The sequence below is a fragment of the Massilia glaciei genome, from assembly GCF_003011895.2.
GTDB lineage: Bacteria > Pseudomonadota > Gammaproteobacteria > Burkholderiales > Burkholderiaceae_D > Telluria_A > Telluria_A glaciei.
Genome location: NZ_PXWF02000211.1, coordinates 1 through 54139, shown reverse-complemented (window position 1 = coordinate 54139; position 54139 = coordinate 1). Strand labels below are relative to the sequence as shown.

The window sequence follows — 54139 nt, the reverse complement described above, 5'->3', positions numbered from 1 at the left end:
AACGACTTTCTTAGTCAGGTTGGATGCGGTCGGCGACTTATGTATAACGATATGGTTTTAAGTCGCTTGGCATCTTCGGCCAATGCGACATTGGTTATATCGCTAAAGCCAGCCGATGCGATAGGCGCGGGATGTTCCAATGATGTTGCTCTATGCGACCGCCCTTGGGTCGGTGCGACTTTCTTTATCGAATTCGAGGTCATATACATCTCCACATGACGCCAAGCACCGACGACGCGCGGCGGACCGCCGCCAGCGTACGCTTGTCGAAGATCATGTTCAACTTCGCCGCGCCCGCCTTTCTATCGTATTCTACGCCTAAATTCCTGGGTTTTCGGCCCGGGTCGAGTCAACGCCAAAGTAGGTGAACTTGCCCTTTCGAGTGCCCACGAACAAAGGTGAAAACGCTCAAATTCCTCTTGATCGCCATCTCGTTGTCCGAGAGTACCACCTATGATGGGGCAGGAGCAGTGGAGTGCGGTGAGTAAGAAATTCGTGCTATTTCAAGGCCGCGCGAGGAACAGGACAATCTCAGTTGTACTCGATATTGACCGTGTTGCCGTCCGGCCGGGAGACCGCGAACGTCAGGCCGGCCTCGCCGCTGACGCTGACATAGCGGCCCGCAGCGCTGGTGCTGCCGCCGGCGGCACCGTACACCGTGTCCGAAGGCGGCGCCGCGCCATGCAGCAAGGGGCCGCTGCCGGACTGGCTTCCAAGGAAATTCGCGACGCTGAAGCGCGTGCCGCCCAGACCGTCCTGCTGCACGATGCTGACGGAAGCCGACTCGAGCACCGTCGCACCGGAGGCGCCCTTGGCGCTCCCCGCGCTCAGCTCGGCCGACAGGGCGACCCCGGCCAGCAAGGCTGCGAGGGCGCAGGCGTCATTTTTTTTCATCGGGCGGCCCGCTCGGCACGGTTTTTTTCACAAGCACGAAATCGACCCCATTGATGTATTTCCCGTCCGGCCCGATGGTCACCTCGCGCATGCCCGGATCGAGCAGGCCGAACTTGACGATCTGCTCCGGCGAGACGCGCACATGGTAGCTGCCCTGGTCCACCGCCGGGATGATATAAAAGCCATCCGAGCTGCTCTCGATCGAGGATACCACCGCCATCTTGAAGTCGAGCAATTCGATTATCACACTGCCCATGCCGCGCTTTTTCGCGCCCTCGGCCAGATACACGGTCCCATCGATCTCGCTCGTCATGGTCACCGGGAAATCGAGCTCGGCCACATTGCCCGGGCGCGGCACCAGGCGCACGCCTTTGCGCTGCGGCACCCACGAGGGATCCTCCAAGGTCTGCGCGTCGACCGCGATGTTGACGCCCTGCCTGGTCGGCAGCCGGTCGAGCAAGGCCACGCCGGCGGCGTCGGTGCGCACCGGCGCCCGGCTGCCGTTGACGGTCAGCGCGACGTTGGCGAGCGGCTCTTCGGCCAGGTCCATGATGCCGTTGGAGTTGTCGTCCAAGAACACGCGCACCGAGGCGGCGCCGCTGTCGGCCTTGGGCTGCGCGGCGAAGCGCCACAGCGCCAGGCGCGGTTCACGGCTCATCGCGATGAACAACTGCAGGGCCACCGAAAAATCGCCGCCGCTCGAATGGCTCGCGCTCAGGCCCAGGCCATACCGTCCCAGGCTCTTGTTCAGGCCGACGGTCGCGATCGTCTCGCGGCTGGCGATCGCGCGCACCAGTCCCAGATTGAGCAGATAGCTCGGACCGAGCCGCTTGCTGGCCGACAAGGTCACGGTGTCGAGCTTCGCCTCCGGCTTGACGCTGTAGCCGAGCTGGCCCGCGAGACCGAGGTCGACGCTCCTGCTGCTCAGTTGAAAGGCGCCGCCGGCCGTTACATGGCCGCCGCTTTGTTGCCATGTCATCTGGTTCGACGCCGACACTTGCCTGACATGGGCGGAGACGCGCCCGCTCAGGGCCGTCTGGACGGCCCCCGACACCGACTGGTCGCGTTGCACCTCAAGCGCAACAGGCAGGCGCGCGCGCGACGGCCCGGGCAGCGTGCCATCGAAACGGATCTTGTTGCGTGTTTTTAACGGGTCGCCCGCCGGCCGGAACGCTTCGCTGCTAAATTCGTTCAACTGGGTCCGGCTGTAGCTGACGGAGATGCCGGCAAGCTGGGTCTTCACGCCCGATTCGTTGAGCCAGCCGCCGCCGGGCGAGCGGACGAAGTCGCTGCTGACGATGAAGCCGCGCAGGAACGAGCGGAAGCCCAGGTTCGCATACACCTGGCCGGCGTCGCCAACGCCGGCGCCCCCGCCGGGGCCGGGCAGCTGCATCAGGCCGCCCGTGGCGGTCAGGTATTTGTTGAGGCCCCATTCGAATTGCGCGACCGAGCGGCGCGCGTTGCCGTCGCCGCGGTACTGCGCGATGTTGTAGTGGAACGCGCCGGGCGGGGTGCTCGACCGCTCGAGCAGGAAGCTTTGGCGCTCGACGCGCTGCTGTCCCAGCGGGCCATGGAAGACCAGCCGGAATTCATTCTACCCGTAGGTCAAGGGCTGGTCGTCGAAGCTGTAGCGGCCGTCCGCTCCGGCGCGCTGGACGCCGACCAGGGCCTCGTTGTAAAACGATTCGACGTCCCAGCCGGGCGGGAGGTCGCCGCGCAAGGTGTGGCGGTCGAAGCTGGTCGGCTGGTTGGCCGGGCGATTGCTCACCAGCAAACCGAGCCCGCCGGTCGGCGCCGCGCCCGCCGTGACGTTGGGCATGGTCGGCATCGTGACTGCGCTGCCGAACACGACCGAGCGCGCGCGCAGCGGGCCGAGCAGGCCGGCGTCGGGGTCGTGCCGGGCCAGCGTGAAGCGCGCGTCCGGCGACGGTTTTTCCTTGCTGGCGGTGAGGTACAGCGCCGCCTCCATGCCCAGCAGATCGCCGGTGAGGTAGGCGGTGTAGTCGGCGCTGGTCTGGCGCTGGCCATTCTGGCTCTTGAGGCCGACCCCCAGCGTCTGGTCGATCGACGGCACGCCGAGCATCCGGTAGGACGCGTCATGCCGGGGATAGCCGGGGTCCTCGGGAGCGCGCGCGCGGAACTGGCCCTGGCCGAGCTTGCGGTCTCGTTCAAGGCGCTCCTGCAGGGGCAGGCGCTCCCTCGGCCGCACGCGCAGCGTCAGGGAGGACATCTCGACGCCGAGGTCTAGCGGCAGCCAGCGCGTGAGCAAGGAGCTGGCGACGTAGATGTCATCGCTTTCCACGCGCACCAGCGAGGGATCGAACAACTGGCTCTGTTCGGCGAGCGTGACGCGCGCCTGCGCGACATTGAGGCTGAAGGTTTGGGCTTCCCTGATCACGAAGCCGCTCGCGGTGCCCTGTTCGGGTTGCGTTCGGAGCGGAAACGTGAGCAGCCTTGCCAGCTCGCCGAGCGGCAACAGGGTTTCGCCGCCGTGCTGATAGGTGGTGATCGCCTCGGCCAGCGTCTGCCCGTCGAGTTGCACCTCGAGCAGGGTGAGCGTGGGTTCGCCAAGCAAGCCGGCGGACGCGCTGCGCGGCGCGGGGGGCGGACCGGGCACGGTTGCCACGACCGCCTTGGGTGCGTCCGGCTTGCGCGGCGCTTCGGCCGGCACCGCGGGCGCGGGCTGGACCGGGGGAGGTGGACGCGGTGGCAAAGGCGCCGGCACCGGCACAGGATCAGGCGCAGGAACAGGAACAGGAACAGGAACAGGAACAGGCACAGGCAAAGGAACCGGCAAAAGGAACCGGCAAAGGAACCGGAACCGGAACGGGGGGCGCAACCGGCGCTGGGGCCTGCAGAGGCGCGCCATTCGCGCCGGCCACGCCGCCGGCGCGCTGCGGCACGATGTCGAGCACCAACCGGTGGCCATGGCCGGCGTCCGGGTTGTAAATGCGCGTCTCCACTTCCGATTCGGCCTTGAGGGCGAATTCGAGATGCACCGTCCAATCGGCGGAAGGCGAGGTCCGGACCATGATGGGCTTGAGGTGCGGGTGGTCGGCGGCGATCTTTGCGGCCAGGCCGGTGAGGGTGGCATCGAGCGGCGTGTTGTCGAGTTCGAGGACCACGCGGTCGGGGTTTCGCAGGATGAAAACGGTGTAGCGGATCTTCAGGTCCGATTCGAGCGCGACGCTGGTGCGGTCCGGCGCCGTGCTCAGCGACACCGCACTGATCTTGCCGGCCTGCGCCCATGGCGCTCCAAGAAGCAAGGCGAGCAGCAGCGACCGGCTCCGGCGCCGCGGATGTGGTGGCTTAGTCATCGGGCTTGGCAGCCGTGCATGTCGTCAGTGCGCCAGTGGGGCCGGTCAAGGAAGTTCGATCGCCGCTTCCGCCAGCAGCTTGTCGCCCGTGGCCGGACGTTCGCGGTAAGTCAAACGCAAGGTTCCGCGCGTCAGCGCCAAGCCTGCGGGTGGCTCGAGATTGATTCTGAGCCGGCGCAGTGGATTGGGCGCGTAGACGGCCACGCCGCCGGCCTTGCCAACGGTGACCGCTTCGCCGCCGCGCGGGGTGAAGGTGACGGCGAGGTCGCCGTAGATCGAACTGTTGCCGCTGCGGTGCAACACGGCGGCGACGGCTGGCCGCTGCCCGTCCAGTGTGGCCGGCAGCTCCAGCGCCGAGATCGCGGCCTTGGCCGTGTTCTCGCCCTGGCGCACGATGACCGTGATGGAAAGGCCCGCCATCATCGTCAGGCGCACCGCGAGCTCGCCAGGCGCGGCGGCGGCCGGCGCGGCGATGCTGGTCGCGCCCTCGGCGGTGGGGATGCGGTCGAATTGCAGGTGGGACCGGTATTCGCCATCGGCCAGGCCGGCCGGCTTCCTCACCATGATGCGCACCACCTGCCCGGCGCCCGGGGCCAGCACCACCTGGCGCGGCGAATAGCGCAAGAGATCGCCGGCGAATTGCTCGCCTGGGCCGGCGCTCTCGATCGGTATGAACTCGCCGGTCTCGCTCATGCGCCGGTTAACCACGCTGATCCGGTAGGTGGCGCTTTCCTTGCCGTTGTTGATCAGGTCCAGTTGCGCCGCGCGCTGGTTTTTTTCGAACACGATGCGCGTGGGCGAGACCATCAGGTCGGCCACGGCCGGTGGCAGGGGCAGCGCGACAAGCAGGGCGAACAGCAGCATGGCGCCGCCGGATCTGTGGGCGGACATGGGGGTGTTCCTTGCAGGTGTGGTCAAGTGGTCGCGGGCGGTTCTTTGGTCCATGGTCTGTCTCAGTTGTAGTTGATGGTGACGGCAAAGCTGCCGGAATAGGCGCCGCGCGCCTGGCCGCTGCCGACGACGAGCGTGGCGCCCACCATCAGGGTCTGGGTCCCGCCGCCGCCGAGCTGGCTGGTCGTGGACGGATTGCTCGTGAAGCCGCCCAGCGCCATGCTGTTGGCGCCGCTGAACATCGCCACCGTGCCGTCGGCGGGCAGGCTGACCGAGTACGATAGATTCGGGTCCCCCGAGACAGTGAACTGCGCGGCGTTCCAGGAGCCCGACGGCACCAGCTGGACGTTGCCGCCCGCCGTGCGCGCGCCGGCGGCGCTGAGCGTGACGGTGCCGCCGGCGCCGGCGATGAACTTGCCGAACCCAAGCTCCTGCACCGCGCCGATCCCGAGCTCCGCCGCCAGGCCCGCGGTGGCCGTGATGGCGCAAAAGATCGCGCAAAAGATGGCGCAAAAAATATTCTTCGCGGGCCGATTCAAAACATTTCCTCCAGCATGCGCAGCCCGAAGGGGCGGACGGCATCGCCAAGTGGATAATAAAAAAGGCGGACAAGCATGCCCGCCTTTTTGCCTGCCAGCGCCGCCAACCAACACGGCCGGCGGGCGCTTAGGATGAACGACTCCTTAGTTGTACTCGACCGTCACGGTGACGGTGCCGTAGTACACGCCCGGGGTTTGCAAACTGCCCACAGTGAGCGTGCCTCCCACATAGATATTCTGGGAGCCACTCGACAGGGTGCCTGTCGCAACCGTGGTGCCGCCGCTGGTGCCGGCCGTGCCCACGGTGCTGTTCAACGCCAGGGCCATCGTCGTGACCGTGTCGGTGTGCGTCAGGTTGTTGTCGGCATAGCCGATGCTGTAGGTGCTGTTGGTGTCGCCGGTGACGGCGAAGGTCGCGGCGGTGGTGGCCGATCCAGCCAGGCTGACGACGGCGCCGGCGGCCGAGACGGCGCCGGTGGGTTCGACCGTGATGCAGCCGCCGGTGCGCGCGGCGAACTTGGCGAACGACAGCGCCGTGCTCGAGGAGATCGCGATCGGGGTGACGACCTCGCCGCCGGTCACGGCGGCGAGGTCGCCGCCAGCGCTTGCGTGCCGCCCAGGCTGGCAAAGGCGAAAGCCGAGGTGATGGCGAGGCGGATGGCGGATTGCTTGACGGATGGGAATTTCATTTTGCTGCTCCTTTTAGGATCTACGTGGTCGCCAACGTTGGCAATATTACGGTGATCAAACAAACTTCAAAGGTGTCAGAAGCAGCAATTCGCGTGTCACGGCGACTGAAATGGCGAAGCCATTTCATTTGCATGTTGCATACTGGCGGCCCTGCTGTCATAGGTAATCCAAACCCTTAGACCAGAAGCTTTGCGTGCCCACCTTTCGGTGGGGTTGCCGTTATCAAGTTGCCGTAAGACATCTTTGGAATACCCCGGTTGTATCCCGCGCGGTTGAATTTGTGGAAAATAGGCCATCTATCTGTGAGAATTTGCAACACGCCTTATCCTAATCACAATGATCCATCCCGCTCCGGGCCGAGATCGCGTTGACGTGCAAGAGCGTGTTCCCGCTATGGGAATCGGGGTTCTCCCACCTGTTCCCGCCTGCCGCGAACACGCGCGAGCGAATGTCTCTTTCCGGCTACGGCCGCCACTTTCTCTCATTATTGTTAAATTAGAATCATGGCGCCGGGCGACCGGCGCGCGCAGACGCGTCCGCGAACAAAAACGCGACCATGGCCGCGCCGACCGGGCGCGAAGGGCGCATACTGGCGCTGTCGGACGCACTGGCGGCCCCAACCCCTACCGCGGAATCACAACGATGAAAATCCTGATCGCAGACGACGACCCGAGCTCCATACTTTATTTGCAAGACATGCTCGGCGAATGGGGGTACGAGGTCGAGGTCGCGGTCGACGGCAATGCGGCCGCCGAGATCCTGCGCCGCTCCGACGGGCCGCTGCTGGCCATCCTCGACTCGATGATGCCCGGCATGGACGGCATCGACGTCTGCCGCGGCATCCGGCAATCGGACACCGAGCGCTACGTCTACATGATCATCCTCACCTCCCGCGTCGAGTCCGAGTTCATCGTCGCGGCGATGAACGCCGGCGCTGACGACTTCATCAGCAAGCCCTTCAACGACGAGGAGATGCGGGTGCGCGTGCGCGCCGGCCGGCGCATCGTGGAACTGGGCGAGCAATTGCGCCGCAGGGCCAGCCGCGACGCCCTGACCAATATTTACAACCGCGGCGCGATCATCGAAATCCTGGAAAAGGAATTGTCGCGCCAGGGACGCTCGCAGCACGCCGTCTCGATCCTCTTTTGCGACGTGGATAATTTTAAGGCTATCAACGACACCCACGGCCATCTGGCGGGCGACGAGGTGCTGCGGGTGCTGGCGCGGCGCATGGCGGCAACGCTGCGCCCCTACGACTCGTTCGGCCGCTACGGCGGCGAAGAGATGCTCGGCGTGTTCCCCGATTGCGGCCTCGAGGGCGCGCTCGAGGTGGCCGAGCGCATGCGCGCGGCCGTCGCCGAGGCGCCGGTCAAGACCGAGTTTGGCGACATCGACGTCACCGTCAGCATCGGCCTGGCGACCGTGGACAAGGACCAGACCTGCAAGCTGGCCACCTTGCTCCAGCGCGCCGACGATGCCTTGTACCGCGCCAAGGCGAACGGGAAGAATTGCATCACGATCGCCCACTAGGAGTCGTTGCCGCGCCACATCAGGCTATCCCCGTTTCGCGGCGCTGATTGCGATTGGGATTGCCAATAAGATTACCCTCGCGCGTGCTAAAATTTTTTCTTTAATCCAGCCCACGGACAATGATGAATCCGCTCAAATTGCTCTTGATCGCCGCCTTGTTGTCCAGCCCGCCGGCAATGGCGCAGGAGCGGTCGCCGGACATGCAACGCTTCCTCGCCGGTGGCAACGCGGTCCGGCACCTTGTGATGTGCGGCGAGCAGAAACGGCAGGCCGAAACCGGGCCGCGCAACATCGACGATCTCAAAGCGGTCATCGCGGCCGCCAAGGCGGGGGCGCAAACCTGCCAGGCGCTGCTCGGGCGCTGGTACGAGCTCGGCGAGGGCGTCGCGCGCGACTACCAGCAGGCGGCGCAGTGGTACTTGCGCGCCGCGGCCGGCCGGCCGGAGCTGTACGTAGAACTCGGACGCATGGCCGAGCGCGGCTGGGGCCGACCGGCCTCGAACGAGGATGCGCTCGCGCTCTACCGCAAGGCTTCCGACGCCGACACCGGCGAAGGCCATCTGGCGCTGGCCCGCATGGCCGAGTTGGGCAAGGGGATGCCGGCCGACCTGGCCGCGGCCGCCGGACTCTATCGCAAGGCCGCCGCGCGCGGCAAGGACCAGGGTTGGGAGCACCTCGACCGGCTTGAGGCCAGGCACAAGATGTTCAGCATCGGACAGGTCGCCGACGACCGGCGCCGCTGGATGGGACTGCTCATGTCGAAGGTCGCCACCGCGATCGGCGAGGAACCCAGGTTCCGTGCCTTCAACACGGGCAAGGGCGCGCAATTCGCGCTGACTTTCAACCGCGGCAATTCGGCCGCCACCGTCGAGTTGAAAAAGTCCTCCGGCGCCAAGGCGTTCGACGCGCTGGCGCTGGCGACGTTGGCCAAGGTGTCAATGCCGCAGCCGCCAATCTATTCGAGTGAAACCAATTACCGCGTGCTGGTCCCGGTGCGCAATGAATCGGGAAAACCTTAGTCTGCACCCATAATTCGCAGGACAGAACACTTAGGGACGCGCCGGACGGCGATTGGTTGGTGCTAGGAGCCTGTCGGACTTAGGATCGTCGGCTGCAAAGAGTGCTGGACGGTCCATATTTCGCCGCTTTCTCGGCCAATAGCTCGCTATTGGCACTGCGAAATCGTCAAAATCTGTCCTCGTCCAGCGTTTTTTTGCCTCGACCGTTTCGCTTCGACTCCCTAAGTCCGACAGGCTCCTAGCGTGCCGACGGCGGCTCGCCGAAGGCCAGCGCCACCCGGTTGCGCCCGGTGTTTTTGGCGCGGTACATGGCCGTGTCGGCGTCGCTTAGCAGGTCGCTCCAGCGCGGGTGCCGCGGCGTCAGGACGGCCACCCCGAAACTGGCCGTGAAGCTTAGCACCCCCTGCGCCGTGTCGACCCGCACCTGCTCGATGTTGCGGCGCATGCGCTCGGCGCAGGTCAGCGCCTCCTGCACGCTCGTTTCGGGCATGACGCAGACGAATTCCTCCCCGCCCATGCGGCCGAAATGGTCGATCGAACGGATGCTGCGCTTGCAGGTGTCGACCAGTTGCCGGATCACCTCGTCGCCGACCGCGTGCCCATAGACGTCGTTGACGCGCTTGAAGTGGTCGATGTCGAGCATGGCCACCGCCAGCGGGCGCGCGTGGCGCTTGGCCACCGCCATCTCGCGTTCGGCCAGTTCGGTCAGGTAGGCCTGGTTGCAGGCGCCGGTCATGCTGTCGTGGCGCGAACTGTAGAGCAGCTTTTTTTCGGACAAAAAGGCGCGCTGGCGGAACACCCTTATCGCCAGCATCAGGATGGCCGCCATGACGACCGAGAAGGTGTACAGGATCGCGCCGTTGACAAAGCCGAGCGTCGTCATCTCTTTTGAGCTGAGCACGAAAAAAGCGGCCGCGGGCGGACCGATGATCAGGAAGAAGGTGCGCAGGCGGATCGCGATCGCCGACACCATGAACAGGCAGGCCGTGATGCCGGCCAGGCCGTACAGCAGGCCGTCCTCGAGCATCGCGGCGGTGACGGTGATGGCGCCGGCGTGGGTGGCGTAGATCATGGCGCAGCGCTGCACCGGCGACCAGCGCAGGCCGGTGGGGAAATACGCGGACGCGCCCGCGCAAACGAGCAACAGCCGGGTCAGGAAGGTGGCGCCGGCCCGGCCGGGGTCGATCAGGTAGTCCCAGACCGTGAACAACAAAATCGAGACGCCGAAGAACGGGCCGAGCACCGCCAGCATCGGCGCGATCATGGCGTTGTGCTGCGCGTTGAAGGTGGCCTCGTCCTCGGGCGGCAGCGACCACTGTCGGGTAAACGCGCTGTCCATCTTGTGCTCGGCCTCCTGGTGGGCATTGTTGCCGGTGCTCGGTCATGAACGATATCAAATACTTTCCGTAAGACAATTGATGCAAATCAAACATTGCGGTGCCAGCCCGAAGCGCGATAAGGGGTTATCCTATAGACCCGTTGCAATGGAGTTGGTGATATGCCCGATCTGAAGAGACCCGATTGTCATGCCTGCGAGACGCTCGCGACCGCCCAAAACACGGTCGAGATGCTCAACAGCCAGTGCTTCTGCATCAGCCTGAAGGAGGGCGCGCTCAAGCGCGCCATCCAGTCCGACCTTGCCTCGCCCGAGGTGTTCGCGCTGATCGAAGAGCGTTGCCCGCATCTGTTCTCGGCGCGGCCCGTGTTCGTCTCGGCCGGCCAAAGCGCGCGCATGGCGCTGGTGGTGGAGGCGATCGAAGCGGTCGTCAACATGCCGTCCTACCGCGAGCACGTCCTGGCGCGCGCGCCCGAGATCGCGCGGCACGACCCCGGCGGCGCGCTGGGGGTCTTCTTTGGTTACGATTTCCACCTGCACGGGGACCGCATCGGCCTCATCGAGGTCAACACCAACGCCGGCGGCGCCATGCTCAACGCCGTGCTCGCGCGCGCGCAGCATGCCTGCTGCGTCGAGATGGACTATCTGCGGTCGGGCACCGGCGGCGCGGGTGGGCTCGAAACGGCGATCGTCGCCATGTTCCGCGACGAGTGGCGCCGCTCCGGCCGCGCGCGCGCGCTGGCGCGCATCGCGATCGTCGACGCGGCGCCGCAGCAGCAATACCTGTACCCCGAATTCCTGCTGTTCCAGCGCTTGTTCGAGCGCGCCGGCATCGCCGCCGTCATCGCCGATCCGTCCGAGCTGGCGTGGCGCGACGGCGCCTTGTGGCATGCCGAGGGCGAGGTCGACCTGGTCTACAACCGCCTGACCGATTTCCTGCTCGAGGCGCCTTCCAGCGCCGCGCTGCGCGCCGCCTACCTGGCGCGCGCGGTGGTGCTCACGCCGCATCCGCGGGCCCACGCGCTGTATGCCGACAAGCGCAACCTGGCCCTGCTGACGGACCGGGCGGCGCTTGACGCGCTCGGCGTGCCGGCCGCGTTGCAGGCGGTGTTGCTGGCCAACATCCCGCACACCGAGATCGTGCGGCCCGAGCACGCCGAACGCCTGTGGCAGGAGCGGCGCACGCTGTTCTTCAAGCCGGCGGCCGGCTACGGCGGGCGCGCCGCCTACCGCGGCGACAAGCTCACCAAGCGGGTGTGGCAGGAGATCCTCGAAGGGGGGGATTACATCGCCCAGCAGATCGTCACGCCCGGGGCGCGCGTGAGCGGCACGGCGGAGAGCCCGCTGCAGTACAAGTTCGACATCCGCAGCTACACCTACGCCGGCCGGGTGCAATGGACGGCCGCGCGGGTGTACCAGGGGCAGACCACCAATTTCCGCACCGAGGGCGGCGGTTTCGCGCCGGTCTACAGCATCGGCGACGACGACCTGCGGCTGCGCGCGGCGGTGCGCGCCGGCTAGGAGGCTGTCGGACTTAGGATCGTCGGCTGCAAAAAGTGTCGGATGGTCCATATTTCGCCGCTTTCTCGGCCAATAGCTCGCTATTGGCACTGCGAAATCGTCAAAATCTGTCCTCGCCCGTCACTTTTTTCGCTTCGACTCCCTAAGTCCGACAGCCTCCTAGGAGCCGCCGGCGAAAACCGGACGGCGATAAAAAAAGGCCGCGCGGGCGAACCCGGCGGCCTTTTTTGCTGCCCCGCGTGAGGATTATTGCTCGACGAACACCACGGTGGTGCGCGCCGGGATGCTGAAGCTGCCGCTGGCCGCCTCGTACGTCGCGGTCTTGGCGCGCGTGTCGCCGACCGAGGCCAGTTGCCGCGCGTGGATAGCGAGCGACTTGCCCTTGAGCGCGTCGATGGCGATGACCTTGGCGACCTTGTCGACGTTAAACAGCACCACCACGCTCTTGTACTTGGCGCCCGCGTAGGCGCTCGGCGCCTGCCCGTTGATGCTCATCACGACCAGGCCGGCCTGCTGCTGCGGCCCGGTGTTGTGGAACGCGAGCCGGTCCATGACGTCCTGCGCGCTGCGCAGGCGGAACAGGGTACTGTCCTTGCGGATCGCGAGCATGTCGGTGAAGTAGTCGCGCGCGGAGATGATGGCCGCCGTGTCCGGCTTGATGAGCGGATTGGTCAGGATCGGCCGCATCAGGTACCAGTTGCCGCCGTTGACGCCGCTCATCGGCAGGCCCACGCCGAAGTTGTTGGTCGTGTAGCTGAAGTCGAGCAGGTTGAACCAGTCGCCGGCGTTGTAGCTGTCGCGGTCCATCGACTTCGAGCGCAGGATGTCCTGTCCGGCGTGGAAGAACGGCACCCCCTGCGACAACATGTTGATCGCCGCGCCCAGGTTTTGCACGCGCACGCGGTCGGCCAGGGTGGTCGTGGCCGGCAACTTGTAGGCGTTGTAGTCGAACAGGGTCTGGTTGTCATGCTTTTCGACGTAGTTGATCGTCTCGGCCGGGTTGCCCGCGAAGCCGGCGTTCTGGCCGAAGTAGTCGATCGCCGAGCTCTTGCGCAGCGCGCCGGTGCGGTCGGTGAAGCTGTATTCGCGCAGGGTGCCCGACAGGCCCACCCGCACCAGGTCGGCCAGCTTGAGCGCGTCATCCCTGGTCTGGGTGCTCTTCGCGTTCGGATCGGTGAACACGCCGTTGATGAAGCCTTGCTGGCTGACCAGCGCGTCGCCGCCGTCGCAGCAGCCGCCGCCGCGCACGGCGTCGCGCAGGCGGTCGTTGAACGAGCCGATGCCGGTGCCGGACATGTTCGCCTGGCGCGCCTGCACGAAGCGCGCGTCGTTGCCGACCGCGCCGAAGTTCCAGCCTTCGCCGTACAGGTAGATCTCGCGGCCGGCGGCGGCGTCGACCTTCGACTTGAGGTCGGCCATCACGCTCAGCGGGTGCATGCCCATGATGTCGAAGCGGAAGCTGTCGACCTTGTACTGGGTCGCCCAGGTCGCGACCGAATCGATCATCAGCTTGGCCATCATGGCGTTCTCGGCGGCCGTGTCGGCGCAGCAGCTGTCGTGGATGATGCCGCCCTTGGCGTTGAGCCGGTAGTAGTAGGTCGGCACGATCTTGTCGAGCACGGACAGCGGGCCCTGCTGCGAGGCGCTGGTGTGGTTGTAGACCACGTCGAGCGCCACGCGCAGGCCCTGCTCGTGCAGCGACTTGACCATCGAGCGGTATTCGCGCACCCGCACCGCGCCGTCGTTGGCGTCGGTCGCGTAACTGCCCTCGGGCGCCGTGTAGTGGACCGGATCGTAGCCCCAGTTGAAGCAGTCGGCGTTGTCGCTGGCGGCCACCGTCGCCTGCTGCGATTCGGCGTCGGCGGCGGCGGGCGCGACCACCGGCGTGGTGCAGCCGGCCTCGTTGATGCTGGCGATGTCAAAGCTCGGCAGCATGTGGATGTGGGTCAGGCCGGCCGTTTGCAGCGACTTCAGGTGGCGCATGCCGTTCGAGGCGGTTTCGGTGAAGGCGAGGTATTTGCCGCGGTTGGCGGCCGGCACCGTCAGGTCGCTGGCGCTGAAGTCGCGGATGTGCATCTCGTAGATCGAGATGTCGGTCGGGTGGGCCAGCGCCGGGATGGGGTGCGCGTCCCAGCCGGCCGGCTTGAGCGCGGCGCTGTCGAGATTGGCGATGAAGCTGCGCGTGCTGTTGGCGTTGACGCTGAGCGAGTACGGGTCGGTCACGGTGTTGCTCACCACGCTGTTGTTGGCCCAGCGCGAGAACACGCTCACGTTGTAGGTGTAGTAGGCCTGGTTGGTCAGGCTCGCGTCGGCTGCCGTGTAGCTCCACACGCCGGTGTTGGCGTCGAGCGTCATCGGATGCTGGGCCGTGCTGGCCGCTGTTGCGTCGGGGTAGATCGTGACGGCGACCGATTTGGCGGTCGGCGCCCATACCCGGAAGGTCGGCACGCCGCCCGCGCTGAAGGTCGCGCCGAGCTTGGCCGGGGCCGCGTTGGCGGCGAACAGGGCGTCGAGCAGGCCGGCGTTTTGCAGCGAGGTCACCTGCATAAGGGCGCCGCCCGCGTCGTACTGGGCGAGCGCGAACTGCGACGACAGGCGGGCGGTGAGGTTCTGCACGGCGGCGTCGGGGATGGTCAGCGCCAGAGCGCCCGACAGGTGCGGGTATTTGGTCTTGAGCGTGGCCGACAGGGCACCGCCGATGGCCAGCGTGACGCTGCCGTCGGCGCCGGTGACGCCGGTGTTGTCGGAGCCGAGGCCGCCGGCCGAGGCGAAGAACAGTTTATAGCTGCCGGTGGCGGGCGCGCCCGGCCAGGCCAGCGTGTTGGTGTTGAGCCAGTGCGCCGAGGCCGCCTTGAGGTCGCCGTAGCTGACCGCCGGCATCGCCGCGTAGACGGTGCAGTCGCCCTCGCGCAGCCAAATCTGCTGGCCCTTGGTGGCGATGTCGGCGGCGAACGTGACGGACTGGTCGTCGCCGCAGTTCTTGTTGCCGCTGGCGTCGGTGACGAGGAATTTCATCGCCGTCTTGGTGACGTCGAGGGGGATGTCGACAAAGGCGCCGAAGGCCTCCTCGGTGCTGAACATGAAGCGGTCGGTGATCCAGGTCGCGCTCGGCACCTTGGGGCCCTCCCACGAATACACGCCCCAGCTCGCCGCGTCGCGCTGGATCCGGTTGTAGTGCACGCGCATGGTCGCGGCCGCCTGCGGCGGGGGCGGGACCGGCACCGGATCGGGCACCGGCACCGGCACCGGGACTGGCGTCGGCGCTGGCGAGCCGCCGCCGCCGCACGCGGCCAGCAGGACTGCGCAGGCGCATGCCATCAGCACCTGTCTAATTTTTGAAGGATTACTACCGGATTGATGCATGATCAACTCCATTTATAGGGAAAGGCGTGAAATAGGGGCAAAGTCGATTCTTTTCGCTTATGCTCGTGGGGAGCTCAAGGCAGTGTGTCGATCTTTCGTGTGTAATATTACTACACAAAAATCACCTGGGATGTTGTATATGCGAGTATATGTCTGCCGCAACGCAGCATTTCCGGGCGCGCGCAGGGCCCCGTTCGCGTCCGCCGCCGGGCGAGGGGCGGCGTGGCGCGGCGCAGCGCGGCCTCGGAGGCTGTCAATGGCGCCTGGAAAGGAACCGGTCGACGGCGCGCGCGCTGATCAGGCCCGATTTGGCGGCGCCGACGCCGTCCGCGCCGAACCAGTAGCTGCGCGGCAATTCGCCGTGCCATTGCCTGTCGACGGCGTAGCGCAATTGTTCGGCCGGTTGGGCGCCGAGGGCCCACGCGTTAGCCGCCAGCCCGAGGGCGGCGAGGCGCTGTTCCATCAGGGTCGCGTTGCGCGGATCGGACAGCGTGTCGGTGCCGAGCGTGACCACGCGCAGGTTTTTGTCGGCGCGCATTTTTTTGGACAGCGTCCGCAGGCTCGCCTCGCAGAAGGGGCAGTCGAGCGACCACAGCACGAGCACGAAGGGCTGGCCCTTCTGGGTCGCGAGCAGGGTGCCGAGGCTGTCCGCGTCGAATTGCCGGATGCCGGCCGGGGCGGCACTGGCCGGTCCCGCGGCGAGCAGGGCCAGGGCGCACAGGAAGTTGGCGAGACCGGTCGCGAAACCGGTGGCGAAACCGCTGGCGACACGTTTCATTGCGCCCCCCCGCCGACCGGCACCACGCGCACGCCCTCGTCCTCGGTGCGCCACACGAGCACGATGCCCGACGGCGTGGCCAGCAGGCGCGGGTGGTCCGAATGGCCGCTGGTCGAGGCCAGCGTGCGCTGCGTCCACGAGGCGCCGGCGTCGCCGGCGTCGCCGGAGTGGCGCCCGACGATGGCGGTCGCGCCGCCGTCGAACTGCTTCCAGGCGAGCGCGATGGCGTCGCCTCGCACGGCGATGTCGGCGTGTCGCGCCTGCGCCGTGCCGAGCGTGGCCGGCGTGGCCATCGCCGCGCCGGGGCGCGCCGCGGCGTAGAACACGCCGCCTTGCCCGCCCTTCAGGTTGAACCAGGCCTGGTGCCGGGTGCCGTCGGCGGCGTACGCGAGTGCGGGGCCGTGGTGGGGGCAGGCGTCGATCCTCCAGTCGTCGAAGGAGGCGCGTTGCATCGGCGCCATGCGGCCGTCCGGCGTCAGTTCGCGCATCGCATGGTCGCGCGCGTTCGGTGCGAACACGTGCCGCCACAGCGCCACCGGGGCGCCGTTGGCGTTGAGCGCCAGCGCGATCCGGCAGCACTCGCAACTATGGTCGGCGATCTTGAAGTCGCCCCGGAAGCTGGCGCCGCCGTCGCTCGATACCGCATAGTAGACGGCCGCGCCCCGGTACGCCCGCTTGCGCGCCGTGGCCGCCTCGCGGTCGCGCTTGTCGATCCAGGCGATGTAGACGCGCCCGGCCCGGTCGACGATGAGCGACTCGAAGCGGTGCGTGATCTCGTCGCGGTTGAGGTGCACGGTGACCGGCCGCGAGAACGTCTCGCCGCCGTCGAGCGAGCGGGCGAAGCGGATCTCGCCGGTGTAGGGCTTGGCCAGCGGCCGGGTGTAGGCGACGTAGATCTCGCCGCGCGTGCCGAACGCCAGCTTGGGACGGCTCTCGCCTTCGGCCGCGAGCGCCTCGGGCCCGATGCGTTTGGGCGCCGACCAGGTCGCGCCGTTGTCGCCGGTGGAGCGCAAGACCAGGTACTGGCCCTGGTCCGCGTCCGAGGCGGCCTCCTTGCTGGCGATCCACAGCCGCCCCTGTCCGTCGACCGCCGCCGAGGTGCCCAGCTCCGGTTTTGGCGCGCCGTGCGCCATCGCCCCGTGGGCGTGGGCGGCGCCGAACAGCGCGAACCAACAAAGCGCCCTCAAAAAATAGATCATGTTCATGGTGTTCCTTGGTGGTCGAATGCGAGGCTGGTGAAAAAGGTCCGCTGCGGATAGGGATTCGGGTTGACGTAGTACTTGAACGAGGTGATGTTGTTGACGCCCGCCGAGGCGCTCCAATGGCGCGCGAATTTGTAGACGATTTTGGCGTCGAGCAGGCTGTAGCGGCTGACCGCGCCGTACACCTTGGGGTTGACGTCTTTGTAGTTGCCGGTGTTGGTGTTGAGCAGCGCGTTGTGCTGCCGGCCGCTGTAGCGGTAGCTCGCGCTGTACGACAGGCGCGCCGATTGGCGGTAGAGCGCGACCAGCGTGGCGCGCCAGTCGGGGATGCGCGGCTGGTCGCTGCCGGCCAGGCCCGGGTTGCGGCTGTCGCGCGTGATGGTTGACTTGACATGGGTGACGCTGCCGTTGAGGTCGAAGCCTTGCAGTTCGCGCAGCGCGAACACGGCCTCGGCGCCGCGGGTGCGCACCCGGTCGACGTTCTGGATGCTCGAGATGGTCGGCGTGACGGTCGTGTCGGTCTGGGCGATCAGCGCCCCGCGCTTGTTCTCGCCAAACAGCGACAGGCGCAACATGCCATGCGCGATGGCGCGCTCGGCCGTCAGCTCGGCGGCCAGGACGTCCTCGGCCTTGAGGTTCGGATCGTTCTGTTTGACATTGTCGGGCAGGCTGATGACCTGGAATATCTCGGCGACCGTCGGAAAGCGCACCGCCCGGGCCAGCGAGGCGCGCAGGCCCCAGTCCTGCAAGCCGCGGTAGGCGAGCGAGAGTTTGGGCGAGGCGTCGGTGCGCGCGCGGTCGGCGTAATCGAGCTGGCGGTAGGACGGGGCGTTGGCCAGATTGAAGTTGCTGCCGTGGTAGGCGCGCCAGCGCTCGAGGCGTAGGCCGGCCACGAGCAGCCAGACCGGATCGAGATCCCAGTTGTCCTGCGCGTAGAGCGCCTGGGTGCTGGTCTTGCCGTAGGAGTTCGACGAGGGCGCCTGCGCCGCGGCGCCTTGCAACCAGTCGCTGGCGAGGCGCGTGGTGGCCGATTTGAGCGCGTAGCGGTCGCTGTGGAAGCCGACGCTGAACCTGTGCGCCCCCCGCCGTTTCGATTCGGCGCGCACGTCGAGGTTGGCCCAGCCGGTGCCGCCGGCGCTGGTCAGGGTGCCGCCCGGACGGTGCGCGCCGGTGCCGGGGTCGTGCAGCGTGCCGTTGTTGGCGGCGCTTCGGCTCGCGTCCCTGTGCTGCCTGTAGGCGCTCGCGACGGCCTGCCACTGCCATGCGCCGCCGTCGCGCCAGGCCAGCGCGAGGCCGTGCATGCTGTGCTCGCTCTCGGCGTGCGAGGGCGAGGCGCCCGCCAAGGTGTAGTAGCCGGGGTCGCCCGCGAAGCGCACGTAGCGCCCGGCCCCGCCCGCGCGCGCGGTGTTGTAGACCGGGGCGCCGGCGCCGTCGCGCAGGTAGCTTTGCACGGGGGCGTCGGACCGGTTCTGCCACAGGCCGAGCGTGTAGCTGGCGCGCAGCGATGGCGAGATGTCGAGCCCGATCCTGAGCGTGCCCGTGTGCTGCACGGTATGGTCGGCGCCGATCGCGCTGGTGACGATGCGCGCCCGCCCGCCCGGGTCGGTGTCGCGCAATTCGCCGCTGATCGTCGTGGCCGCGGCGGGCCCGGCCGGGGTGGCCAGTTCGGCCACGCCGAAGGTCTGCGGCTGTCCGTGGTTGTCGAGCCGGTCGGCGCTGAGGCGCCAGGACCAGGCGCCGGCCTTGTCGCCGAACGAGGCGCTCGCATGCGCGCCCGGGAGACTGCGCGCGGTGCCGTACAGTTTGAAGCGCTGCTCGAACAGGTCGAGCCTGGCGCGGGCCGCGAAACGGCCGGGCGCGCGGGTCGTCATGAGCACCACGCCGCCGGCCGAATTGCCGGGGTACAGCGCCGAGAACGGCCCGTACAGCACGTCGACGTGGTCGATCTCGTCCGGCCCGACCATGCCCCAGCGCGGCGCGGTGCTGAAGCTGTTGTTGAGCAGGTTCGACAGCAGCAGGCCGTCGGCGTAGACCAGGGTCTGGGCGCTCGCGATCGAACTGTTGACGCGCATGACGAGGATGGCGTTGCGGTCGCCGATGTAGCGTTCGCGCGCGTGGACGCTCGGCAGGTAGTTGAGCGCGGCGGCGCTGCCTACTGTGTTGATGGTCTCGGCGATCCGGCCGGCGCCGATGGTTTCGACCGTGGCCGGGGTGTTTGGCGGCGCCTTGGCGCGGCTGGCCTTGATGGTGACCTCGGCCAGCGGCGCGACGGGCGCGAAGGGGCCGGCGGCGGCGCCGGGCGCGCACGCGCACAGCGCGGCAGCCGCCGCAAATATGATGTGGGTTGGCATTGCCACTCCTGATGAATGATCGTGTTCCCGCCGGCGGCGCGCGGGGGCGCGCCGGCGGGGCTTAGAGGCTGAGAGTCTTTCGATCATGCCCGCTCAGCACGCCAGAAAGCGCCAGTTCGTCGTTGCAAATGCTCGCCATAGCCCGCTATGGCTGTGCTTTGCGCCTCGATCTGCCGTTTTCTGGCGGGCTGCTCGGGCACGCCCGAAAAACTCTCAGCCTCTGAGGGATTGTCAGGAGAGGGCGGGCGGGGCGCGCGGGCGCGCGCCGGCCCAAACGAACTGCGCGCGCGGGGATTGGTAGAACAGGGAGGGAAAGCGCTGCGCGGCGGCGATCGTCGGCAGCACCGTGCGCGCGCCCGGCGGCATGGCCGGCGTGTCCGCGTGGGTTTGGCAAAACGGGCAATTTTCGCCGTGCGGGGCGCCGTCGCCGGAGGCGGGCGCGGCATCGGCGAGGGTGGCCTTGACGAGCTTGATGCCCTTGGCCGAACAGATCTCGATCCAGTCGCCGGCCGCGTTGTTGGCGGCGAGCAGTTGTGTCATCGCTGGAACGAGCGCGGCCAGCAGGAACGCCAGGCAGGCGATCCAGGCCGACGCGCGACGCTGCATTTTGTTCATTCCCATGGCCCGCATCTTAACCGCCGGGCTGGCCGGCGGTCAAATCGGGGCAGGCCCCGCGGCCGCGACGCACCGGTTGCGCCCGCCCGCCTTGGCCTGGTACAGCGCCCGGTCGGCGCGGTTGATGGTCGCCTCGATGGCCTCGCCGCGTCCGCCCTCGGCCACGCCGATCGACACGCTCACGCGCAGCGCGGGGGCGATCTCCGGGAAGCGCAGGGCGGCGATCCGGGCCCGGGCGCGCTCGGCGATCACCAGCGCGCCGTCGATCCCGGTTTCGGAGACCACCAGCGCGAACTCCTCGCCGCCGTAGCGTCCGAAGATGTCGGTCTGGCGCGTCGTCTCCGACGCCGCGCGGGCGATCTCGCGCAGGACCGCGTCGCCGGCCGCGTGCCCGAGCGTGTCGTTGACCTTCTTGAAGAAGTCGACGTCGAGGATGCAGATCGAGAAATAGCGCCCGCTGCGGTCGCTGCGCTGCTTTTCGAGCGCGAGCATCTGCATCAGGTGGCGGCGGTTGTGCACGCCGGTCAGCTCGTCCCTGATGGCGAGCTCGGAGATGCGGTGCAGGGCGTGCTCGAGGTCCTTGTTGCGCGCGCCCAGTTCGTGGTTCTTTTCCTTGACCTTGTCGCGCAGCTTCATGATGTAGCTGCCCAGCGCGCTGAACTGGAGCAGCGTGGCCAGCAGCGCGCACAGCTGCAGCAGTTCGAGCTGCAGGTCGGTCTGGCCGGGACGGAACTTGAGCAAGATGAAGATCAGGGCCGCATAGCCGCCGACGAACAAGGCCGTCATCAAGAAGTATTTTGGCGTGCGGAACTGGAACAGCCCGTACATCGCGGCCGAGATGCCGAGGATCAGGAACACGCCGCGGTGCGGCACGTGGTACATCACGTACAAGCCGATCAGCAGCGATAGGCAGATCTGGATCAGCGTCATGCTCGGATCGGCCAGGCGCAGGTTGCGCCCGCTGCGGATCGCCGCGTAGACGCCGATGTTGACGGCGAGCACCATCAGCATGTAGTTGAAGGCGACTGCGCCGTCAAAATGGCCGAGCCGCCAGAACGCGCACACCACCGCGATCGTGAAGAAATACGAGACGGCGCCGACCAGCATGCGCTTGAGCCGCAGCGTCTGGGCCGGGTCGGTCGAGTCCACGAGCAGGCGCAGGAGGCTTTTCATGCGTCGAGTATCCCTCCGGCATCTCCGATGGTCAATCGAATTCCAACACAGAAATATGGATGGCCCGGCAAGGGCCGCCCGCTTTGTCCGCCCTTCAGCCTTGCGCGATGCGCGCGGCGATGTGTGCGAGCGCCTCCTCGACCTGGTCGATCAGGATCAGGCACAGGTCGCCCGCTCCCAGCCGCGCCAGCGCCGTGTCGATCGCCAAAAATTCGCCGTTGATCTGGTCGATGTGGGTGGTGCGTTTGGCCCCGGCCAGGCCCTGGCGCAGCAGGCCAACGACCTCGCCGTCGGCGCGTCCGCGCTGGCACTGGTCCTGGTACAGCAGCACCTCGTCGAAGGCGGCGCCGAGGATCTCGGTCTGCTGGCGGATGTCCTCGTCGCGCCGGTCGCCGGCGCCGCTGATGACGACCGAGCGGCGCCTGGCCGGCATCGCCTCGACCGCCGCCACCAGCGCCAGGATCGCGTCCGGGTTGTGGCCATAGTCGGCGATCACGGTCGCGCCGCGGTGCTCGAACACATTGAAGCGGCCCGGCGCGTTGTCGCTCTCGTTGGCGAACGAGGCCAGGCCGGCCGCGATCGCCTCCCATGGCACGCCCACCGCCCACGCCGCGGCCACCGAGGCCATCGCGTTCTCGACCTGGAAGCCGATCGCGCCGCCGCGCGTGACCGGCACCTGCGACAAGGGCAGCCGGTGCGCCTGCGCGCCCTCGGAGGCGACCAGCATGCCGTCCTCGACGTACACCACGCGCAGGCCCTGGGCGCGGTGGGTCGAGAGCACCGGATGGCCGCCGTCGGCGGCGAAGAAGGTGACGCTGCCGCGGCAGTTGCCCGCCATCTTGACGACCGCCGGATCGGTCGCGTTGAGCACCGCCACGCCGCCGTTGGCCACGTTCTGGACGATCACGCGCTTGAGCACGGCCAGGTCCTCGACCGTGGTGATGTAGTTCAGGCCGAGGTGGTCGCCGGCGCCGATGTTGGTCACCACCGCCACCTGGCAGCGGTCGAACGCGAGGCCCTCGCGCAGCATGCCGCCGCGCGCCGTCTCGAACACGGCGGCGTCGACGTCCGGGTGCAGCAGCACGTTGCGCGCGCTGCGCGGGCCGCTGCAGTCGCCGCTGTCGATGCGCCGGCCCTCGATGTACACGCCGTCGGTGTTGGTCATGCCGGTGCGCAGGCCGGCGGCCGTGAGCAGGTGCGCGATCAGGCGCACCGTGGTGGTCTTGCCGTTGGTGCCGGTGACCGCGACCACCGGGATGCGGCCGTCGTCGCCGTCGGCGAACAAGGCGCCGATGATCGCCTCGCCGACCGGGCGGCCCTTGCCGAACGAGGGCGACAAATGCATGCGCAGGCCGGGCGCGGCGTTGACCTCGACGATGCCGCCGCCGAGCTCCTCGATGGGTTTGAGCACGCTGTCGCAGACCAGGTCGACGCCGCAGATGTCGAGCCCGACCATGTGGGCGGCGGCCACCGCGCGCGCCGCCACGGCCGGATGGACGTCGTCGGTGACGTCGGTGGCCGCGCCCCCGGTCGAGAGGTTGGCGTTGTTGCGCAGGATCACGCGCTGGCCCAGCGGCGGCACCGATTCGGCCACATAGCCCTGGCTTGCCAGGCTCGCCAGCGCGATGTCGTCGAAGCGGATCTTGGTCAGCTCGGTCGCGTGGCCGTTGCCGCGGCGCGGGTCGAGGTTGACCAGTTCGACCAGTTCGCGCACCGTGCGCTCGCCGTCGCCGACCACCTGCGGCGGGTCGCGCCGGGCGGCCGCGACCAGCTTGTTGCCGATCACGAGCAGGCGGAAGTCGTTGCCGGGCAGGTAGCGCTCGACCAGGATGTCGTCGCGGAACTCCGAGGCCGCGACGAAGGCGGCCGCGAGCTGCTCGCGGGTGCCGACGTTGACGGTGACGCCCTTGCCCTGGTTGCCGTCCTTGGGCTTGACCACCACCGGCAGGCCGATCTCGAGGGCGGCGGCCCAGGCGTCGTCGGCGTCGATCGCCACGCGTCCGAGCGGCACCGGCACCCCGGCCGCGTCCAGCAGGCGCTTGGTCAGCTCCTTGTCCTGGGCGATGGCCTCGGCGATGGCGCCGGTGCTGTCGATCTCGGCGGCCTGGATTTTGCGCTGGCGGCTGCCCCAGCCGAACATGACGAGGCTGCCGTCGGTGAGGCGCCGGTACGGGATGTTGCGCGCCAGCGCCGCCTGCACGATGGCGCCGGTCGAGGGCCCGAGCCGCATGTCCTCGTCGAGCTCGCGCAGCTGCAGCAGCGCGCCGCCCAGGTCGAAGGGCAGGTCGGCCGCCGCCGCCGCGCACAGCCGCTGCGCCAGCTCGAGCGCGAGGCGCCCGACCGACTCCTCGGAATACTCGACGACGACCTGGAAGATCCCGCTCTCGAGCGTGGCGGTGGTGCGGCTGAAGGTGACCGGGCAGCCGGCCTGCGCCTGCAGGCCGAGCGCGGCCAGTTCGAGCACGTGCGCCATCGCGATGGTGTCGTCGTGCCCGTTCGGCTGCAGCGGGCCCAGTTCGGGGAAGCGCGCGCGCAGGCGCGTCTCGAAGCCCGGCATGGCGCCGACGCACTGTTCGTCGAGGGCGCAGGCGACGATCGCCTCGACCGAGGTGTGGTGGCTCCACAGGTTGGGGCCACGCAGGGCGCGTACGCGCGAAACTTCCATAAAACATCTTCCTTGTTTTGGGTGGGCCGCCCGCCGCGCCGTGACGCCGCGATCGGCCGTTCGCCCGGCTCTGGCGGCCGGGCTTGGTTAATCTTATGTGCGCGTGTTCCGGGCGCGTGTTCCGTCTGCGTGTCTAGTTTCCGTCTGCGTGTCTAGTAATTGCTGGCCGGGGCGTCCGGGTCGAAGCCGCGCAGGCCGGCGGCGATCAGTTCCCCGGGGACCGCCATGGCCCACGCGCCGGCGACGGCGGCGAGCATGCATTGCGCACGCGCCGCCAGCGCCGGCGTGAGCTGGGCCAGCGCCAGGAGGCGCGTCTCGAGCGTGCCGTGCGCGAGCACGATGTGTCCGCCGCGCAGGTAGACCGCGCGTTCGCCGGCCGCCACGTGCTGGGCGATGACCGCCAGTTGAGGCTCGGCCGCGTAGAAGATCACCTTGCCGTCGCACAGCTGCGCGAGCGCGGCGACGGCCGGGTCGGCCGCGTTGAGCACGGCCACGCCGTCGGGCAGGATCACGTCGACCTGGGTGCGCATCACGTTTGAGATGCCATCGTCCTCGTTGAGGTGGAATTCGGCCAGGCTTGGATCCCAGTCGAGGTCGGTGACGATGCCGACCGCGCACTTGTCGTAGGCCAGGCCCTGCGACAGAATCATGCGCGCGTTGCTCTCGAACACGGCCGCCTGCACCGTGCGGTTGATCAAGAGGCGCTGGCCGGCGTCCCAGTCGATGCAGTCGCCGCGCGCGACCTGGCGCTGGTCGAGGAACAGGCCCTCGCTGTTGGCCACGCCGGTGTGCCTGCCGGTCAGGTGCAGCAGGCTGCCGAGCAGGCGCGCGATGAGCGCCGCGCCGCCGTTGCCGGTCACGCCGGCGAGCGCGATGCGTCCGCTCTCGCCCGCGCCGAACAGGTTGTCGACGATCGCCGCGCCGACCGGGCGCCCCGGGCCGTTGGCCGGCTTGATGTGGGCCAGCAGGCCCGGGCTGGCGTTGACCTCGATGACCGCGCCGCGCTGCTCGTCGAGCGGGCGCGAGATGTCCTCGAGCACGAGGTCGACCCCGGCGATGTCGAGCCCGACCACGCGCGCCGCCAGCGCCGCCGCGTGCGCGATCGACGGGTGCATGCGGTCGGTGACGTCGAGCGCGACGTTGCCGTTGGGCTGGATCAGCACCTTCTGGCCGGCCAGCGGCACCGAATACGCGGTCAATCCTTGGCGTTCGAGTTCGAGGATGATCTCGGCGCCTTTTTCGGGCGCCAGCGCGTTCAGGGGCGAATCCTCGGTGGTGCCGCGGCGCGGGTCGGTGTTGATCTGGCTCTCGACCAGCGCGCGGATGTCGGCCGCGCCGTCGCCGGTGACCCACAGCGACTCGCCCTTGGCGGCGGCGACCACGCGCCTGCCGACCACCAGCAGGCGGTGCTCGTCGCCGCCGATGTGGCGCTCGACGATCACGGCCGGGCTGCCGCCCTTGCGCGCGGCCAGATGGTAGGCCGCCTCGACGTCCTGCTCGGTCATCAGGTTGAGCGAGACGCCGCGCCCGTGGTTGCCGTCATACGGCTTGACGACCACCGGCACCCCGATGTCCCGCGCCTCCTCCCACGCGGCCGCCGCGCTCCTGACCAGGCTGCCCTCGGGCACCGGCACGCCGCACGACCTGAGCAGCGACTTGGTCAGGTCCTTGTCGCTGGCGATGCTCTCGGCGATGGCGCTGGTCTGGTCGGTTTCGGCGGTCCAGATGCGGCGCTGGGCGGCGCCGTGGCCGAGCTGCACCAGATTGCCGTCGGTCAGGCGCAGCGAGGGGATGCGCCGCTCGGTGGCGGCCTCGACGATGTGGGCCGTGCTCGGCCCCAGGCAGTGCTCGTCGACCAGCTCGCGCAGCTGCGCGACACAGGCATCGAGGTCGAACGCGGTGTCGTTGATCGCGGCCATGAGCAGGGCGTGGCCGGCCGTGAGCGCGGCGCGCCCGACCTGCTCCTGGCGGGTGCGGAAGGCCATCTTGTAGACGCCGCGCGCGCCCGTCCCGCGCGTCTTGCCGAAGCCGGTGCGCATGCCGGCCAGGTTTTGCAACTCGAGCACCACGTGCTCGAGGATGTGTCCGGCCCAGGTGCCCTCGCGCAGGCGCTCGAGGAAGCCGCCGCGCTCGCCGACGCCGCAGCGGTGCTCGACCAGGCCGGGCAGCGATGCCAGCAGGCGTTCATACAGGCCTGGCAGGGTGTCCGAGGGGAAGTCCTCGAGTTCGCCAAGGTCGAGCCACGCCTCGATCACTGGACGGTAGGTCCAGATGTTCGGTCCGCGCAGGTGCGTCACGCGCAGAAAGGCGATGTCGTTTTTCTTCGCGTCTTTCTGTGCGTCTTTCTTTGCGTCTTCAGTTGTCATGTAGGTGTTCTGGTGCAAGGGTTCTGGTGCGAGGGTTCCTGGCGCAGGTCCGGCGCCCGCTCATTGTCGAATGGCTCATCTGGCCCGCTGGTCATGCTGTTGCCACAAAAAAGCGCTTGGCGGGCATGCCGGCACGGCGCCGCCCTACGGCCAACAGCGCGCCCGGACGGGGCGCGCCGCTGTTGTTTTCCCACTCAAATAAAGTGGCTAATTTCGATCCAACTCTTTGTTCCGGCGCGAGGCGACCCTATACAATACCGTAATTGCTTCACGACATGGTCCGCCAAGTGCCGGCAATCAACCCAATTCCCGCCATCCCCGCCTTGGCCCACCGCCCGAAACCGCTTTTACGATGACTACTGAACAACCTTTCGCCGCCGCCGCGGCCCCCGCACCGAGCGCGTTCCTGCCCGAACACTGGCAGGACGAAGTCGGGAAAAACCTGGCTTCCGGGGAGAACGTTCTCAGCAGCATCGAGGTTGACTTGGATGCGCGACTTCGTTTCACCAAGGGCTTGATCGTCGTCACCGGGCGCGGCCTGCGCGCGCGCGCGCCCGGCGAGGCCGACTGGCGCGAGTGGCGCTACCGCCCCGGCCTGGCGCTGGTGCACCACGACCACGCCGGCGTCGGCCACCTCGAACTGTTCGACGGGCAGGGGCGGCTGGCCGCGTGGCGCTTCACGCTGGGCCAGAACCTGCAAGCGATCCGGCTGGCCGACCAGTTCCGCGAACAGCTCGAGAGCCACCTGACGGGGCGCCCGGTGCACGTGCCCGAGCAGCAGGTGTGCCCGAGCTGCAAGGCTCCGCTCGCGCCCGACCAGGACGAGTGCCCGATTTGCACCAAGGTGATCCACACGCCGCCGTCGACCTGGACCCTGTTCCGCCTGTGGCGCTTCGCCCACCCCTACCGCGGCCAGCTGCTGCTCGGCTTCATCCTGATGCTGCTCTCGACCGCGGCGCACATGATTCCTCCCTACCTGACCATGCCGCTGATGGACAACGTGCTGATCCCGTACCAGAACGGCATGCGGATCGACCCGATGCTGGTGGTGCTGTACATGGCCGGCCTGCTCGGCTCGGCCGTGCTGGCCTGGCTGCTCGGCTGGTGGAAGACCTACGTGCTCGCGCTGGTGTCCGAGCGCATGGGCGCCGACTTGCGCTCGGCCACCTACGAGCACCTGCTCAAGCTCTCGCTCGAGTTTTTCGGCGGCAAGCGCACCGGCGATTTGATGAGCCGGATCGGCAGCGGCAGCGACCGCATCTGCGTGTTCCTGTCGCTGCACCTGCTCGACTTCGCCTCCGACGTGCTCATGATCATCATGACCGGCATCATCCTGTGCTCGATCAACCCGTGGCTGGCGGTCATCACGCTGGTGCCGCTGCCGTTCATCGCCTGGATGATCCACGTGGTGCGCGACCGCCTGCGCACCGGCTTCGAAAAGATCGACCGGGTCTGGGGCGAGGTCACCAACGTGCTCGCCGACACCATCCCCGGCATCCGCGTGGTCAAGGCCTTCGCCCAGGAGAAGCGCGAGGCCAACCGCTTCCGCGAGGCCAACAAGCACAACCTGGCCGTCAACGACAAGCTCAACAAGGTGTGGTCGCTGTTTTCGCCGACGGTGTCGTTCCTGACCGAGCTGGGCCTGCTGGTGGTCTGGTGCTACGGCATCTGGCAGGTCTCGACGGGCGAGATCACGGTCGGCGTGCTGACCGCCTTCATCGCCTACAGCTCGCGCTTCTACGGGCGGCTCGACTCGATGAGCCGGATCGTCTCGGTGACCCAGAAGTCGGCCTCGGCGGCCAAGCGCATCTTCGACATCCTCGACCATGTCTCGAGCGTGCCGGAGCCGGTCAACCCCGTCGAACTGGACCGGATCGAGGGCCGCATCGAGCTGCGCGAGGTCGGCTTCAGGTACGGCAACCGGGCCGTCAACCGGTCCATCTCGCTGACCATCAAGCCGGGCGAGTTCGTCGGCCTGGTTGGCCACAGCGGCTCGGGCAAGAGCACCCTGGTCAACCTGATCTGCCGCTTCTACGACGTCTCGGAGGGCGCCATCCTGCTCGACGGGGTCGACATCCGCGCGTTCGCCGTGTCGGACTACCGGCGCCACATCGGGCTGGTGCTGCAGGAGCCGTTCCTGTTCTTCGGCACCATCGCCGAGAACATCGCCTACGGGCGCCCGGGCGCGCGGCGCGACGAGATCATCGCCGCCGCGCGCGCGGCGCACGCGCACGAATTCATCCTGCGCCTGCCGCAGGGCTACGACTCGATGGTGGGCGAGCGCGGCCAGGGCCTGTCGGGCGGCGAGCGCCAGCGCATCTCGATCGCGCGCGCGCTGCTGATCGACCCGCGCATCCTGATCATGGACGAGGCCACCTCGTCGGTCGACTCCGAGACCGAGAAGGAGATCCAGAAGGCGCTCGACAACCTGGTGCAGGGCCGCACCACGATCGCCATCGCGCACCGCCTGTCGACGCTGCACCGGGCCGACCGCCTCGTCGTGCTCGACCGCGGGGTGGTGGTCGAGCAGGGCAGCCACGACGAGCTCATGGCGCGCGGGGGCGCCTACTTCAGGTTGTACGAGGCGCAGGCGCGCAACGTCGACACCGACATGGATGACGGGGACTGATATGGACGACAAGGTAGAGTGTGTGGAGGGTGTGGAGGGTGTGGAGGGTGTGGGGAGTGTGGGGAGCGTGGAGGGCGCGGCCGGCGGCGCCGCCGATTTCGACCTGCGGCGCGACGCCTTCGGCAAGCTGGTCCTGACCACCGCCGGCGGCGTGGTGCACGAGGGCGTCACGCCGGTGCGCGCGTTCCCGATCCAGGCCCCCGCGCACGGCGTCTCGATGGTGCTGCGCGACGGCCGCGAGGTGGCCTGGATCGACGCGCTCGCGGCGCTGCCGGCGCACATCGGGGCGCTGGTGCGGGACGAGCTCGAGGGCCGCGAATTCATGCCCGAGATCAGCCGCATCCTGGCCGTGAGCAGTTACGCCACCCCGTGCACCTGGCGCGTTTCGACCGACCGCGGCGAGACCGAGTTCGTGCTCAAGGGCGAGGAGGACATCCGCCGCATCGGCGAGCACAGCCTGCTGGTGGCCGACAACCACGGCATCCACTTCCTGATCCGCGACATGTTCGCCATCGACAAGCACAGCCGCAAGATCCTCGACCGCTTCCTGTAGCGGCGGCGCCCGCTCATATTTTCGTTTTGGAAACGTTGTTTGATGGTGATATTATCGGTGGGAGTTTGCCTTCGCCCACTTGATACCGCTTGATGAACGATACCGAACTGGACAATCTTACGGCGCGACAAAAGGCCCGCGCCGCGCTCGAGGCGCTCGGCGCCATGCGCCCGGCCGACGCCATCGCGCGCGCACACGGCGTCACGCCCGCCCGGCTCATGGAATGGAAGATGACGCTGGTGACCAACGCGGCACGCCTGTTCGCCGACGACGCCGCGCCGCCGGTCCCGGCCGGGGCCGCGGCGGCGCGCGCCGCCGTCCCCAGCGCCGAGCAGACGCAAGTCAACGAGGCGCTGCTGTTCAAGGTGTTCGAACTGCAGCAGGCCGAGGACGCCCTGCAGCGGTCGACCGACAGCCTGCACGAGCTGCTCGGCCACCACGAGCAGATCCGCGAGGAGGAGCGCAAGCGCATCGCGCGCGAAATCCACGACGACCTCGGACAGAACCTGCTGGCGCTGCGCATCGACGTCTCGATGCTGCACGCGCGCACTGGCGCCGGCCAGCCGCGCCTGCACGCGCGGATCGGGGTGGTGCTCGACAATGTGGACGCGACCATCAGGTCGGTGCGCGCCATCATGAACGACCTGCGCCCGTTCGAGCTCGAGCTCGGCCTGCTGGCGGCGATCGAATGGCAAATCCGGCGCTTCGAGCGCAGCGGCATCGCCTGCCGCCTATTGGTGGCCGCGACCCCGCTCGGCTACGCTCTCGACGCCGAGCGCACGCTGGCCGTGTTCCGCATCCTGCAGGAGGCGCTGGCCAACATCGCGCGCCATTCGCTCGCCACCGAGGCCGAGATCACGCTCGCGCGCGAGGACGGCAATGTCGTCATGACCGTCAGCGACAACGGCGTCGGCTTCGCCCTGGCCGACCGGCGCAAGCCGCGCGCGTTCGGCATCGCCGGCATGATGGAGCGCCTGAGCGCCCTGGGCGGCGCGCTCGCGATCGAGCGCGGCGCCGGCGCGGCCGGGCGCCCCGGCATGTCGCTGCGCATCACCGTGCCCGCCGACGCGGCGCCGGCCCGCAAGTAGTGGGCGGGGCCGCGCGCCGGCCTCTCAGCCTCTCAGTAGTCGCGCGCGCGCCCGAGCAGGGCGCCCTCGAAGGGCACCGGCGCGGCGCCGATCACGATGCCGTCGTCGGTGATGTCGAACTGGCGCATCTGGCGGCTGTGGGCGCTGCCGCGCAGCTTGACGACCGTGATCACGGTCTTCAATTCGCCCTGCGTCTCTATATAGCGCTGCAGCACGATGGCGTCGGCCAGGAACGCGCTGCCGTAGGGCGACAGGCGCAGCCCGGTGTAGTCGTCCTCGAGTTCGGTCGTCATGAGCAAGGTCACGCCCCTGTCGCACAGCACCGTGACCATCCGGTACAGCGACTCGCGGAAGTCCTCGCGAAACTCCGGCGCCAGCGCCAGCTCGAAGCCCGAGAGCGAGTCGAGCACCACGCGCCGGGCCCCTTTCGCCTTGATCAGCAGCAGCAATTCGTGCAGCGTCTCGTCGACCGAGAGGTCCAGTTCGCGCATGTTGAGCAGGCCGACCTTGCCCTCGCGCACCATCTGGTCGAGCCTGTCGTCGCCCGGCTGGCGCGCGCTTTTCTCGAACGTGGCCAGCACCGCGCGCTCGCCCTGGCGCACGCCCTCGGCCAGGAACGCGGTCGCGAGCGTGGTCTTGCCCGAGCCCGACGGGCCCACCAGCAGCATCGAGTAGCCCTGCGGCAGTCCGCCGCCGAGCATCTCGTCGAGCGCGGCGACCCCGAGCGAGAGGCGCGCCGGCGGGGCGCGGCGCGCCGCGCCGGCGCCGGCCGGGTCGGGCGCGGCGATCACGCGCGGGAACACCTCGACCCCGGCGCCGCTGATGCGGAAGGTGTGCAGGCCGGGCCGCTGCTTCTGGCCGCGCATCTTGATGACCTGCAATTTGCGTACCATGGCGTTGCGGTGCACATGCTGGCTGAGCCAGACGATGCCGTCGGCGACCGTGAAGATCGGGTTCTTGTCGGTCTCGTTGACCAGGTATTCGCCGACCAGGAAGGTGGTCGCGTTCCAGCCCGTCATGTGGGTCACGAGCTGCTGCACGAACGACTGCAGCATGTGGACCTCCTGCTGCTCGCCCTTGGCGCCCTGGGTGAACGAGCGGAACGAATCGATGAACACGAGCGAGGGCGCGTGCAGCTCGACCTGCCGGATGATCTGGGCCAGCACCCCGTCGTAGTTGCCCTCGCTTACCTCGGCGGCCAGGCTGATGAACTTGACGTCGGTGTCGACCTTGTCGAAGTCGAAGAAGGCGAACTGCTGCTGGTAGCGCAACATCTTGACGGGCGGCTCGCCCATGGCGGTGAAGAACAGGGCCTTGCAGCCGGGGCCGGCCAGCCCGAACATGATCTGCTGGGCGAAGGTGGTCTTGCCGCTGCCCGGGGCGCCGCCGATGATGTTGAACGACAGTTTCGGCAGGCCGCCGCCGAGCACGAGGTCGAGGCCCGGCACGCTCGTGGATAGCCGCTCGAGGTTGAGTTTGTCGGTCATTCGGGATTCTCCTGGGGTGGTGCCGGCGTGGCGGCGGGGAAGACCGAGCGCAGGAACTGGTGGGTCAGGCGGGTGCCGATCTGGGTCGCCATCTGGGTGATGAAGGTGTCGAGCACGGCGCCGGTGGCGGCGGCCACCTCGTGCGCCTCGCGCGCACCGAAGCTGCGCTCGAGCGCGGCCGGCTCGGCGCTGCGCGGCAGCCACGGAAAGCGCGCGCGGTGCGTCTCGAGGCTGCGCCCGAACAGCAGCGCGAGGGTGGCCGGGCCGACCAGCGGCCCGAATTTGTGCCCGACCCGCCCGCACAGGCCGGCGCCGGCGGCGGCCGCCGACGGCCCGGCGCCCGGCGCCGCCAGTTCCCGCATGATCGCTTGCAACAGCTCGGTGTTTGTTTGCATGGGTGGTGGCGCGGCGGGAGCCGGGTGGCACTGCCACCCCCGATGTCTCTTTGGCGCAACATTAATGGCGTGTGACATTTTAGCCCAAAGCGGCATCCGGCCATAGCACCGTTCCCTGCCCCGGGCGCAAGCGCCGCGCCGAAGGGGGGGAGGGGCGCACGCGCATTTCACAGTCGCCTTGCCGAATTGGTATAATGTTGTCAGGAGTAAATCGAATGAAGCGCTGGCATGCACATGATGGGTCCGCGGATGTTGTTTTATCGCATAAAGTTTCCAAGTTTTCAGGTAATGTGCGGTAGCGAACTGAGCGGACTAGTCAGAGCGGGCATAGTTGATTCTTGGTGGCAGGCAATCATCTTGCAAGGCGTTTTCAACGGACGCCGATGCGAGGCTGGGGTCCAGCCTGACGCTGCACCGCGCGCCATGCAGATCATGAAGTAAGAAGTAAGTAATCGACCAACCCCTACTGGAGAATAAAATGAAATTAGCAGCAAAGATGGGTACATTCAGCGCAGTCGCGTTCGCCTTTTTCGCGCAAGGCGCGATGGCACAAAACGGTTTCGACAATCCTGAGTGGGCCAATTCGGCCTGGTACATAGGCAACGGCATCGGCCAATCGCGCTCGGACCTCGACGCGGCAAGCCTGCGCGCGGTCCTGCCGGCGGGCAGCACGGCGACGGGCATCCGCGGCGACACCAAGGACTACGGTTCGAAGCTCTACCTGGGCAAGCAACTGGGCCGCAATTTCGCGGTCGAGGGCGGCTACTTCCAACTGGGCCACCACTACACCCACATGAACGCGACCGCGCCGGTATCCGGTCTGAACAGCGACACCGTCTTCCGCGGCTTCAACATGGACCTGCTGGCGCAAATGCCGCTGTCGCAGCGTTTCTCGGTGTACGGCCGTCTCGGCGTGCACTACTCGGAATACAAGGCGCGCAACAGCGGCAGCTCGGTGCTGGTAGGCCGCGCCGGCGGCAGAGAAGTCAGCGAGCGCAGCCTGAACCCGAAAGTGGGCCTGGGCCTCGAGTACAAATTCACCGAAGCTTGGGCCATGCGCGTCGAAGCCGAGCGCTATCGCGTCGACAAGACCGTCGGCCTGGGCAAGGACGTCGACCTGTACTCGGTCAACCTGATCTACAAGTTCGGCCGTCCAGTGGCCCAGCCAGCGCCAGTCTACGTCGCCCCGGCGCCGGAGCCGGTCGTTGTGGTCGAGCCAGCACCAGCGCCAGCGCCGGCCCCGGTGCCAGTGTCGGAAAAAGTCTCGTTCGCCGCCGAAGCGCTGTTCGACTTCGACAAGTCGGTCGTCAAGGCCGAAGGCCAAAACGCCCTCGACAACCTGCTGTCCCAGCTGCAAGGCATGGACACGGAAGTCATGGTCACCGTCGGCCACACCGATTCGATCGGTAGCGACTCCTACAACCAGAAGCTGTCGATGCGCCGCGCCGAAGCGGTCAAGGCATATCTGGTCTCGAAGGGCGTCGATGCGAGCCGCGTGTACACCGAAGGCAAGGGCGAGTCCCAGCCGATCGCCGACAACACGACCGCCGAAGGCCGCGCCAAGAACCGCCGCGTGACCGTTGAAGTCGTCGGTACCCGCACCGTCATGAAGTAAATCGGACCCGGCGCGGCGACGCGCCCCGTTCCCCCAAAATCCGCCCGGCGCAAGCCGGGCGGATTTTTTTCGTCCGGCGCGCCCGGACATCGCCGGCATTTGTTGTTTTTTTGTATTAGTGTGTCTCCGCCGGGTGCTATGTTCGCTAACGCACGGAGTTAGGCTTTTGAAAGGTTGATAGTCGAGACTTGGCGGCCTCAATTGTCCGCAACAGGTTTTCGACAAGACCTCATCAAAGCGAAGGAAATACCATGAACGGTTTCAAGCAACACACACGCACACTCCTATGCGCGGTCGGCATCTTCGCCAGCGCCTTGCTGTCGGCCTGCGGCGGCGGCGGCGACCAGGGCCGCGACCCGATCCTCGGCATGCCCGGCGCGACCCTGGTCTCGGTGGCGGTGTCCCCGGCCACGGCCTCGATCGCCGCCGGCGGCACCCAGCAGTTCGTCGCCACCGCGACCTACTCCGACAACTCGTCGCGCATCGTCACCACCGACTCGGCCTGGGTGTCGTCCGCCCCGGCCGTCGCCACGGTCGGCGCCGCCACGGGCAGCGCGCGCGGCCTGGTCCCGGGCAGCGCCAGCATCAGCGCCACCTTCGGCGGCAAGACGGGCGCCGCCGCCCTGACCGTGACCCCGGCCACGCTGGTGTCGATCCAGGTCGCTCCGGTCAACAGCTCGATCAGCGTCGGCATCAACCAGCAGTTCACCGCGATGGGCACGTTCTCGGATGCGAGCACGCGCGACATCTCGGCGGTGACGACCTTCGCCTCGAGCCTGCCCGCGGTGGCGACGATCAACGCCACCACGGGCCTGGCGCGCGGCGTCACCCCCGGCACCACCGTGATCACCGCCACCTCCGGCACCCGCAGCGCTTCGACCAACCTCACCGTCACCCCGCTGGCATTGGTCGCGGTCACGCTCGCGCCGCTGGCGCCGACGGTGCAGATCGGCGCCACGCGCCAGATGTTCGTCACGGCCCGCTATTCGGACCTGAGCACGGTCAACGTCACCGCCAGCAGCACCTATGTGTCGGCCTCGCCGGCCGTCGCCACCATCAACACTAGCGGCCTCGTGACCGGCGTCTCCAACGGCAACGCTCTCGTGACCGCCACCTTCAACGGCATGAGCGCGGGCACCACCGTCCTGGTGCCGGCCGCGACCATCACCTCGATCGCCGTGACTCCGTCGCCAACCAGCGTCGCCGTCGGCAACAGCCGCCAGTTCACCGCCACCGCCACCTATTCGGATGCGTCGACCGGCAACATCACCAACACCGCGGTCTGGACCTCGAGCGCGCCGCTGGTGGCCACCGTCGTCCCGGGCGGCCTGGCCAGCGGCCTGATGGCCGGCACCGCCAACATCACCGCCACCGCGGGCGCCGATTCGGGCTTCGCCGTGCTCACCGTCACCGCCCCGGCGCCAGTGCTGAACACGATCAACCTGGGCGCGGCGGCCAACTTCGGCGTGCTCGCCGGCACCTCGATCACCAACAACTCGGGCGGCACCACGCTCGTCACCGGTGACGTCGGCGCGCCGTCGCAAACGACCGACCCGGTCCAGAGCGCCGGCTACAGCAACTACAAGTCGGGCCTGCCCCTGACGAACGCGCTCGCCGCGCTGCAAGTTGCCATCACCGACGCCAACAGCCGCATCTGCGACGTCAGCTCGGCCGCCGGCGTCGACCTCGGCGGCATGGTGTTCACCCCCGGCGTGTATTGCTACGCCGGCGCCATCAGCATGACGGGCACCTTCACCATGAACGGCCCCGGCCTGTACATCTTCCGCACCGCCTCGACCCTGAACACGACCGCCAATTCGATCGTCGCCTTCACCGGCGGCGCCTCGGCGGCCAATGTGTTCTGGGTGCCGGTCGGAGCGACCACGCTCGGCGCCAACAGCGTCTTCAAGGGCACCCTGATGGCGCAGTCGGCCGCGATCACGCTCGGCGACAACACCACGCTGCTCAGCGGCCGGGTGCTCAGCGCCGCCGCCGTGACCCTGCGTAACAATCAAATCAGCATCGTCGACTAATCCACCGGAGCCACAAACATGACATACGCAAAAAAAATGGGGACGTTCACCGCTGTCGCCATCGCTCTGCTCGCCAGCCAGGCGGCATCCGCCGACGACCAGTTCATCAACCCCGAGTGGGCCAATTCGGCCTGGTACATGGGCGCCGGCGCCGGCATCACCAAGGCCAACATCGACGAGCAGCGCATCCTGTCGGCGATGCTCTCGACCGGCGCGCCGAGCGCGGCGATCACGGTCGACGAGAAGGACCGCGGCTTCAAGGTCTACCTGGGCAAGCAGCTCAACCGCAATTTCGCGATCGAGGGCGGTTTCTACGACCTCGGCGAATTCTCGTTCGCCTCTACCGCGCCGCCGGCCCAGGTGTTCAACGGCAAGGCCGCCTTCCGCGGCGTGAACCTGGACCTGGTGGCGATGCTGCCGCTGTCGCAGCGCTTCTCGGTGTTCGGCCGGGTCGGCGCCGCCTACACGCAATCGAAGGCCGAGTTCACGGGCAACCGCCTCAACGCCCTGACCGGCCCGCGCACCAGCGAGAAGAGCTTCGGCCCCAAGGTCGGGCTCGGGCTCGAGTTCAAATTCACCGAGGCGCTGGCGCTGCGCGCCGAAGTCGAACGCTACCGGGTCAAGGACTCGATCGGCAACCGCGGCGACGTCGACCTGGCCTCGCTCAACCTGGTCTACAAGTTCGGCCGCCCGCACGCGCGTCCGGCCCCGGTCTACGTCGCCCCGGCGCCCGAGCCGGTGGTGGTGGTAGAGCCGGCGCCGGCGCCCGCGCCGGCCCCGGTGCCGGTGTCGGAGAAGGTCTCGTTCGCGGCCGAGGCGCTGTTTGACTTCGACAAGTCGGTCGTCAAGCCGGAAGGCCAGAGCGCGCTCGACAACCTGCTCACCCAGCTGCAGGGGATGGACACGGAGGTGATGGTCACGGTCGGCCACACCGATTCGGTCGGCTCGGACGCCTACAACCAGAAGCTGTCGCTACGCCGCGCCGAGGCGGTCAAGGCGTATCTGGTCTCGAAGGGCGTCGACGCCAGCCGCGTCTACACCGAGGGCAAGGGCGAGAGCCAGCCGGTGGCCAGCAACGACACCGCCGAAGGGCGCGCCAAGAACCGCCGCGTGACGGTCGAGGTGGTCGGCACCCGCACCGTGATGAAGTAAGCACGCCTGGCGGGCGCCGCGCCCGCCAAAGCGACCGTCCGCCCCGCGAGGCGCGGGCGGTTTTTTTTCGCGCCGGCCGGGCGCGGGCGCGCCTATCGGGCATGTAGGGAAATACTAATTCAAATCCCAATCGAATAGCTCTAAACTCGCGTCCGGCAGCCCTTTTACCAACCATTGCAAGGAAGCTCAAGAATGAAAACCGTAGGCGAGAAACTAGACGCGTTCAGCGTGCAGGCAGCCAAGCCGGGCTTCAACCACCACGAGGAGAACGGCGTATCGGCTTTCGAGACGATCACCGAAGCTTCGTTCCCGGGCAAGTGGAAAGTCATCTACTTCTATCCGAAAGACTTCAACTTCGTGTGCCCGACCGAGATCGTCGAGTTTGCCAAGATGAACGGGGACCTCAAGGACCGCGACGCGGTGCTGATGGGCGGCTCGACCGACAATGAATTTTGCAAGCTGGCATGGCGCCGCGAGCACAAGGACCTCGACAAGCTGAACCACTACGCGTTCGGCGACGCCACCGGCGCGCTGGTCGACATGCTTGGCGTGCGCGACCAGGCCGCCGGCGTGGCCCTGCGTGCGACCTTCATCGTCGACCCCGACAATGTCATCCAGCACGTCTCGGTCAACAACCTCAACGTCGGACGCAACCCGTCCGAGATCCTGCGCATCCTCGACGGCCTGCAGACGGACGAATTGTGCCCGTGCAACCGTCCGGTGGGCGGCGCCACGCTGTAAGGCGCGGCCGTTCCCAAACCCGCGGCCGCTGATCGACGCCATCCTCTTCGCCGGCGTGCTCAGCGAGGCCGATTTCTGCGTGAAGTCGCATTCGAGCTGCTCAAGCAGGAGGGCATGAGCGCCCAGCAGTTGCGCGACGTCGGCCGCATCGCCACCGTCGTCAACGCCGCCGCGCGGGTGGTGGCCGCCTCGCGCTAGGAGGCTGTCCTGTCAATTGGCGGCCGGGCAAGGTTCAGTGGAACACCACGGACATGCCGGCCAGCAGGTTGGTCGAACACAGCACGTAGGTCGCCGCGCCGGCCACGCACAGATGCACTGCGGTCCAGATCATGGGAAACATGCGGGTCATGGGGTGCTCCAGGTGTCGGGGGATGGGATGCCTTCATCTTAGTCGAGCCCGCTTCCCGCCGGCATCAGCGGAATGTCCACGACTTTGTAGGACAACACGCCGTCGCGTGGCCGGCGCGCACCGCGCGGGGCGCGCCACCACCATCGGCCTACATCGGCCTACATGCGCGCCCGGCCAGCTCCTACTGCGCGCGCGCCCGATCGCCCTTACATTGTACCCATGAGCAGACCCGATCCAACCCACGTCCGACCCGGCGCACGCGCTGCGCGCCGCCATGCCATTGGTAAACTGCTGCGCGGCGTGTTCGGCATCGAGCGCCTGCGCGACGGCCAGCAGCAGGTCATCGACAGCGTGCTCGACGGGCAAGACACCCTCGCCATCATGCCCACCGACAGCGGCAAGTCGCTGTGCTACCAGATCCCCGCCAAGCTCATGCGCGGCACCACGGTGGTGGTCTCGCCCCTGATCTCGCTCATGAAGGACCAGCGCGAAAAACTCGAGGCGCTCGGCATCGGCGCCATCGAGGTCAACAGCAGCCTGACGCGCGAGCAGGAGCAGGAGGCGCTCGCGCGCATTCCCGACAGCGCCAACGAGATCGTGTTCTGCACCCCCGAGCGGCTGGCGCTGCCCGCGTTCGTCGCGCTGCTCGCGCGGCTCAGGATCGACCTCGTCGTACTCGACGAGGCGCACTGCATCTCGCGCTGGGGGCACGACTTCCGCCCCGCCTTCCTCGAGATCGGCGGCGCGCTCGGCGCGCTCGGCGGGCCGCCCGTGCTCGCGCTCACGGCCACCGCGACCGACGACGTGGTGGGCGACATCGGGCGCCAGCTCGGCCGCCCGCACATGCGCGTGATCAACACCGGCGTCTACCGCGCCAACCTGCGCTACAGCGAGATCCAGGTCACCAACCACGACGAGCGCGCGGCCCGGGCGCTGGCGCTGGTGCGCGCGCGCGCCGGCGCCGGCATCGTGTACGCGGCCACCGTCAAGGCGGCCGAAGAGATGCACGCGCTGCTCGAACACGCCGGCGAGAGCGTGGCGCTGTACCACGGCAGACTCGGCGCCGACGAGCGCCGCCAAAGCCAGGACCTGTTCATGGGCGGCGCGCGGCGCGTGATGGTCGCCACCAACGCCTTCGGCATGGGCATCGACAAGCCCGACACCCGCTTCGTGCTCCACCTGCAGGTGCCGGCCACGCTCGAGGCGTTTTACCAGGAGTCGGGCAGGGCGGGACGCGACGGCGCCGGCGCCGACTGCATCTTGCTGTATTTCCAGGACGACGAACGGGTCCAGCAGTTTTTCCTCGCCAGGCACTATCCGGGCGTGGCCGAGCTGAAGGCCATCCATCACGACGCGTGCGCGCTGCTGCGCGATGGGCCCGCCACGTTCGAGGCGCTGCGCAAGGGCCGCTGCGGCGGGGAGCAGCTGGCCCCGGGCAAACTCAAGGTCTGCCTCAAGCTGCTCAAGGACGCGCGCCTGCTGCGCCAGGACCGCAGGCTCGCCTTTCTGCCCGGCAAGGCCGAGCCGGGCGCGGAGACGCTCCAGCAACTGGCAGGCGTTTACACGCACAAGCAGGAGCGCGACCGCGAGGCGCTCGAGCAGATGGTGTCCTACGCGCTGAGCGGATCTTGCCGCTGGAAGCTGTTGCTCGATTATTTCGGCGACCAGGTCGACGGCTTCGAGCGCTGCGGCGCCTGCGACAACTGCCGGTGCGCGCCCGCGGTCGAGGCGATCGTGATCCGCGACGACGAATTCGACACCGCCCCGGCGGCCCCGGCCGCGCCCGCGTTCGAGGTCGGCGCGCGCGTGCGCGTGCCGAAATTCGACGCCGGCACCGTGCTCGCCGTGGCCGGCGACCAGGTCACGATCGCCTTCCCCGACAGCGCCACGCGCACCTTCCTGGCCGACTACGTCAGGCCCGCGTGACGCCGGCGCGGCGGCGGCATCGGGCGCTTTGCGCCAGCCTTGGCCCGTCCCCTTGCCGTGAACATTCGGTACGCTAGCGAACAGACCTCTTTGGTTTGCGGGCGTAATCTTTTTCCATACGCTGAAAGGAATTTCCGCGCCGCTGTACAACCACCCCAAGGAGAACATCATCAAAACGACAAAAACTTTAGCCGCTGGGCTGCTGGCGGCGATTCCCCTCTTTTCCCTGACCCTGGCCGCGCCGGCGCAGGCCCAACTCACCGCAACGGTCGTCACGGCGCCCGCGATCCGCGGCTTCGCCGTCGACGAGGTGCGCCGCCTGGTGCCGGGCGCTGAGCTCGATTTCACGCTTTACGGCACGCCGGGCGGCCGTGCGGCCCTGAGCATCGCCGGCGCGCGCCGCAACCTGAATCTGGTCGAGACCAATCCCGGCCAGTACGAAGGCACCTACACCCTGAGCACCCGCGACCGTGTGACCGCCAACAGCCGCGTGACGGCCAACCTGCGCGTCGCCAACCTCGTCACCAGCGGCGTGCTCAGCGAATCGTTGTTGCGCGCGCCCGGCCAACGCCGCGCCGCCCGCGATGCCCGTGATGGACGCGACGCGCGCGACTACGCAGCCAACGCGCCGCGGATCGAGAAGTTCCAGGCCGTCGGCAGCACCGAACTACGCGACGGCAACGACCTGAGTTTCGCCGTCTACGGCACTCCGGGCGCCAAGGTCGACATGAGCATCACGGGCGCCCGTGGCACCTTCTTCCTGCCGGAAGTGGCGCCCGGCGAATACCGCGGCGACTATGTGATCCGCCGCGCCGACAACATCCGCCCCAATAGCGTGGTGGTGGCGAACCTGCGCATCAACAACCGCGTTGTCAGTGCGACCCTGGCGCAGCCGCTGCAAGCGATGCCGGCCATCCAGCCGGTGGCGCAGACAGCGCGTTATTGCACCAATTGCGCAACGATCGAGTCGGTCAATGTCGTCGAAGTGACAGGTGATGGCAATTACCTCGGCACCATCGGTGGCGGCGTGCTCGGCGCGGTGCTCGGCAGCCAGGTCGGCAAGGGCAGCGGCAAGACGGCGGCGCAGATCGCCGGCGCGCTCGGCGGCGCATATATCGGCCGCAATATCGAGCGCAACGCCAAGAAGACCAACCACTACGAAGTGCTGGTCCGCTTCCAGAACGGCGGCACCCAGACCGTGACGTACGAAAACGATCCAGGCGTGCGCGTCGGCGAAAAAGTCCGTGTCAACGATGGCGTGCTCACGCGCGACCAGTAACGCCTGACCCGCCCGCGCCGCCAGCCGGCGCGGACGACAAAAAACCGGCCCCGCGAAGGAAGCCGGTTTTTTTGCGCCTGTCCGCCTGCGGCCGCGCCGCCAGATTTGGGGCGCCGCGTCACGCACGTGCGGATGTAGCGCCGCCGTGCCGAACGATGCACCGCCTCCGGCAAGAACAGCAGTCGCGTCCGGGGCGGCGCAAAAGCTGCCCGCGCCGCCAACCCGCTTCGAAAGCGGCCCGCTCCCCACAGGCGCCCGGCTCCGCAGGGCCCGGCGCCCCAAAGGCACCCGGCGCCGCACAGCGCCCGACTCCCCGAGGGGACGCGGCCACGTTGGCAACCCGGCCCCGGGGCGCGTGATGATGCGCCCGAGCAGGCGACAAAAAAACCGGCAACCTTTCCAGGATGCCGGCCGTTGTTGCTGGACTGCTTTTGTGGTTTCTCTGCGCCCGGTCGGTGTCAGATCGTCGCCGCCAGCAGCGGCGCGTCGCCTGCCTGTTCGTTTTCGGCCTTCAGGCGCGCGGCGCTCGATTGCTTTGCGCGCGAACGGGACGGCGGCAGGCGGCGCAAGGTCTTGAGGGCCTCGGCGTCTTTGATGCCGATGGTGCGCTGGTCCACCGTGATGAGGCCGATCTCGTTGAATGCCGACAAGGTCCGGCTCACCGTTTCGAGCGTGAGGCCGAGATAGCTGCCGATTTCGTGGCGCGTCATGCGCAGGTTGAACAGTTTGCTTGAATACCCCATCGCGGCAAAGCGGTCGGCCAGCGAGACGAGAAAACGGGCGACGCGCGCCTCGGCCGAAAGCGCGCCGAGCATGCCGATCATGGCTTGCTCGCGCACCAGCTCGCGGCTCATCACGCCGTACATGACGTTTTCGAGTTCGAGGTGGACGCGGCCGAGCGCAGTGAGCTTTTTAAACGGGAGCAAGATCAGGTCGCAATCGGACAGCGCGACGGCCTCGGAGGCGTAATGGCGGGTGTGGATGCCGTCGACGCCGAGCATGTCGCCCTTCATGGGGAAACTGAGGACTTGCTCGTTTCCGAATTCGTCGATGAGCACGGTCTTGAGGAAGCCGGAGTTGACGATATAGAGCGTGTCGAACGCCTGCCCTATGGTGTGTACGCGCTGCCCCGTCTTGAACTGGACGTGCTGGAACAGGAGTTCTTCGGTGTTGACCGAGACGGCTGCGGTGATGTGCAGCAGGTCGCAGACCTCTTTGAGGTTGGACCAGAGTCGGCCCTGGCGTTGACGGCCAGCTTCCATCGGAGATGAATGCAAAGTCGACGAGGAAGTTGGGGCGTGGTTCTGACGTTGACTGCATGCTCATCTCCAGGTTGGGAACTAATTTTTTTGGCTGCAGGCAATCACGGTGTTGTAATGGCGGTCCCTTGACTTGGCGGGACCGTCGCTACTGTGTGATGGGCAGCAAGACTGCAATGGCTTGCGGGCTGATATTGGCGCAGGCAAGTCGTTTTGCTTGGATTTAGTATGCCAACTCGAGTCCGGCATTGATATCAGCAAACGCTGAATTGGAAGGTAGGATAGGGCGCGCGTATGTAGGACGAGTCTTACGTTCGCTGTTGGCGCGCAGAGGGTGCGAGGCGGTCGCCGGCGCGCCGCCGGCGGCGTCCTCGCGTTCGGGGCGAACGCGTCTGATTGACGCTTATCGGCACAAAAAACTGGCGCTGCTGTCTAAAAAAATCCGCCCCTAGTTTTTGAATGGGGACAGCAGACGGTGGGCCACCGCGTACTGCACCATCTCCGACAGGGACGTCATCCCCATCTTTTGCATGATGCGCGTCTTGTGGGTGCTGACGGTCTTGACGCTCAGGTGAAGGCTGTTGGCGATCTCGGTGATCGACTTGCCGCTCACGAGCAGCGAGAAGACCTCGAACTCGCGGTCGGAAAGCTGTTTGTGCAGCAATTGCTCGTTGGGTGTCATGATGTTGAGCGCCAATTGCTCCGCCACTTCGGTGCTGATATAAGGACGGCCCGAGGCCACCTTGCGGATCGCGCCCACCAATTGGGTGCCCGCGCTTTCCTTGGTCAGGTAGCCCTGGGCGCCGGCGCGGATCGCGCGCACCGCATATTGTTCTTCCTCGTGCATGGTCAGGATCAGCATGGCCAGCTTGGGCGCCTCGCTGCGGATCTGGCGGATCAGGTCGACGCCGCTGCGGCCCGGCATCGACAAGTCGAGCAGCAGCAGGTCGAAGCCGCCCTGGCGCACATGCGAAAGGACTTCAAAGCCGTTGATTGCTTCGCCGACGATGTCGATGTCGAGCGCGCCGTCGAGGATCCGCTTGAGGCCCTCGCGCATGATCGTGTGGTCGTCGGCAATAACAATTCGTATCATAAGGTGCATTCTTGCTTGTTGACGCATGCCCGCCTTTGGGTGGCCGGCGCGCGTAGTACTGTTGGTAATGCAATAAACTAACCATCGCTCAGGTCAGCAGAGTAAAGCCAAATTAACAATTGCGCAACGTTCGATTGGGGCGTTCACGCCTCCCGTGTCCCGTCGCGCGTTCCCTGCGCCGCCGGTTCGCCGATGAGCCGGTGCACCAGGACCGGCTTGAGCGTGTGCGACAATACCTTGTTGGTCACGCTGCCAAGCAACAACTGGCCCCAGCCGCTCCGTCCGTGCGAACCCATGAAAATCAAGTCGCACCTTTGTTCGTCGGCGACGTCTATGATCTTCAGCGCGGTGGCGTCCGAAAACGCCGTCGTGCCCGTCGCGACCATGCCGTGGGCGCGCGCCGCGTCGAGGATCGGTTTGAGGTTCTCGGCCCCGATCCGCTTCATTTGCGCCACATATTCATCTTCGCTCGGATACGATGGCGGAATGATTTCGACATAGACCGGATACTGGTATTCAGGCGCCACGAACAGGACCAGCACCTCGGCGCCCATCTGGCGGGCGAATTCGACGCCCGCGCAGGCGGTGTGCTGCGAAACGGACGAGCCGTCGCTGGTGATCAGAATTTTCCGGTACATGGCCCTTCTCCCTTCGAAGCACTGCACATTTTCCATTGTAGTTCGGCTTCTGACTATTGATAGAACGAAAACCTTTGACATAGCTCAAGGTGGCGCGTTATTTCGATCATGAGATTGCACCGGCGCGTGTTTCTATGGCAGTGCTGGGCAAACTTGGTTTCCGAAATACAACACTCAACATCAGGAAGCCGTCAAAATCGCGCCCTCGTTGGCTGTCGGACGGCTTTCAACCGTAATTGCCGGCGCGCAGCGCATGTCGATTTACCGATCGTGTCGCGCGCTGCTACACTCGTGTGCATGCGGCCAATCTTTTCTTTTACCAAGGACAGGCCCGATGTCAGCCACGTTTGATTGTGACAACAAATTAGGGAGAAGTACGCATCATGACCGACGCCGCCGATGATTTCGACGCACTATTCGACGAAGTGGCGGCCCAGCGCGAGGCCGGCTTGGGCGCGCCGGCTTCCCCTGGCGTGACGGCCGAGCTTGCAGAGGACGACCTCGAAGGATTGTTCGACCAGATCGCCGCGGCGCGTGCGGCGTCTGCCGTGCCAGCGGCCCAGGAGGGCGGCTGGGAGACGCCCGACAAGCCGGCCGCGAAAGCAGGCTGGGAGACGCCCGACAAGCCGGCCGCGAAAGCAGGCTGGGAGACGCCCGACAAGCCGGCCGCGAAAGCAGGCTGGGAGACGCCCGACAAGCCGGCCGCGAAAGCAGGCTGGGAGACGCCCGACAAGCCGGCCGCGAAAGCAGGCTGGGAGACGCCCGACAAGCCGGCCGCGAAAGCAGGCTGGGAGACGCCCGACAAGCCGGCCGCGAAAGCAGGCTGGGAGACGCCCGACAAGCCGGCCGCGAAAGCAGGCTGGGAGACGCCCGACAAGCCGGCCGCGAAAGCAGGCTGGGAGACGCCCGACAAGCCGGCCGCGAAAGCAGGCTGGGAGACGCCCGACAAGCCGGCCGCGAAAGCAGGCTGGGAGACGCCCGACAAGCCGGCCGCGAAAGCAGGCTGGGAGACGCCCGACAAGCCGGCCGCGAAAGCAGGCTGGGAGACGCCCGACAAGCCGGCCGCGAAAGCAGGCTGGGAGACGCCCGACAAGCCGGCCGCGAAAGCAGGCTGGGAGACGCCCGACAAGCCGGCCGCGAAAGCCGGCTGGGAGACACCCGACAAGCCGGCCGCCAAGGCGGGCTGGGAAACACCGGCCACGCCGGCCGCCAAGGCAAGCTGGGAGACCCCGGAAAAACCCGCGGCGAAAGCGGCCAAAGCCGGCTGGGAGGTGCCCGAATCGCCAGCCCCGGCGCCAGCGGCGGGCTGGGAGGTGCCGGCCACGCCGGCGCCCGCCGCCAGCGCGCCGGTCGAACCGGACGCCTCGCTCGAGGGAGGACCATGCAAGCCGATGTACGACCGCCTAGGCGGCATCGTGCGCCTGATGCACGATTCGCTCGGCGAAATCAACTGCGACAACGCGCTGACGGCGGCCTCGTCGCAGATCGTCGCGGTGCAGGACCGGCTCGAGTACGTCGCCAGCCTGACCGAGCGCGCCGCCACCAAGGTGCTCAACACGCTCGACGAGGGCATGCCCGCGCAGGACGCGCTGGCGGCCGCCGGGCGCGCCATGGAGGCGCGCTGGGACGCCCTGTTCACAGGCGAACTGAGCGTCGACCAATTCAAGCAGCTGGCGGACGATTCGCGCCAGTTCGCGCGTACCGTGGCCGCCGCCGGCGAGGCCGAAAAGGCGCGCCTGCTCGACATCATGATGGCGCAGGACTTCCAGGACATCACGGGCCAGCTGATCACGAAAGTGGTCGCGCTGACCCAGACGGTCGAGCACGAGCTGGCCGAACTGCTGCGCGATAACGCGCCGCCCGGCGTGCGCGACAAATTCATGCCCAAGCAGCTCATGCAGGGACCCTCGGTGCCGTCGGTCGCGCTCGACCAGCACAATGTGGACGGCCTACTAGACGATCTGGGGTTCTGATGGATGACATGCTCAAGGATTTTGTCGTCGAGGCGATGGAGCTGGCGGTCAACGTCGAGGAGCACCTGCTGCGGCTCGAGCGCGATCCCGGCAACAGGGACACGCTCAACGCCGTGTTCCGCTCCTTCCACACGATCAAGGGCGGCGCCGGCTTCATGAACCTGCCGGCGATGGTCGCGGCCTGCCACCTGACCGAGAACCTGTTCGACGCGCTGCGCACCGGCGCCGCGCCGGTGACCCCGATCGCGATCGAGGCGGCGCTGCAGGCGTCGGGCTTCGTGGCCGACCAGCTCAGCGCGCTCGGCGCCGGCGTCGCGCCCGAGCAGCTGGCGGCGATGCCGGCCTCGCTCGAGCGCATCCTGCGCGACGCGATCGACGAGAAAGGCGGCCCCTTGGCCGTGTCCGGCGCCGCGCCGGCGCCATCCGCGGCCGGCGCCAGCCTGGTCGACTGGGAAGCCTTGTTCCTGGCCGTCACCCCGCCCGGCACCCGCACCACCCGCGGCGCGGCCGGGGCGGCGGCCGACAATCCGGCCCACACCGCGGCCGGCACCGCGGCCGACACCGCGGCCGACAACCCGGCCGACAACCCGGCCGACAACCCGGCCGACAACCCGGCCGACAACCCGGCCGGCGCCCCCAAATCGGCGTTTCTGCAGGAGGCGCTGGCGCAGGCGCGCCGCGCCGCCGAGCAGGTCGAACAGGCCGAGCGGCGCGAGGAGCGGGTCCAGGAATTCCGCGCCGCCTCGGCCCCGGTCAAGGAGGACAGCATCCGGGTCGACGCCGTCAAGCTCGACGCCCTGCTCGAGGTGGCCGGCGAATCGGTGCAGGCGGCCAACCAGGCCGCGGTGCTGCTCGAGCGCCTGCTCCAGTTCAAGTTCGAAGGCGCCGCCGCCGGCCTGATGGTGACCCTGGGCGAGACGCTGGAACGGGCCTCGCGCTATTCGGCCGAACTCCAGCGCGCCACGCTGGCGACCCGCATGCAGCCGGTCGGGCGCCTGTTCCAGAAATTCCCGCGCCTGGTGCGCGAGCTGGCCAAGGACCTGGGCAAGGACGTCGAACTCAACATCGAGGGCGCCGAGACCGAGGTCGACCGGGTGGTGGTCGACAGCCTGTACGACCCGCTGGTGCACATGCTGCGCAACGCGCTCGACCACGGGGTCGAGACCCCGGCCGAGCGCGCCGCCGCCGGCAAGCCGGCCAGGTCGGTCATCTCGCTGCGGGCATGGCAGGAGGCCAACAGCGTGATGATCGTGTTGCACGACGACGGCCACGGCATGGATCCGGCGCGGCTGCGGCGCAAGGCGATCGAGAAGGGCCTGATCGGCGAGAACGGCGCCGCCACCGACGAGGACGCCTTCCAGCTGGTGTTCCTGCCGGGCTTTTCGACCAAGGAGATCGCCTCGTCGGTGTCCGGGCGCGGGGTCGGCATGGACGTGGTCAAGACGGCGGTCGAGAAAAACCGCGGCGCGGTCCACATCGAATCATCGCTCGGCCACGGCACCACGTTCGCGATCCGGCTGCCGATCGAGCTCTCGATCGTGCCGACCATGCTGGTGTCGACCTCGGACGCGGCGCTGGCGCTGCCGATGGCGGCGGTGCAGCGCGTGCTCGAACTGCCCGAGACGTTCCTGCAGGTCGGCGGCGCGCCCGTGCTCAAGGACCAGGGCCGGCCGCTGCCGGTGCGCTCGCTGGCCGCCGCGCTCGGCTACGAGCCATGCGTGGAACGGGTCGGCATCGTGGTCGCCGCGCCCCAGCCCTACATCCTGGCGGTGGCCGCGGTCGACGGCACCGCCGACCTCGTGATCAAGCCGATGACGGCCATCGCGGTCGACGGCATCACGGGCACGGCGCGCTCGGCCGAGGGCGAGCTGGTGCTGGTGGTGGGCCTGTCCTTCCTCATGGACGGCTGCCGCTCGACCGTGAAACTGGCCGCATAAGGCAAATAATCGCGGGGGGCGAAGCAGTCGAAATGCCTGTTGTTTTCCAACATGCATTTTTTTTATTCTGTTTAACAGACCAATTACGGAATTAAATTTTGTAGGGGCGCCATTCGCATCGAGTTTGTTCCAAATCCGGCGTGCTACTGCCGCAATGCACAAATATGGCATAATCATTGCATGACCTGCGCAACGGGGCCGTTTCACTGAAAAGTTCCACTCCAAACATATGCAAAAAACGCTCTACGACAAACTCTGGGAATCGCACGTGGTGCGCGCCGAGGCCGACGGCACCACGGTGCTCTACATCGACCGCCACCTGGTGCACGAGGTGACCAGCCCGCAGGCGTTCGACGGCCTGCGCGCCGCCGGGCGCGCGCTGTGGCGCACCTCGGCCAACCTGGCCGTGGCCGACCACAACGTGCCGACCACCGCGCGCGCCGGCGGCATCGCCGACCCGGTCTCGCGCCTGCAGGTCGAAACGCTCGACGCCAACGCCAAGAGCTACGGCCTGACCTACTTCAACATGAACGACAAGCGCCAGGGCATCGTGCACGTGATCGGCCCGGAGCAGGGCGCGACCCTGCCCGGCATGACGGTCGTGTGCGGCGACTCGCACACCTCGACCCACGGCGCCTTCGGCTGCCTGGCGCACGGCATCGGCACCTCCGAGGTCGAGCATGTGCTCGCGACCCAGACCCTGCTGGCCAAGAAATCGAAGGCGATGCTGGTCCAGGTCGACGGCGTGCTGCCGGCCGGGGTCACCGCCAAGGACCTGGTGCTGGCCGTGATCGGCAGGATCGGCACCGCCGGCGGCACCGGCTACGCGATCGAATTCGGCGGCTCGGCCATCCGCGCGCTGTCGATGGAGGGCCGCATGACGGTGTGCAACATGGCGATCGAGGCGGGCGCGCGCGCCGGCATGGTCGCCGTCGACGAGACCACCGTCAACTACGTCAAGGGCCGCCCGTACTCGCCGGCCGGGCCGCACTGGGAGCGCGCGCTCGATTACTGGCGTACCCTGCACAGCGACCCCGGAGCCCAGTTCGACCTGGTCGTCACGCTCGACGCGGCGGCCATCGTGCCGCAGGTGACCTGGGGCACCTCGCCCGAGATGGTCACCGCCATCGACGGCCGCGTGCCCGACCCCGACCTCGAAAAAGACCCGGTGCGGCGCGACGCCATGGAGAAGGCGCTGGTCTACATGGACCTCAAGCCCAACACCGCGATCGCCGACATCCGCATCGACAAGGTGTTCATCGGCTCGTGCACCAATTCGCGCATCGAGGACCTGCGCGCCGCCGCCGCCGTGGTGCGCGGCAAGCGGCGCGCCTCGAACGTGCGCCTGGCGCTGGTGGTGCCGGGCTCGGGACTGGTCAAGGACCAGGCCGAGCGCGAGGGGCTCGACAAGATCTTCAAGGACGCCGGCTTCGAATGGCGCGAGCCGGGCTGCTCGATGTGCCTTGCAATGAACGCCGACCGGCTCGAGCCGGGCGAGCGCTGCGCCTCGACCTCGAACCGCAATTTCGAGGGTCGCCAGGGGCAGGGCGGGCGGACCCACCTGGTCTCGCCCGCCATGGCGGCGGCGGCCGGTATCGCCGGCCATTTCGTCGATGTACGCGCGGTGCGATAGGCGCACCGCGACAACAACAACACTTTCACACGGAGTCCCACCATGAAAAAACTAATCGCTTTCGCAGCAATCGCCCTGTTCCTCGCGGGGTGCAACACCATGCAAGGCTTCGGCCAGGACGTCCAGAAGGTCGGCGACAAGGTCGAACGAGCCGCCACTAAATAAACCCACGCCGGGCCGCCGGCGGCGCCCCATGCGCCGCGAGCGGCACGCGCGCGATCTCGCTAGAATGACATGGAAAAATTCACGATTTACGAAGGTTTGGTGGCGCCCCTCGACCGCGCCAACATCGACACCGACGCCATCATCCCGAAGCAGTTCCTCAAGTCGATCCACCGCACCGGTTTCGGGCCGAACCTGTTCGACGAGTGGCGCTACCTCGACCACGGCGAACCCGGCCAGGACAACAGCAAACGCCCGCTGAACCCCGATTTCGTGCTCAACGCGGCGCGCTACCAGGGCGCCTCGATCCTGCTCACGCGTAAAAATTTCGGCTGCGGCTCCTCGCGCGAACACGCGCCGTGGGCGCTCGACCAGTACGGCTTCCGCGCCATCATCGCGCCCAGTTTCGCCGACATCTTCTTCAACAACTGCTACAAGAGCGGCCTGCTGCCGGTGGTGCTGCCCGAGGCGCAAATCGAGCACCTGTTCAACGAGGTCAAGGCGTTCCCGGGCTTTCGCCTGGTCGTCGACCTCGAGCGCCAGTGCGTGGCCACCAGCAGCGGCAGCCTGTCGTACCCGTTCCAGATCGACGCGTTCCGCAAATTCTGCCTGATCAACGGCCTCGACGACATCGGCCTGACGCTGCGCCACGCCGACGAGATCCGCGCCTTCGAGGAGCGCCACCTGGCGCGCCAGCCCTGGCTGGCCAACGCCATCTGAGGGCCCGCACCGCGCCCGCACCCCGAACCACATCTGGACCCCGCGCCAGCAAAATAGAGAAACCCGCAAAATGAAGATCGCAATCCTGCCCGGCGACGGCATCGGCCCCGAGATCGTGGCCCAGGCGGCCAAGGTGCTCGGCGCCCTTGGCGAACCATTCGAGATGGAATCGGCCGCCGTCGGCGGCGAGGGCTACGCGCGCCACGGCCACCCGCTGCCCCAGGCCACGCTGGCGCTGGCCAAGGCCGCCGACGCGGTGCTGTTCGGCGCCGTCGGCGACTACAAATACGACACGCTCGAGCGCGCGCTGCGCCCGGAGCAGGCCATCCTCGGCCTGCGCAGGGAGCTCGGGCTGTTCGCCAACCTGCGCCCGGCGATCCTGTATCCGGAGCTGGCCGGCGCCTCGACCCTCAAGCCCGAGGTGGTCTCGGGGCTCGACATCCTGATCATCCGCGAGCTCACCGGCGACATCTATTTCGGCAAGCCGCGCGGCGTGCGCGAATGCCCGGACGGCCCGTTCAAGGGCGAGCGCGAGGGCTTCGACACGATGCGCTACGCCGAGACCGAGATCCGGCGCATCGCCCACGTCGCGTTCCAGGCCGCGCGCAAGCGCGACGGGCGCGTCACCAGCGTCGACAAGGCCAACGTGCTCGAGACGTTCCAGTTCTGGCGCGACATCGTCACCGAGGTGCACCGCGACTACCCGGACGTCGCGCTCGAGCACATGTATGTCGACAACGCGGCCATGCAACTGGTGCGCGCGCCCAAGAAATTCGACGTCATCGTCACCGGCAACATGTTCGGCGACATCCTGTCGGACTGCGCCGCGATGCTGACCGGCTCGATCGGGATGCTGCCGTCGGCCTCGCTCGACGCCAACAACAAGGGCCTGTACGAGCCCTCGCACGGCTCGGCACCCGACATCGCGGGCAAGGGCATCGCCAATCCGCTGGCGACCATCCTGTCGGCGGCGATGATGCTGCGCTTCTCGCTCGGGCTGCCCGAACAGGCCGACCGCATCGAGGACGCCGTCAAGGCGGTGCTGGCGCAGGGCCTGCGCACGGCCGACATCCACGAGCCGGGCACCACGCGCGTGGGCACGGCCGAGATGGGCGAGGCCGTGCTCAGGGCGCTCAAGTAAATGGCGTAGAACGAACAAATTCAATATCACCAGAGGGAACATGATGAAATTAGTAGGCTTGGTAGGTTGGCGCGGCATGGTCGGTTCGGTCCTGATGCAGCGCATGCAGGACGAGGGTGATTTCGCCCACATCGAACCGGTGTTCTTCACGACCTCGAACGCGGGCGGCGCGGCCCCCGCGATGGCCAAGAACGAAACCATCCTCAAGAGCGCGGGCGACATCGCCGAGCTGTCCAAGTGCGACATCATCATCTCCTGCCAGGGCGGCGACTACACCGGCGAGGTGTTCCCCAAGCTGCGCGCGAGCGGCTGGAACGGCTACTGGATCGACGCCGCCTCGACCCTGCGCATGCAGGACGACGCCGTCATCGTGCTCGACCCGGTCAACCTCGACGTCATCAAGGACGCGCTCGGCAAGGGCGTGCGCAACTATGTGGGCGGCAACTGCACCGTCTCGTGCATGCTCATGGGCCTGGGCGGGCTGTTCCAGCACGGCCTGGTCGACTGGATGAGCTCGATGACCTACCAGGCCGCCTCGGGCGGCGGCGCCCAGCACATGCGCGAACTGCTGACCCAGTTCGGCACCATCAACGCCGCCGTGCGGCCGCTGCTCGACAATCCGGCCGCCGCGATCCTCGAGATCGACCGCGCGGTGCTGGCGACCCAGCACGGCATGTCGCCCGACGAAACCAAACAGTTCGGGGTGCCGCTGGCGGGCAACCTGATCCCGTGGATCGACAAGGACCTGGGCAACGGCCAGTCGAAGGAGGAATGGAAGGCCGGCGCCGAGACCAACAAGATCCTCGGGCGCGGCGCCGCCTCCGGCCTGGCCGAGATCCCGGTCGACGGCCTGTGCGTGCGCATCGGCGCAATGCGCTGCCACTCGCAGGCGCTGACCATCAAGCTCAAGCGCGACGTGCCGCTCGACGAGATCAACGACATCATCGCCGGCGCCAACGACTGGGTCAAAGTGGTCCCGAACAACCGCGAGGCCTCGATGCGCGAGCTGTCGCCGGCGGCGGTGACGGGCAGCCTGGCGATCCCGGTCGGGCGCCTGCGCAAGATGTCGATGGGCGGCGAGTATTTGTCGGCGTTCACGGTCGGCGACCAGTTGCTGTGGGGCGCGGCCGAGCCGCTGCGGCGCATGTTGCGGATCATTCTCGACAGGTAGGCTTTGGGGGCCGTGCGGATGGGGTAGTCTTGTGCGCATGCGGGCCTGTCGTTCTTGGGGGGGCTTGGCATTGCCGGGCTGATTTCCGTTTTACACCGGCGGACCGGTGCGGGCGTCCAGGGAGGCCCGCCTTGCAGGGCCCTACAAAATGTGTTCAGGCCCGGAATTGGCATGGAAAATGCGGCTAGTTTGCGCATTTACTAGGCAGAGTGCGCATATAAACCGCGCTTCGGATGCTGAATGGTGCGCAAAGCTTGCATGCTCCACGGCATGATGATATGTTGAGACCTCCGGGAAACACGCTTTTTCCCTCGTTAACCCAAATTTCCGCCAACTATGCATGTAAACACTCGCCCCAAGATCATGACGTTTGCGTTGAAAACACTCACCAGCGCGGTCGCCAGCGCAGTGTTACTTTCATCTACGGCTTACGCGGCAGGACTCGGCAAGTTGACCGTCCTGTCCTCGCTCGGCCAGCCGCTGCGGGCCGAAATCGAACTGACCTCGGTCTCCGACGACGAGTCGTCCGGGCTGATGGCCAAGGTGGCTCCGATTTCCGCCTTCCAGCTCGCCAACATCGAATACAACCCCGCACTGTCCTCGTTGCGTTTCTCGATCGAGCAGCGCAACGGCCGCCAGTTCGTCAAGATCACCTCCACCCAGCCGGTCAACGAGGCTTTCGTCGACATGCTGCTCGAACTGAGCTGGGACAAGGGCCGCCTGGTGCGCGAGTACACCTTCCTGCTCGACCCCGCCGACTTGCGCACGATGCAGCCGGTGCAGGTCGCGCCGGTCCCGCGCGCGGTGGTGGTGCGCCAGCCGCAACCGGTGCCGGCCGCTCCGGCGCCGAGCCAGGTCGCCTCGACCCCGGCCCAGCCGGTCCAGCAGCAGGCCCCGGCCCCGGCCCCGGCCCCG

The 54139-nt window shown here is 67.5% G+C and carries 42 protein-coding genes, 1 pseudogene and 1 riboswitch; of the genes and pseudogenes, 22 read left to right on the top strand and 21 right to left on the bottom strand.

What is annotated here, in order from left to right; translation table 11 throughout:
* Positions 1–219, top strand: a 219-nt coding sequence (locus tag C7C56_RS29360; protein WP_219933152.1) for a hypothetical protein, incomplete at its 5' end; no start/stop codon positions are given.
* 312 nt (positions 220–531) lie between these two features.
* Here the strand turns inward: C7C56_RS29360 and C7C56_RS13030 are convergent.
* The 7 genes from C7C56_RS13030 to C7C56_RS13005 all read right to left on the bottom strand — a co-directional run bounded on the left by C7C56_RS13030 (position 532) and on the right by C7C56_RS13005 (position 6223).
* The gene (locus C7C56_RS13030; protein ID WP_146204461.1) at positions 532–894 is read right to left on the bottom strand and encodes a hypothetical protein; all 363 of its coding nucleotides are present in this window, start codon (positions 892–894) and stop codon (positions 532–534) included.
* Entirely contained in the window at positions 881–2287 is a 1407-nt protein-coding gene (locus C7C56_RS13025) for a hypothetical protein (protein ID WP_106757816.1), read from the bottom strand. Before C7C56_RS13025 ends, C7C56_RS13030 begins: the two co-directional genes overlap by 14 nt.
* Positions 2288–2488: 201 nt before the next feature.
* Entirely contained in the window at positions 2489–3607 is a 1119-nt protein-coding gene (locus C7C56_RS28865) for a hypothetical protein (RefSeq protein ID WP_181373165.1), read from the bottom strand.
* 22 nt (positions 3608–3629) lie between these two features.
* Positions 3630–4211 (bottom strand): AMIN domain-containing protein, encoded by a 582-nt coding sequence (locus C7C56_RS13020; protein ID WP_181373164.1) that lies wholly within the window; start codon positions 4209–4211, stop codon positions 3630–3632.
* A gap of 45 nt (positions 4212–4256) precedes the next feature.
* Positions 4257–5102 carry a fimbrial biogenesis chaperone gene (locus C7C56_RS13015; RefSeq protein ID WP_106757815.1) on the bottom strand — a complete coding sequence of 282 codons (846 nt, stop codon included), beginning with the start codon at positions 5100–5102 and terminating at the stop codon, positions 4257–4259.
* Positions 5103–5164: 62 nt separating this feature from the next.
* Positions 5165–5641 carry a DUF4402 domain-containing protein gene (locus C7C56_RS13010; RefSeq protein ID WP_181373163.1) on the bottom strand — a complete coding sequence of 159 codons (477 nt, stop codon included), beginning with the start codon at positions 5639–5641 and terminating at the stop codon, positions 5165–5167.
* 144 nt (positions 5642–5785) lie between these two features.
* Positions 5786–6223 carry a DUF4402 domain-containing protein gene (locus C7C56_RS13005; protein WP_181373162.1) on the bottom strand — a complete coding sequence of 146 codons (438 nt, stop codon included), beginning with the start codon at positions 6221–6223 and terminating at the stop codon, positions 5786–5788.
* Between the two features lie 248 nt (positions 6224–6471).
* Positions 6472–6559: riboswitch (cyclic di-GMP riboswitch) on the bottom strand.
* Positions 6560–6973: 414 nt separating this feature from the next.
* Here C7C56_RS13005 and C7C56_RS13000 point away from each other — a divergent pair.
* Together C7C56_RS13000 and C7C56_RS12995 are read left to right on the top strand one after the other, a co-directional pair.
* Positions 6974–7861, top strand: a complete 888-nt coding sequence (locus C7C56_RS13000) for a GGDEF domain-containing protein (protein WP_106757812.1) — start codon at positions 6974–6976, stop codon at positions 7859–7861.
* 200 nt (positions 7862–8061) lie between these two features.
* Positions 8062–8880: a tetratricopeptide repeat protein gene (locus C7C56_RS12995; RefSeq protein ID WP_181373161.1), complete on the top strand. Its 819-nt coding sequence runs from the start codon at positions 8062–8064 to the stop codon at positions 8878–8880.
* Positions 8881–9118: 238 nt separating this feature from the next.
* Here the strand turns inward: C7C56_RS12995 and C7C56_RS12990 are convergent, their stop codons facing one another.
* Positions 9119–10219, bottom strand: a complete 1101-nt coding sequence (locus tag C7C56_RS12990) for a GGDEF domain-containing protein (RefSeq protein WP_106757810.1) — start codon at positions 10217–10219, stop codon at positions 9119–9121.
* Positions 10220–10378: 159 nt separating this feature from the next.
* On the opposite strand from C7C56_RS12990, the gene C7C56_RS12985 reads away from it, so the two are divergent.
* Positions 10379–11737 (top strand): hypothetical protein, encoded by a 1359-nt coding sequence (locus C7C56_RS12985; RefSeq protein WP_229458748.1) that lies wholly within the window; start codon positions 10379–10381, stop codon positions 11735–11737.
* A 246-nt stretch (positions 11738–11983) separates the two neighbouring features.
* Here the strand turns inward: C7C56_RS12985 and pulA are convergent, their stop codons facing one another.
* The 8 genes from pulA to C7C56_RS12945 all read right to left on the bottom strand — a co-directional run bounded on the left by pulA (position 11984) and on the right by C7C56_RS12945 (position 26250).
* A complete protein-coding gene (gene pulA, locus C7C56_RS12980) occupies positions 11984–15100 on the bottom strand; it encodes a pullulanase-type alpha-1,6-glucosidase (RefSeq protein ID WP_229458747.1) in 3117 nt (1038 codons plus the stop codon).
* A 253-nt stretch (positions 15101–15353) separates the two neighbouring features.
* Complete coding sequence (locus tag C7C56_RS12975) at positions 15354–15878, bottom strand: thioredoxin domain-containing protein (RefSeq protein WP_106757809.1); 525 nt, start codon at positions 15876–15878, stop codon at positions 15354–15356.
* The gene (locus tag C7C56_RS12970) at positions 15875–17083 is read right to left on the bottom strand and encodes a sialidase family protein (RefSeq protein ID WP_106757808.1); all 1209 of its coding nucleotides are present in this window, start codon (positions 17081–17083) and stop codon (positions 15875–15877) included. Before C7C56_RS12970 ends, C7C56_RS12975 begins: the two co-directional genes overlap by 4 nt.
* Positions 17080–19431: a TonB-dependent receptor gene (locus tag C7C56_RS12965; RefSeq protein WP_106757807.1), complete on the bottom strand. Its 2352-nt coding sequence runs from the start codon at positions 19429–19431 to the stop codon at positions 17080–17082. The genes C7C56_RS12970 and C7C56_RS12965 overlap by 4 nt, the downstream gene beginning before the upstream one ends.
* 231 nt (positions 19432–19662) lie before the next feature.
* Entirely contained in the window at positions 19663–20037 is a 375-nt protein-coding gene (locus tag C7C56_RS12960) for a DUF2946 domain-containing protein (protein ID WP_229458746.1), read from the bottom strand.
* 48 nt (positions 20038–20085) lie between these two features.
* Complete coding sequence (locus tag C7C56_RS12955; protein ID WP_106757805.1) at positions 20086–21219, bottom strand: GGDEF domain-containing protein; 1134 nt, start codon at positions 21217–21219, stop codon at positions 20086–20088.
* 94 nt (positions 21220–21313) lie between these two features.
* Positions 21314–23884: a cyanophycin synthetase gene (gene cphA / locus C7C56_RS12950; protein WP_106757804.1), complete on the bottom strand. Its 2571-nt coding sequence runs from the start codon at positions 23882–23884 to the stop codon at positions 21314–21316.
* Between the two features lie 152 nt (positions 23885–24036).
* A complete protein-coding gene (locus C7C56_RS12945) occupies positions 24037–26250 on the bottom strand; it encodes a cyanophycin synthetase (RefSeq protein WP_106757820.1) in 2214 nt (737 codons plus the stop codon).
* Positions 26251–26602: 352 nt separating this feature from the next.
* Between C7C56_RS12945 and C7C56_RS12940 the strand changes: the two genes are divergently transcribed.
* From C7C56_RS12940 to C7C56_RS12930, 3 genes are all read left to right on the top strand, one after another.
* Positions 26603–28879 carry a cyanophycin metabolism-associated ABC transporter gene (locus C7C56_RS12940; protein WP_106757803.1) on the top strand — a complete coding sequence of 759 codons (2277 nt, stop codon included), beginning with the start codon at positions 26603–26605 and terminating at the stop codon, positions 28877–28879.
* A 1-nt stretch (position 28880) separates the two neighbouring features.
* Positions 28881–29432, top strand: coding sequence for a cyanophycin metabolism-associated DUF1854 family protein (locus C7C56_RS12935; RefSeq protein ID WP_106757802.1), 552 nt, complete (start codon positions 28881–28883; stop codon positions 29430–29432).
* 92 nt (positions 29433–29524) lie between these two features.
* Entirely contained in the window at positions 29525–30520 is a 996-nt protein-coding gene (locus tag C7C56_RS12930; protein ID WP_106757801.1) for a sensor histidine kinase, read from the top strand.
* A gap of 32 nt (positions 30521–30552) precedes the next feature.
* Here the strand turns inward: C7C56_RS12930 and C7C56_RS12925 are convergent, their stop codons facing one another.
* A complete protein-coding gene (locus tag C7C56_RS12925; protein ID WP_106757800.1) occupies positions 30553–32007 on the bottom strand; it encodes a DUF7125 family protein in 1455 nt (484 codons plus the stop codon).
* Positions 32004–32402, bottom strand: coding sequence for a hypothetical protein (locus C7C56_RS12920; protein WP_106757799.1), 399 nt, complete (start codon positions 32400–32402; stop codon positions 32004–32006). Before C7C56_RS12920 ends, C7C56_RS12925 begins: the two co-directional genes overlap by 4 nt.
* Positions 32403–32880: 478 nt before the next feature.
* On the opposite strand from C7C56_RS12920, the gene C7C56_RS12910 reads away from it, so the two are divergent.
* The 7 genes and pseudogenes from C7C56_RS12910 (at position 32881) to C7C56_RS12880 (ending at position 41497) form a co-directional block, all read left to right on the top strand.
* Entirely contained in the window at positions 32881–34017 is a 1137-nt protein-coding gene (locus C7C56_RS12910) for an OmpA family protein (RefSeq protein WP_106757797.1), read from the top strand.
* 251 nt (positions 34018–34268) lie between these two features.
* Entirely contained in the window at positions 34269–36050 is a 1782-nt protein-coding gene (locus C7C56_RS12905; protein ID WP_106757796.1) for an Ig-like domain-containing protein, read from the top strand.
* Positions 36051–36068: 18 nt separating this feature from the next.
* The gene (locus C7C56_RS12900) at positions 36069–37202 is read left to right on the top strand and encodes an OmpA family protein (RefSeq protein ID WP_106757795.1); all 1134 of its coding nucleotides are present in this window, start codon (positions 36069–36071) and stop codon (positions 37200–37202) included.
* Positions 37203–37394: 192 nt separating this feature from the next.
* Entirely contained in the window at positions 37395–37943 is a 549-nt protein-coding gene (locus C7C56_RS12895; protein WP_106757794.1) for a peroxiredoxin, read from the top strand.
* A 70-nt stretch (positions 37944–38013) separates the two neighbouring features.
* Positions 38014–38141 (top strand): annotated as a pseudogene (locus C7C56_RS30715) (carboxymuconolactone decarboxylase family protein); the annotation flags it as partial.
* A 370-nt stretch (positions 38142–38511) separates the two neighbouring features.
* Complete coding sequence (locus C7C56_RS12885; RefSeq protein ID WP_106757793.1) at positions 38512–40218, top strand: RecQ family ATP-dependent DNA helicase; 1707 nt, start codon at positions 38512–38514, stop codon at positions 40216–40218.
* Positions 40219–40540: 322 nt separating this feature from the next.
* A complete protein-coding gene (locus tag C7C56_RS12880; protein WP_146204460.1) occupies positions 40541–41497 on the top strand; it encodes an outer membrane lipoprotein in 957 nt (318 codons plus the stop codon).
* A gap of 458 nt (positions 41498–41955) precedes the next feature.
* On the opposite strand, the gene C7C56_RS12875 is transcribed toward C7C56_RS12880, so the two are convergent.
* From C7C56_RS12875 to C7C56_RS12865, 3 genes are all read right to left on the bottom strand, one after another.
* A complete protein-coding gene (locus C7C56_RS12875; protein ID WP_106757791.1) occupies positions 41956–42759 on the bottom strand; it encodes a Crp/Fnr family transcriptional regulator in 804 nt (267 codons plus the stop codon).
* Between the two features lie 445 nt (positions 42760–43204).
* Positions 43205–43849, bottom strand: a complete 645-nt coding sequence (locus tag C7C56_RS12870; RefSeq protein ID WP_106757790.1) for a response regulator — start codon at positions 43847–43849, stop codon at positions 43205–43207.
* Positions 43850–43992: 143 nt separating this feature from the next.
* A complete protein-coding gene (locus tag C7C56_RS12865) occupies positions 43993–44487 on the bottom strand; it encodes a universal stress protein (protein WP_106757789.1) in 495 nt (164 codons plus the stop codon).
* 383 nt (positions 44488–44870) lie between these two features.
* Here C7C56_RS12865 and C7C56_RS30710 point away from each other — a divergent pair, with 383 nt between their 5' ends.
* The 8 genes from C7C56_RS30710 to C7C56_RS12825 form a co-directional block, all read left to right on the top strand.
* Positions 44871–46460 carry a protein phosphatase CheZ gene (locus tag C7C56_RS30710; protein WP_370660205.1) on the top strand — a complete coding sequence of 530 codons (1590 nt, stop codon included), beginning with the start codon at positions 44871–44873 and terminating at the stop codon, positions 46458–46460.
* Positions 46460–48397 (top strand): chemotaxis protein CheA, encoded by a 1938-nt coding sequence (locus C7C56_RS12855; RefSeq protein WP_106757788.1) that lies wholly within the window; start codon positions 46460–46462, stop codon positions 48395–48397. Before C7C56_RS30710 ends, C7C56_RS12855 begins: the two co-directional genes overlap by 1 nt.
* A gap of 229 nt (positions 48398–48626) precedes the next feature.
* Complete coding sequence (leuC, locus tag C7C56_RS12850) at positions 48627–50030, top strand: 3-isopropylmalate dehydratase large subunit (protein ID WP_106757787.1); 1404 nt, start codon at positions 48627–48629, stop codon at positions 50028–50030.
* A gap of 42 nt (positions 50031–50072) precedes the next feature.
* The gene (locus C7C56_RS12845; protein ID WP_106757786.1) at positions 50073–50195 is read left to right on the top strand and encodes an entericidin A/B family lipoprotein; all 123 of its coding nucleotides are present in this window, start codon (positions 50073–50075) and stop codon (positions 50193–50195) included.
* Between the two features lie 69 nt (positions 50196–50264).
* Positions 50265–50912 carry a 3-isopropylmalate dehydratase small subunit gene (leuD, locus tag C7C56_RS12840; protein WP_106757785.1) on the top strand — a complete coding sequence of 216 codons (648 nt, stop codon included), beginning with the start codon at positions 50265–50267 and terminating at the stop codon, positions 50910–50912.
* Positions 50913–50982: 70 nt separating this feature from the next.
* A complete protein-coding gene (leuB, locus tag C7C56_RS12835) occupies positions 50983–52053 on the top strand; it encodes a 3-isopropylmalate dehydrogenase (protein ID WP_106757784.1) in 1071 nt (356 codons plus the stop codon).
* A gap of 43 nt (positions 52054–52096) precedes the next feature.
* Positions 52097–53224, top strand: a complete 1128-nt coding sequence (asd, locus tag C7C56_RS12830; RefSeq protein WP_106757818.1) for an aspartate-semialdehyde dehydrogenase — start codon at positions 52097–52099, stop codon at positions 53222–53224.
* 336 nt (positions 53225–53560) lie between these two features.
* Positions 53561–54139, top strand: a 579-nt coding sequence (locus C7C56_RS12825; RefSeq protein ID WP_502506496.1) for a type IV pilus assembly protein FimV, incomplete at its 3' end; no start/stop codon positions are given.

Coding starts and splice junctions, on each gene's coding strand:
- C7C56_RS12920 (WP_106757799.1), bottom strand. CDS start 32,402: ATGCAAACAAACACCGAGCTGTTGCAAGCGATCATGCGGGAACTGGCG.
- C7C56_RS12905 (WP_106757796.1), top strand. CDS start 34,269: ATGAACGGTTTCAAGCAACACACACGCACACTCCTATGCGCGGTCGGC.
- C7C56_RS12930 (WP_106757801.1), top strand. CDS start 29,525: ATGAACGATACCGAACTGGACAATCTTACGGCGCGACAAAAGGCCCGC.
- asd (WP_106757818.1), top strand. CDS start 52,097: ATGAAATTAGTAGGCTTGGTAGGTTGGCGCGGCATGGTCGGTTCGGTC.
- C7C56_RS12945 (WP_106757820.1), bottom strand. CDS start 26,250: ATGACAACTGAAGACGCAAAGAAAGACGCACAGAAAGACGCGAAGAAA.
- C7C56_RS12870 (WP_106757790.1), bottom strand. CDS start 43,849: ATGATACGAATTGTTATTGCCGACGACCACACGATCATGCGCGAGGGC.
- C7C56_RS12975 (WP_106757809.1), bottom strand. CDS start 15,878: ATGAAACGTGTCGCCAGCGGTTTCGCCACCGGTTTCGCGACCGGTCTC.
- C7C56_RS12960 (WP_229458746.1), bottom strand. CDS start 20,037: ATGCAGCGTCGCGCGTCGGCCTGGATCGCCTGCCTGGCGTTCCTGCTG.
- C7C56_RS12990 (WP_106757810.1), bottom strand. CDS start 10,219: ATGGACAGCGCGTTTACCCGACAGTGGTCGCTGCCGCCCGAGGACGAG.
- C7C56_RS12970 (WP_106757808.1), bottom strand. CDS start 17,083: ATGAACATGATCTATTTTTTGAGGGCGCTTTGTTGGTTCGCGCTGTTC.
- C7C56_RS13025 (WP_106757816.1), bottom strand. CDS start 2,287: ATGCAGCTGCCCGGCCCCGGCGGGGGCGCCGGCGTTGGCGACGCCGGC.
- C7C56_RS12845 (WP_106757786.1), top strand. CDS start 50,073: ATGAAAAAACTAATCGCTTTCGCAGCAATCGCCCTGTTCCTCGCGGGG.
- C7C56_RS13015 (WP_106757815.1), bottom strand. CDS start 5,102: ATGTCCGCCCACAGATCCGGCGGCGCCATGCTGCTGTTCGCCCTGCTT.
- C7C56_RS13030 (WP_146204461.1), bottom strand. CDS start 894: ATGAAAAAAAATGACGCCTGCGCCCTCGCAGCCTTGCTGGCCGGGGTC.
- C7C56_RS12895 (WP_106757794.1), top strand. CDS start 37,395: ATGAAAACCGTAGGCGAGAAACTAGACGCGTTCAGCGTGCAGGCAGCC.
- C7C56_RS13000 (WP_106757812.1), top strand. CDS start 6,974: ATGAAAATCCTGATCGCAGACGACGACCCGAGCTCCATACTTTATTTG.
- C7C56_RS12855 (WP_106757788.1), top strand. CDS start 46,460: ATGGATGACATGCTCAAGGATTTTGTCGTCGAGGCGATGGAGCTGGCG.
- leuC (WP_106757787.1), top strand. CDS start 48,627: ATGCAAAAAACGCTCTACGACAAACTCTGGGAATCGCACGTGGTGCGC.
- C7C56_RS12910 (WP_106757797.1), top strand. CDS start 32,881: ATGAAATTAGCAGCAAAGATGGGTACATTCAGCGCAGTCGCGTTCGCC.
- C7C56_RS30710 (WP_370660205.1), top strand. CDS start 44,871: ATGACCGACGCCGCCGATGATTTCGACGCACTATTCGACGAAGTGGCG.
- pulA (WP_229458747.1), bottom strand. CDS start 15,100: ATGCATCAATCCGGTAGTAATCCTTCAAAAATTAGACAGGTGCTGATG.
- C7C56_RS12925 (WP_106757800.1), bottom strand. CDS start 32,007: ATGACCGACAAACTCAACCTCGAGCGGCTATCCACGAGCGTGCCGGGC.
- leuD (WP_106757785.1), top strand. CDS start 50,265: ATGGAAAAATTCACGATTTACGAAGGTTTGGTGGCGCCCCTCGACCGC.
- leuB (WP_106757784.1), top strand. CDS start 50,983: ATGAAGATCGCAATCCTGCCCGGCGACGGCATCGGCCCCGAGATCGTG.
- C7C56_RS12885 (WP_106757793.1), top strand. CDS start 38,512: ATGAGCAGACCCGATCCAACCCACGTCCGACCCGGCGCACGCGCTGCG.
- C7C56_RS12940 (WP_106757803.1), top strand. CDS start 26,603: ATGACTACTGAACAACCTTTCGCCGCCGCCGCGGCCCCCGCACCGAGC.
- C7C56_RS12865 (WP_106757789.1), bottom strand. CDS start 44,487: ATGTACCGGAAAATTCTGATCACCAGCGACGGCTCGTCCGTTTCGCAG.
- C7C56_RS12965 (WP_106757807.1), bottom strand. CDS start 19,431: ATGCCAACCCACATCATATTTGCGGCGGCTGCCGCGCTGTGCGCGTGC.
- C7C56_RS13020 (WP_181373164.1), bottom strand. CDS start 4,211: ATGACTAAGCCACCACATCCGCGGCGCCGGAGCCGGTCGCTGCTGCTC.
- C7C56_RS12875 (WP_106757791.1), bottom strand. CDS start 42,759: ATGGAAGCTGGCCGTCAACGCCAGGGCCGACTCTGGTCCAACCTCAAA.
- C7C56_RS12985 (WP_229458748.1), top strand. CDS start 10,379: ATGCCCGATCTGAAGAGACCCGATTGTCATGCCTGCGAGACGCTCGCG.
- cphA (WP_106757804.1), bottom strand. CDS start 23,884: ATGGAAGTTTCGCGCGTACGCGCCCTGCGTGGCCCCAACCTGTGGAGC.
- C7C56_RS12995 (WP_181373161.1), top strand. CDS start 8,062: ATGCAACGCTTCCTCGCCGGTGGCAACGCGGTCCGGCACCTTGTGATG.
- C7C56_RS12935 (WP_106757802.1), top strand. CDS start 28,881: ATGGACGACAAGGTAGAGTGTGTGGAGGGTGTGGAGGGTGTGGAGGGT.
- C7C56_RS12900 (WP_106757795.1), top strand. CDS start 36,069: ATGACATACGCAAAAAAAATGGGGACGTTCACCGCTGTCGCCATCGCT.
- C7C56_RS12955 (WP_106757805.1), bottom strand. CDS start 21,219: ATGAAAAGCCTCCTGCGCCTGCTCGTGGACTCGACCGACCCGGCCCAG.